This is a genomic window from Streptomyces phaeofaciens, assembly GCF_014648915.1.
In the GTDB taxonomy this organism is placed as follows: Bacteria; Actinomycetota; Actinomycetes; order Streptomycetales; family Streptomycetaceae; genus Streptomyces; species Streptomyces phaeofaciens.
The window spans coordinates 1-56,443 of the sequence record NZ_BMSA01000033.1 but is presented as its reverse complement, the minus strand read 5'-3'; the positions used below and the strand labels follow the sequence as shown (position 1 = coordinate 56,443).

The window sequence follows — 56,443 nt, the reverse complement described above, 5'->3', positions numbered from 1 at the left end:
CGGGTGGGGCGCATGCGGAACCGGTCCTTCGAAGGGGCGGACGGGGAGGGTGTGCGGTCATCCCAGCACCCGGACCCGCGCGCGCCCGCGCACCACTCCCGTCCGATCACCTCACTGGTGGAGCGGCCGGCCGCACGACACCGCGGCCGGCCACCCCGTCCGGTCCTGCCGGAGACCGGCACCCGCCCCGTCGGGGCGAGGCCGGCACCGGCTCAGGCGACCGACCGGATCCGCATCCGGATGTCCTCGGGGGACAGCCTGCCCTTGGCGGTCACATGGTCGCCCGAGGACTCCCCCCGCAGCCGGCGTCCGATCCACGGCACCAGGTACTCGCGCGCCCAGTGGACATCGTCCCTGCGCACCTCGAGGGTGCCGCGCGGCGGGAGCGCCGGCCAGGACTGCTCCGGGTCGGCGGGCACCTCGAGGCCGAGGACCTGCCCGGCCCGGAGCGCCACACGCGTGTGTCCCTCCGGGGAGAGGTGGAGGCGGTCGCCGTCCCAGGCCCGGCGGTCCTGCACGGACCGCAGGGACCACAGGTCGAGCACCGGGCAGCCGTACCGGTCGGCGATGGCGCGGACGTGCCCGTTGTAGGTGGCGATCTTGCCGCGCAGGTGCTTGAGCACGGGGACGCCACGGGTGTCGAAGCCGGTGGTCACCAGGACCGTGCCGGACACGGCGGTCAGCGCCGCGACGGCGCGCTCGAAGCGCTCGGCGACCTCGTCCGGGTCGGTGCCGGGCCGGATGATGTCGTTGCCGCCCGCGCAGAAGGAGACAAGGTCGGGGGCGAGTTCGACCGCTTGCGGAAGCTGGTCCTCCATGACCTGGTCGAGCAGTTTGCCGCGCACGGCCAGGTTCGCGTATCGGAAGTCGCCCTCGGGCCGGCGGTCCGCGAGGAGTACCGCGAACCGGTCGGCCCAGCCGACGAACGCCCCGTCGGGGCCAGGGTCGCCGACGCCCTCGGTGAAGCTGTCCCCCACCGCCACGTACGACCCGATCACTGATCTGTTGTCATTCTTCGAATCGTCTGCCACGGCAGATCATGATTCACCTTCGAATGTGACTTACGCGACCGTAGGAAGGGGTTGACGGGCGGTGAGATAAGCCACTCCTAAAGAGTTTGCCAATCAGGGAATAAGGGACCAGGCCCGGAAACCGTTGATCCGGAAGTGGCTCCAGGTGGTGCGGAACGCGAAGTGCCCGCCGGTGTACGGCTCCGGGTCGCGGTGGTCGAAGACGAGCCGCCCGTTGTTCCACCACCGCACCGTCGAGCCGTCGGAGACGATCCGGACCCGGTTCGGCTCGTTGGCGACCAGCAGCGGCTCCGTGTAGTCGTAGAGCAGCGGCCGCACCCCCGCCTGGCCGACGTAGCGGCGCAGTCGGGTGGTGGTGTTGGTGTTGGCGCCGTAGCCGACGTAGTAGGTCTTCAGGTAGTCGTACTCGGCGAGCGCGCCGCCGCGCGGGGTGGCGAAGAGGTCGTCCGGGGAGCGTACGTCGACGGCGTTCCAGAAGTTGTTGAGGTCCGAGACCCGGTCGTTGACCCCGCCCGCGGAGACGGGGGTGGCGGTGTACTCGATGACGTAGGGCCCTTCGAGCCGCTTCCTGAACCAGATCGTCGCACCGGCGGGCACGTCGACCTCCAGCGTCCCGCGCGAGGCCGTGACGGTCCCGCCCCGCTCCAGCTCGACGGCCCACTGTCCGAGGCCGCGGCGGAAGTCGTCGCGGGCGATCAGCCGGCGGTGGTGGGGCGCGGCGCTCGCGGGGCCTGCCGGGGCGAGGGCGGTCAGGGCGGCGCCGGCGGCGAGGGCTCCGAATGCTCTACGCGTGGTCGTCACGTCGGTGTGCTCCTTCGGGAAGGGTGATCGCGGGCCTGGAAACGCGGCGGGTCTCGGTGCCGAGGTAGTAGTCGGTGTACGTCGACTGGAGATAGCCGCGCACGGTCCAGCCGAGGCGGTGGGCGGGGTTCTGGGCGAGGGTGTAGAGACGCGTGCCGGTCGGCTCGGTGGTGGTGTAGAGGCGCAGGGCGGTGTGGTCGGCGGTCTCGGCGAGGATCTCCTCGCGCCAGTCACCGAGGACGTCGCCGTAGAACGGGGTGGCGTTGCGGGCTCCGGAGACGACGCCCGGCGGATCGAAGACCGTCGTACTGGTCTCGGTGGCCGGGTCCCACTTCTCGACGCGGGTGAAGTCGAGAAGTTCTGACGCCTTGTCACCGTCCCACCAGATACGGAAGTTGACGCTGGGAGTGGTGGTGGAGACCTTGCCGTCCTGGACGTTGAAGACGCCCGCGCCGGGCCGGGTCACGTCGGCGGTGGACGTCCAGTACTCGTAACCGCGGTGGTCCGGGTCGATGTCCGCGGCGTTGCCGCGGCCGGTGTCGAGGTCGGCGTCGCTCACGGGGCTCGTCGGGTGCGCGCCCGTCACCAGCCGCTCGCCGGTGTCGGCGTCGTAGTAGTACCAGGGGAACGCGGAGACGATGCCGAGCTCGGACTGCTGGATGGCGAAGCCCTCCAGGCCGGGCCGGTCGGGGTCGAGGTCGGCGATGTCGAAACGGTCGCCGTGGATGGCCCGGTCGACGACGTAGCGCAGCGTGCCGTCGCTGTTCACGACGTAGTTGCCGTCGGCGATCTCGTCCTTGCCGTCCCCGTCGACGTCGACGGTGCGGATCTGGTGGAAGCCGGTCGCTCCGGTCGCCGGGTCCACGACGTACTTCCAACGGCGGGTGAGATCGGTGCCGTTGAAGTCCCAGGTCTGGAACAGGACCCGGAACGCGCCGCGCCTGGCCCCGACCCGGGTGACCAGCTTGGTGACCAGGCTCGGGTGTTCGCCGTCGAGGTGGGCGATGCCGAAGTGGCCGCCGGAGGGGCCGTCGGCGACGAAGTCGTCGGGGACGGGCTGCCGGGTCCGCTCGGTGCCGGTGGCGCCGTCGATCACCGACACGAACTGGTTCGCGGGCGAGGCGGCGGTGACCTGGGAGCCGTCGGCGAAGGTGGTCCCGGCGGCGGTGTGCGCCAGCACTTCTGCGCGGCCGTCGGAGTCGAGGTCGTAGACGGTGACGTTGTCGTCGTTGCGGTAGCCGCCGATCGCGGTGGAGCCGCTGATCGCGGCGGGAGCCGGGTCGTTGGCGCCGTTGCCGCCGGCCTGGGTGTAGGAGCCGGGGCCGAGGTCGACCCGCCAGAGCCGTGCGCCGGTGAGGGTGTACGCCTCCAGCAGGTCGGGCCGGTCACGGGTCCCGGAGAGCCGGCTGACGACGAGTTCGTACCGTCCGTCGCCGTCGAGGTCGCCGGGCCAGGCGTGCTGCACGGTGTAGCCGTCGGCGGCGGCCAGCGGGATCTGCGCGTAGCCGTGGGCGAGGTCCAGGGCGGGGGAACTCGGCCCGCGCTCCTTGCCGTCGACGATCGCGCGCACGGTGTACGTGCCGGTGCCGGGGGTGGTGTCCCGATAGGTCGTCGACCGGCGCACCGGTGTCCGGTTCAGGCGCCGGCCGTTCTTGTACACGTCGAAGGCGATCGCGTCGCCGTACCGGGCGTACTCGGTGCCCAGCAGGCGCCAGCTCAGGAAGGTGCCGCCGCTCGCGGACGGTACGGCGACCAGGCCGCGGTCGAGGTTCTCGACGACCCGGCGCGGCGGGTCGGCGGCGGCATGTCCGGCCGGCGCGGAGACCAGTCCGGCCAGCAGGGCGGCGGCGGTGACGGCGACCGTTCTTCGGCGTGGGGCGGAAAGGGGCACGGGACCTCCGTAGGCGAGGGGCAGAAAGCGCTTGCTCCCTGACGGGGATCACTGTGTCCTCACCTTGACCGGCCTGTCGACGGTGCGGGAAGGGATGCCATACGACCGCAATGAAACGATCATGAACGCGCACCGTCGCACACACTCCCCCACCGACGCCCCCCGCCGAGCCCCGCGGACACACCGAAGGCCGGACCCGGGGATCGGGGTCCGGCCTTCGGTGGCGTGTCAGGCAGGTGTCGGGCAGGGGTGGAGCGGAGGATCAGCCGACCGAGACGCCGTGCGAGCGGAGGTAGGCGACCGGGTCCACGTCCGAGCCGTAGTTCGGCGTGGTGCGGATCTCGAAGTGCAGGTGCGGGCCGGTCACGTTGCCGGTCGCGCCGGAGAGGCCGACCTGCTGGCCCGCGGACACGGTCTGGCCCGCCGAGACGGAGAGCGAGGACAGGTGGGCGTACTGCGCGTAGTGGCCGTCGTTGAGCCTGATGACGACCTGGTTGCCGTACGCGCCGCCCCAGCCCGCGGAGACGACGGTGCCCGCGGCCACGGCCTTGAGGGAGGTGCCGGTCGGGACGACGAAGTCGACACCGGTGTGGTAGCCGCTGGACCACATGCTGCCCGACAGGTGGTACGGGGTGCCGACGGCGCCACTGGCCACGGGCAGGCTGAAGCCGCTGGAGCTCTGGGCGGCCGGGGTGGTCGTGTTCGCGCTCGAGGACTCGGCGGAGGTGGAGGGCTTCGAGGCCTCCGACGACTGCGCGGCCTTCGACGACTGCGACGACCGGGAGGACTGCGAGGGCTGCGAGGACTTCGCGGACGAACCCGACGACTTGGCGGACGAGGAGGAGCCGGTCGAGCCGGTCGCACCGGACGAGGACGAACCGGTCGTGGCCTTCTTGCCGATCGACAGCTTCAGGCCCGGGTGGATCAGCGACGGGTCGGTGCCGACGGCCGCCCGGTTGTCCTGGTACAGCCGCTGCCAGCCGCCGCTGACACTCTGCTCGTCGGCGATCTTCGAGAGGTAGTCGCCGGACCGCACGGTGTAGGTCCTGCTGCTCGTCGTGGCCGACTTGTGCGCCACCGGAACCGATTCCGCGGCCTTTTCCGGAACGGACGCCGAGACCGCGTTCACGGCGGACCCGGAAACGGACTGGGCGGCCGACTGAGAAACGGACTGGGCGGTGGCCGCGTGGGCGCCGGTGGCCCCCATGAGCGGGAGGGCGAGCGCGGCTCCGCCGGTTCCGGCGACGGCTATGGAGCGGGTGAAGCGCTGGGGCTTCGGACGGCGGTGCTTACCCTTCGCGGGCATGGCGAATTCCTCTCCGGCGCCTGCGAGGTGAGCTGTCGGGTGCGGACTGGAGATGTCCGGTCGTGCCGAGGCACGGCTTTACCCCAAGCCTGTTCCGGGACCGGAACAGGCGTTTCTACCTGTGGGTCCCCCGCTCCTGCCGTTCGGGTGGGTGTGCGGTCCCCGGACGGCGGCAGGATTGGGCGTCCGTCCGGATTGGTCTGGAACGTAGGCGACCACGACGCACAGGGACAAGCAGAGGTTGTGCCGCTGGGGCCTTTCTCTTGATCCGCTGTGAAATATCCCGGTGACGCTCCGTATTCCGAAAGCGCCTTTTCCCACCTAACACCCCGGAAAAGCATGCGAATTACGTGGACATGACGGGCGACGCACGGTCACCGATATGACGCTGCTCACCCGACCGCGCTCCAGGATCCTTTATTCCAGAGCGAGTTGTAATGAAGCATCCAATTCGGACAGAACACTCAGATGCGACGCAGCCGGACAACCGCCGCATCGAGGTCGCCCCGCAGTCCGGTGCGCAGCCCGTGGTGCAGCAGCACCGCACCCCGATGGATTTCTCCCGTTTCGCGACATTCGTATGACGCCGTCGGGTCGAGGCCGCGCAGCCGCAGCGCCGGGACGGGCTCACCGAAGCGCTGCGCCTGGAGCCAGGCGAGGACGACGGTCTCGTCGCCGCGGACGTACTGCACGGCGCTCAGCCCGCCCGCCGGGGGCCGCAGCCGGTAAAGGTCGCCGTGCTGCACGACCGGCCGGATCTCCTTGTAGAGGTCCACCCATCGCCGGGCCTCGGCCAGCTCCTCCGCACTCCACTCGGAGAGGTCCCCGCCGACGCCGAGCACCCCGGCCATGGCACTCACGAACCGGAAGCGCAGCGAGCTGACCCGCCCGTTGAGCTGCGTGTTCGGACTGTCGGTGACCCAGGCGGCCATCACGCGGGCGGGGTGGATCTGAGTGAAGCCGTGCTGGATGTCGAGCCGGTCCAGCGGGTCGGTGTTGTCGGAGGTCCACACCTGGTCGGTACGGCTCAGCACGCCGAGGTCGATGCGTCCGCCGCCGCCCGAGCAGGACTCGAAGGCGACACCGGGGTGCGCCGCCCGCAGCCGGTCCAGCAGGGCGTACAGGGCCCGGACGTGGTCGACCCACAGGCGCTGCGGGTAGGGGTCGTCCGGCCAGCCCGCGTCGGTGAAGCAGCGGTTGAAGTCCCACTTGACGTAGTCGACGGGGGCGCTGGAGAGGAGCCCGTCGAGCTGCTCCCAGAGGTACTCCTGGACATCCTCGCGCGCCAGGTTGAGCATGAGCTGATTACGGAATTCCGTCCGCTTTCGTCCCGTTTGGAACTGCACCCAGTCGGGGTGCGCCCGGTACAGCTCGCTGTCCGGGTTGACCATCTCGGGCTCGACCCAGATGCCGAACTGCATCCCGAGGGCGTGCACCTGGTCGGCGAGCGGCTTCAGACCGTGCGGGAAGCGGTCGGGGTTGGGCCGCCAGTCGCCGAGTCCGGCCCGGTCGCTGGTGCGGGCCCCGAACCAGCCGTCGTCGACGACGAACAGCTCGACGCCGATCTCCGCGGCCCGCCGGGCCAGGGTGGCCTGCTGCTCCTCGGAGATGTCGAAGAAGGTGGCCTCCCAGGAGTTGAACAGCACCGGCCGGTCCTGCTCGGCGTCCGGGACGACGTGGGCGCGCTGGTAGGCGTGCCAGGCGCGGCTGGCGCCGCCGAAACCGCCGTCGCTCCACAGGCCGGCGAAGAGGGGTGCGGTGAAGGACTCACCCGCCGCGAGCCGCAGCAGGCCGGAGTCGTCGTAGCCGGCGCCGCCGGTGATCTGCACCCGCGCGTCCGGGAGTTGCGCGACGGCGATCCGCCAGGAGCCGGACCAGCCGAGGGCGCAGCCGTAGACCTCGCCGCGCTCCTCGGTCGCGTCGGTGTCGAGGGCGACCCAGGGCAGGTGCTGATGGCCGGTGTGGCCGCGGCGGCTGCCGATGACCTTCTCCCCGTAGGCGAGGGGGGCCCGGACCAGCCGGGACTCGGCGGCCCAGCGGCCGTGCAGCTGGGACAGCCGCCAGCCGTCGCGCTCGGGCAGGGTCCAGGTGGCGGAGTCCGCGCGCAGCAGCTCCTGGGGCTCGTCGCCGTCGTTGCACAGGGTCACCCAGCGCTCCACGACGTCGCCGCGCATCCGGTAGTGCAGGACGACCGTCAGCCCCGCGTCCCCGAACCGCAGCCGCAGCTCGTCGCCGTCGCTCTCGTACGCCTCGAAGGTCCACTCGGTGCCGCGCCGCCCGGCGGTGCGCACGGACAGGGCGGGGCGTACGAAGCGGGGGCCACCCTCGGCCGGGTACTCCTCGCGGCCGTCGAGGTGGGACTCGAACGAGGCGCGGCCTTCGAGCGGGACGCCGGCGAGGGCCTCGGCGTCGGCGAGCGCGATCCTCGGCCCCCAGTGCAGGTGGATCAGCTCGTCGGCCTCGGTGAGGTGGAGGGCATAGCTGCTCGTGGGCCCCGAAAGGAGCCAGGTGCGGCCGCCCTCGGCGATCTCGGGCTTCACGATCTCGGGCTTCAGGGCCTCGGGCTTCACGGTCTCGGGCATCAAACCCCCACTGATTCGAACAGGTACGATCAAGCATCAACATAATCGAGTGCGGGAGGGCCTCCGGGCAACGCCCCTGGACAACTCGTCACCTGCGCAGACGGCGGATTCGCCCGGCTGTGGACAACCCGTTGCCCGAGGAATCCATGTCGTATGGTCGAGGAGGCGTCCCGTCGGTCATCACGAGCCGCGCCGGCGGAGCCCGACTGGGAGGGAACCCCCTTGACGCAGCAGATCCCGTCGACCGAGCCCGAGCTGGCCGGTGTGCGCAACTTCCGTGACGTGGGCGGTCTGCCGACGGTGGACGGGCGGCGGGTGCGGCACGGCGTGCTGTTCCGCAGCGGCCACCTCGCGCACGCGACCGAGGAGGACGCGGCGTTCCTCGCCTCCCTGGACCTGCACACGATCTTCGACTTCCGCAACGCGGCGGACCAGAAGCTGGAGGGTCCGGACGTCGAGCTGCCGGGCGTGCGCAATGTGAATCTGCCGCTGTCGGACCCGGCGGACGGTGCGGAGTTCTGGAAGATGGTCCGCGACGGCGATCTCGACCAGCTGCGCGGGATCCTCGGCGACGGCAAGGCCGCCCTCCGCATGATCACCTCCTACCGCACGATCATGACCGAGCGCACGGCCGAGCACTCCCGGGTGCTGCACGCGCTCGCGGAGGACAGCGTCCCGGCCCTGATGCACTGCGCGGCCGGCAAGGACCGCGCGGGCCTGTCCGTCGCGGTGACCCTGCTCGCCCTCGGCGTGGAGCGCGAGGCGATCGTCGCCGACTACCTGGAGTCCAACGCCAAGCACCGCCGCTACAAGGTGCGCCGCGGCGGCTCGGCGGCCTCCGCGTACACCCCCGAGGTCATGGAGCTGCTCAGCCCGCTCTTCGACGCCCGCGCGGAGTACCTGGCGGCGGCGTTCGAGACCGTCGAGGCGACCTGGGGCGGTGTGGACGCCTACCTGGAGCAGGGTCTCGGACTCACCCCCGCGACCCGGGAGCGGCTGCGCGAGCGGCTCCTCGACTGACGCCGGGCGGGCGCCGAGGAGCCCAAGGTGCCGAGGGCTCCGAGGGCGCTACTGCTTGGCCCCCACCTCGAACAGCAGCCAGATGAACGCCGCGAGGACGTGCCCCACCGCGATGTAGATGATCAGCCGGATCCAGATGCCGCGCGGCAGCCGTTCCTCCGTGTCGCTCATGACGTCTCTCCAGGGATGGGGCCCAGGCACAGCGTGGCCGTGGGGCTCTGCAACAAAGTGTGGACGAAGAGCAGGTCGACGCCGTCGGGGTCCTCGGCGGCGAGGCGGTGCGGGGTCAGCGAGTCGAAGTGCGCGCTGTCCCCGGGCCCGAGCAGCTGCGCGGCGTCCCCGAGGCGCAGTCGCAGCCGCCCCCGCAGGACGTGCAGCCACTCCTCCCCCGGGTGCACCCGCACGATGTCGCCCTGCGAGCCGTGGGGGACGTGCACACGCAGGGCCTGCATGCCCCGTCCGGAGGCACCGGCCTGCCAGTACGTCCAGCCGCCCGCACGGGTCGGCTCCATGTCGGCGGCGCGGACCACGGCGTCCCGCTCGGCGACCGTCTCGCCGAGCAGCTCCGAGACCGTCGTACCGTAGACACGGGCGAGCGCGAGCAGCATCGGCAGCGAGGGCTGGCGCTGTCCGGTCTCCAGCCGGGACAGATGGGCCGCCGACAGTCCGGCGGCGCGGGCGGCGGCCTCCAGGGTGAGACCGGCCCGGCGGCGCAGGGACCGCAGCTGCGGTGCGACGGCGGGCAGGGCCTCGGCCGGTTCCGCCGGGGCGTCGGACGGCCGGGCGGGCCCGTGGGGCGCGGAGTCGGGCGAACTCATACGTCCATTCAGCCCGACCTTTGCCTCTGGGGCAAATTTCTTGCCTCAGAGGCAAATCCCGCCTCCTAGCGGTTGGCCACCGCCTGCTTGATCAGCGTCTTGCCGAAGTCCCACATCAGCCCGTTCCCGCCGTGGGCGTCGTCCATCACCTCGGTGAAGGCGTCCACGAACCGGTCCACGTCCCGTTCGTCGACGACCAGCGGCGGGATCAGCTTGATCACCTCCAGATGGTCGCCGGAGACCTGGGTGAGGATCCGGTGCCGCTGGAGCAGCGGAACGACCACCATCTGGGCGAACAGCCCCTTGCGGGCCGTCTGGAGCATGGCCCAGCGGCTGCGCAGTTTCAGCGACCTCGGCCGGCCGAACTCGATGCCGATCATCAGGCCCCGGCCCCGCACATCGGCGAGCAGCTCGTACTTCTCGGTCAGGGCCGCCAGCCGTGATCTCAGGAGGTCGCCCGTGACGCGGGCGTTCGCGACGATCTGCTCGTTCTCCAGCACCGACAGGACGGCCAGCCCGGCCGCCATGGCCTGCGCGTTGGAGCCGAAGCTCGCCGAGTGGACCAGCACCCGGTCGATCGACGAGAACACCTTCTTGAAGATCCAGTCCTTGCCGAGCGTGGCGCCCACCGGGACATAGCCGCCGGAGAGCGCCTTGGCCACGCAGACCAGGTCCGGCTCGACGCCGTCCTCGTGCTGGTAGGCGTAGAAGTCACCGGTGCGGCCGAGGCCGGTCTGCACCTCGTCGGCGATGAGGAGCGCCTTGTGCCGGTGCAGGAGTTCCTGCGCGGCACGCAGATAGCCGGGCGGGGTCTCGTGCACGCCCTTGCCCTGGATCGGCTCGACGATCAGGGCGGCGACGTCGCCCTTCCTCAGCTCCCGGGCCAGCGCGTCGAGATCACCGAGGGGTACGGCGGTGTCGGGCAGCAGCGGTGCGAAGCCCTCCCGGAAGCCGTCCTCGCCGTTGACCGACAGCGAGCCGGTGGTGAGGCCGTGGAAGGCGTGGTCGCAGTACAGGATCCGCGGCCTGCCGGTGGCCCGCCGGGCGAACTTCAGCGCGGTCTCGACCGCCTCGGTGCCGCTGTTGCCGAAGAACACCCGGTCCAGGTGGGGGCTGTACGTCAGCAGCCGCTCGGCCAGCAGGCCGGGCAACGGCTGGCAGTCGAAGCGGGTGAGGTCGGCGAGCGAGGCGTCGAGGACGTCGTGCAGCGCCTTGCGGACCACGGGGTGGTGGCGGCCCAGGCCCATCACCCCGAACCCGGCGAGCATGTCCAGGTAGTCGTCGCCGTCCGCGTCCCAGAAGTGCGCGCCCTCGGCCCGCTCGTAGACCTTGTCGAAGCCGATGGTGTGCAGCATGCGCGGCAGCTGGTGGTTGAGGTACCTGGTGTGCAGCTCGTAGCGCTCGGCCCCGCGCTCGGCCAGGAGGGCGCCGAGATCGAACTCCTTGGTCATGCGTCTTTCTCCTTGACTGGGCCGGCGGCTCCCCCGGCGGCCAGGCCGGCGCTGATCCGCCCGGCGACCTCGACCGGGGTGAGGCCGATGTCGGCGAGCACCTCGCCCCGTTTGGCGTGGGCGAGGAACTGCTCGGGGATGCCGAACCGCCGTACGGGTACGTCGACTTCGGCGTCCCCCAGGGCCAGCGCCACCGCCGAACCGACCCCGGCGGCACGGCTGTTGTCCTCGACGACGGCCACCAGCCGGTGCTCGGCGGCGAGGCCGGGCAGGGCCGGGTCGACGGGTTTGACCCAACGGGGGTCCACGACCGTGCAGTTCACTCCCCGCGCCTCCAGCAGTTCGGCGGCCTGGAGGCACACCGGCGCCATGACGCCGACGGCCACCAGCAGGACGTCGGGCGCGTCGGCGCGGTGCAGGACGTCCATGCCGCCCACCCGGCCGACCGCCGGGATCTCCGGTCCCACCGACTCCTTCGGGAAGCGGACCAGGGTCGGCGCGTCGTCCACCGCGACCGCCTCCCGCAGCTGGGCGCGCAGCTGGTCGGCGTCGCGCGGGGCGGCGATCCTGAGGCCCGGGACGACCTGAAGGACGGACATGTCCCACATGCCGTTGTGCGAGGCCCCGTCGACACCGGTGACACCGGCCCGGTCCAGCACGAACGTCACCCCGCACCGGTGCAGCGCCACATCCATCAGCAGCTGGTCGAAGGCGCGGTTGAGGAATGTGGCGTAGACGGCGACGACGGGATGGAGTCCGCCGGTCGCGAGGCCCGCCGCGCTGACGGCCGCGTGCTGCTCCGCGATCCCGACGTCCCACACCCGGTCCGGGAACCGCTCGGCGAACGCGCCGAGCCCCACCGGGTGCAGCATGGCCGCCGTGATCGCCACGACGTCCTCGCGCTCCTCGCCGATCCGGACGATCTCGTCGCCGAACACCGAGGTCCAGGAGGGCCCGTTGGAGGGGCTGAGCGGCGCGCAGGTCAGCGGGTCCATCACGCCGACGGTGTGGAAGTGGTCCTCCTCGTGCGCGATCGCGGGCTCGAAGCCGCGCCCCTTCTCGGTCAGACAGTGCACCAGCACCGGGCCGTGGAAGCGTTTCGCGCGTCGGAGCGCCGACTCGACGGCCTTGATGTCGTGCCCGTCGATCGGGCCGACGTACTTCAGCCCGAGGTCCTCGAACATTCCCTGCGGGGCGAAAGCGTCCTTGAAGCCCTTCTTGGCGCCGTGCAGCGACTCGTAGAGCGTGTGGCCCACGACCGGGGTGCGCAGGAGGATGTCCTTGCCCCAGGCCAGCACCTTCTCGTAGCTGTCGGTGGTGCGCAGGGTGGCCAAATGGTTGGCGAGGCCGCCGATGGTCGGCGCGTAGGAGCGCTCGTTGTCGTTGACGACGATGATCAGCGGCCGGTCCTTGGCGGCCGCGATGTTGTTGAGCGCCTCCCAGGCCATCCCGCCGGTGAGCGCGCCGTCGCCGATGACGGCGACGACGTGCCCCTTGTCGCCCTGCACCTGCCGGGCCTTGGCGAGGCCGTCGGCCCAGCCGAGGACGGTGGAGGCGTGGCTGTTCTCGATGACGTCGTGCTCGGACTCCTCCCGGGAGGGGTAGCCCGACAGGCCGCCCTTGCCGCGCAGCTTGGAGAAGTCCTGACGTCCCGTCAGAAGCTTGTGGACATAGCTCTGATGGCCGGTGTCCCACAGGATGCGGTCCACCGGCGACTCGAAGACCCGGTGGAGGGCGACGGTGAGTTCCACCACCCCCAGGTTGGGCCCGAGGTGTCCGCCGGTCCTGGCGACCGCGTGCACCAGGAACTCCCTGATCTCCTCTGACAGTTCACCGAGTTCCGGCTCGGACAGCGCCTTCAGGTCGCGCGGTTGCCGGATGGTCTCCAGGATCGTCACGGTCGGGCCCCCTTCGGTCCGTGCTGTTCATCTCACGGTGACGGCCGGCTCCCCCGCCGCGACGCCGTCCTGCTCCATCTGTTCGGCGATCTTCATCGCCTCCTCGATGAGGGTCTCGACGATCTTCGACTCGGGGACGGTCTTGACGACCTCGCCCTTCACGAAGATCTGCCCCTTGCCGTTGCCCGAGGCGACCCCCAGATCCGCCTCGCGCGCCTCGCCGGGGCCGTTGACGACACACCCCATGACGGCGACGCGCAAGGGCACCTCCATGCCCTCCAGGCCGGCCGTGACCTCGTCGGCCAGCTTGTAGACGTCCACCTGGGCCCGTCCGCAGGACGGACAGGAGACGATCTCCAGGCCGCGCTGCCTGAGGTTCAGGGACTCCAGGATCTGGATGCCGACCTTGACCTCCTCGACCGGCGGCGCCGACAGGGACACGCGGATCGTGTCGCCGACGCCCTGTGACAGCAGCGCCCCGAAGGCCACCGCCGACTTGATCGTGCCCTGGAAGGCGGGACCGGCCTCCGTCACGCCGAGGTGGAGCGGGTAGTCGCACTGGGCGGCGAGCTGGCGGTAGGCCTCGATCATCACGACCGGGTCGTTGTGCTTGACCGAGATCTTGATGTCGCGGAACCCGTGCTCCTCGAAGAGGGACGCCTCCCAGAGGGCGGACTCGACGAGGGCCTCGGGCGTCGCCCTGCCGTACTTCTGGAGCAGGCGGCGGTCCAGCGAGCCGGCGTTCACCCCGATCCGGATCGGGGTGCCGTGGTCCCTCGCGGCCCGCGCGATCTCCTTGACCTTGTCGTCGAACTGCTTGATGTTGCCCGGGTTGACGCGGACGGCGGCGCAGCCGGCCTCGATGGCCGCGAAGACGTACTTCGGCTGGAAGTGGATGTCCGCGATCACCGGGAGCTGCGACTTGCGGGCGATCGTCGCGAGGGCGTCCGCGTCGTCCTGGGTGGGACAGGCGACGCGGACGATCTGGCAGCCGGAGGCGGTCAGCTCGGCGATCTGCTGGAGCGTGGCGCCGATGTCGGACGTGCGGGTCGTCGTCATCGACTGCACCGACACCGGGGCGCCGCCCCCGACCGCCACCTGCCCGACCTGGATCCGCCGCGACACGCGCCGCTCGGCGACCGGCCGGGCCGGCACCTCGGGGACGCCCAGCGAGACAGCGGTCACGGTCTCACTCCCGGTTCCCGGAGACCGTCTCGCGCAGGGCGCGCAGCGACTCCTTCAGCGAGCCCATGGTGGCGAGGACGGCGGTGGGCTCGTAGCCGCAGTGCGCCATGCAGTTGGCGCAGCGCGGGTCCTTGCCGCGGCCGTACTTGTCCCAGTCGGTCTCCTCGATCAGTTCGCGGTACGTCGGCACGTACCCGTCGCTCATCAGGTAGCAGGGGCGCTGCCAGCCGAAGAGGGAGTAGTTCGGGATCGCCCACGCGGTGCACGGGAAGTCGACCTTGCCCTCCAGGAAGTCCAGGAAGAGCGGGGAGTGGTTGAGCCGCCAACGGCGCCGGTTGCCGCCCGAGAAGGCCTTCTTGAACAGCTCGCGGGTCTGCTCCACGCCCAGGAAGTGCTCCTGGTCGGGCGCCTTCTCGTAGGCGTAGGCGGGCGAGATCATCATCTCGTCGACGTGCAGGTCGTCGTTGAGGAAGTTGAGCACCTCGATGATGGTCTGCGGGGTGTCGGTGTTGAAGAAGGTCGAGTTGGTGGTGACCCGGAAGCCGTGCCGCTTGGCCTCCTTGATCGCCGCCACGGCCTCGTCGAAGACCCCCTCCTTGGCCACCGACTCGTCGTGCCGCTCCCGCAGCCCGTCGATGTGCACGGCGAAGGCGAAGTAGGGCGAAGGCGTGAACTTGTCCATCTTCTTGCGCAGCAGCATGGCGTTGGTGCAGAGGAAGACGTACTTCTTCTTGGCGACCAACTGCCTGACGATCTCGTCGATCTGAGGGTGCATCAGCGGCTCACCGCCCGCGATGGACACCATCGGGGCACCGGACTCCAGCACGGCCCCCACGGCCTGGGCGACCGGCATGCGCTGCTTGAGCACGCCCGCCGGGTGCTGGATCTTGCCGCAGCCCTCGCACTTGAGATTGCAGGCGAAGAGCGGTTCCAGCTCCACGATCAGCGGGAACTTGTCCCGCTTGCGGAGCTTCTGTTCAGCGAGGTATGTAGCGACCTTGATGGACTGGCGCAGCGGCATGGCCATTCGGCTCACCTCCGGGGGAGCAGCACATTACGGTGCCATTCGAAGAATGCAGGCAGGACGGAACGAAGGACACGGAAAGCCGATATTCCACCGCGCACCGTGCCGATCCGGACGAGTTCATGTTCTGGAGCGTCCACGACCACCCGGACGGCCGCAACCGGGCGCTCGCCCGGACGGACGGCGCTCAGCAGCGTGGCCGCCGACTCCATGTCGACCGCGATCGCTCCCTTCGCGAGCAGGTCGGCCCGCTCATGGCCGCGGACGACGTGGTCGGAGCCGGTGAGGGGCCCGGTGTGGACGGTGCGCCCGGGCAGGGTGCGCGCGAGTTCCTTGACGAGCAGTTCGGTGCCGACGCACGGGACGGTGCCCCGTGGGTCGCGGGTCTCCTCGGCGACCACCAGGTCGCCGGGGTGCATCCCGGGGGCGAGTCCGGCGCAGAAGCCCGTGGCCAGGACGGCCGCCCCGTCGAGTGCCGGGTCGGCCAGGACCCGGGTGACGGAGCGCTCGGCCGCCTTCGGCCCCATGCCGGAGCGCAGGACGGTGACAGGCCCGCCGGCCCCGCCGCGGTCGCCCATGCGCAGCGCGAGGTGCTCGATGCCGAGCGCGCAGGCGATCAGCAGCGGGGGCAGGGCGGGCCGGGTGCTCATCAGCCCCCCTTGGCCTCTGCGGCGGCCGTGTCGCCGGCGGCCGCCCGGGCCTCGGCGGCGAACGGCTCTCCGTGGACGTACCGGCCGAGTGCGGTCAGCGGGAAGACCTGGCGGTAGAGGTGGTAGTTGATCGAGAAGTCCCAGGGGAAGCCGGTGCCGGTGAACTGCGGCTCGTCCCACGAGCCGTCCTCCCGCTGGGTCTCCGCCAGCCAGGCGACACCGCGTTCGACCGCCTTGGACTCCCGCTCCCCCGCCGCCAGCAGCGCCATCAGCGCCCAGGCGGTCTGCGAGGCCGTCGAGGCGCCACGGGCGCTCCAGCGGGCGGGGTCCTGGTAGGAGCGCAGGTCCTCGCCCCAGCCGCCGTCGTCGTTCTGGACCCGCTCCAGCCAGCTCACGGCCCGGCGGATCGCGGGGTGCCGGGCGGGCAGTCCGGCGGCGGTGAGCGCGGGCACCACCGAGCCGGTGCCGTAGACGTAGTTGACGCCCCAGCGGCCGAACCACGAGCCGTCCGGCTCCTGTTCGGCCAGCAGCCACTCGATGCCGCGCCGGGTGCGCGGGTCGTGGGAGAGTCCCTCGACGGCGAGCATCTCGACGACATGCGCGGTGACGTCCGCCGACGGCGGGTCGATGACCTCACCGAAGTCGCAGAACGGCAGCCGGTTGGGGAACCTGCTGGTGTTGTCGACGTCGAAGGCGCCCCACCCGCCGCCGCGCGACTGCATACCGAGGTTCCAGCGCACCCCGCGCGCGATCGCCCGCTCCATGCGCTGCGGGTCGTGGTGGGCGACCCGGCGCAGTGCCAGGACCACCTCGGCGGTGTCGTCGATGTCCGGGTAGTTGTCGTTGTGGAACTCGAACGCCCAGCCGCCGGGCGGCAGTTGGGGCCGTCGCACCGACCAGTCGCCGGGCCGCACGATCTGCTCGCCGAGCATCCAGTCGGCGGCCTTGACCAGTTGCGGATGGTCGGCCGGGAGGCCCGCGTCGGCGAGCGCGATGGTGGCCAGGCAGGTGTCCCACACCGGCGACTGGCACGCCTCGATCATCCGGGAGCCGTCCTCGCGCCACACGGCGTAACGATCCAGCGACTCCAGGCCCGCACGCATCACGGGGTGTTCGAGGTCGTAGCCGAGCAGGTGCAGGGCGATGATCGAGTACACGGCCGGGGGCTGGATACCGCCCCAGGCGCCGTCGTTCTCCTGCCGCTCGACGATCCAGCGGGCGGCGGAGTTCAGGGCCGACCGGCGCAGTCGGCGCACCGCGACCGTGCGGTAGCCGCGCACCACCTTGTCCAGCCGCTGGAAGAGGCCGTCCCAGGTGTGCACCGGGGCCAGGGGCCTGGGCGGGTTGGGCCGGGCGGGGTCCGTGTGCAGTTCGTCGAGCGGGAACGGCGCCGGGCGCACCGGGCGCTTCGCGGAGACGACGGTGAGCGGGACGATGGTCTGCCGGGCCCAGCAGCCGAAGTTGTAGATGCTGAGGGGGAACCACTTCGGGAAGTAGAGCAGTTCCGGCGGGAGTTCGGGCAGGTCCTCCCACTTCCACCAGCCGAACAGCGCCAGCCAGATCCGGGTGAAGACGCGGGCGGCGGCGATACCTCCCTGGTCGCGGATCCAGGCGGAGGCCCTGGCCATGTGGGGGGCTTCGGGGGCGTCGCCGGCCAGGCGCAGCGCGACGTACGCCTCGATGGTGGCGGAGAGCTGGGGCGGGCCGCCCTGGAAGGTGGCCCAGGTGCCGTCCTCGCGCTGCCGGCCGCGGACGAAGCGGGCGGCGGCCTGGGTGGTGGCCTCGTCACGGATGCCCAGGAACTGGCGGAGCAGCAGGTCCTCGGCGTCCATGGTGACGTTCGTCTCGAGGTCCCCCTTCCACCAGCCCTCGGCGTCCTGCCGGGCGAGCAGATGGTCGGTGGCACGCCGGACCGCGCGGACGGCGGCTTCTTGTCCCCCGGCCGCCACGGGGATGGTGATGTCGGTTTCGCTGGCCGCGGCAGCGCGGGGAGGCAGGGCCGCCCCGGTGCTTCCGTCGGTCGTCGCTGTCATGGCTTCCCCTTCGTGCAGTGTGCATGTCGTTGCTCTGCTGTGGGTCCGCCGTCGGCCGGTGCGCCTGACGCCTCGCTGCACCGGCCGGCGACTACGCGAGGACTATTCGACCGATAGTGATCATCTCTTTCGTACGACGACAAAGTCGGCGAGCGCCGTGAACCGGGCCCGCACCTGCTCGGGCATGTCGACGGTGTTCAGGGCGTCGAGGGCGATGGTGTGCTGACGACGGGCCTCGTCCGCGGTCCACTCACGGCCGCCCGCCTCCTCGATGAGCGCGGCACGGGCCGCGAACTCCTCCTCGGAGAAGGTCGCGAAGTCGCTGCTCTTGGCGTCGGCGGCGAGGATCTCGCCGAGCCGCTCGGAGGCCGGACCGCCCGCCGCGAGCGCGGCCACGACCGGCAGGGACTTCTTGCGCTGGCGCAGGTCGCTCCAGGTCTGCTTGCCGGTGGCCTCCGGGTCGCCCCAGATGCCGAGGAGGTCGTCGATGGCCTGGAAGGCCAGGCCGAGGTGGTAGCCGTACTTCTCCAGCGTGTCGGCGGTGCGCTCGTCCGCGCCTCCGAGCACGGCGCCGATGGAGCTGGCGCAGGCCAGCAGGGCGCCGGTCTTGTTGCCCTCCATCTCCAGGCACTCCTCGACGCTGACGCGGTCGCGGTGCTCGTAGGAGATGTCCTGGGCCTGGCCGTCGATCAGGGCGCGGCTGGCGGTGGTCAGCCGACGGGTGGCGCGGCCGGCCTCGGCGGTGCCGAGTTCCAGGAGGACCTCGTTGGCGAGGGCGAACAGGGCGTCGCCGACCAGGATGGCCTGGGCGGGGCCGTGCACCTTCCAGACGGTGTCCCTGTGACGGCGCTGCTCGTCGCCGTCCATCAGGTCGTCGTGCAGCAGGGAGAAGTTGTGGACCAGCTCGACCGCGACCGCGCCGGGCACACCGGTCTCGGGAGCGGCGCCGGTGACCTCGGCGGAGAGCACGGCGAGCGCGGGGCGCACGGCCTTGCCGCCGTCGCCGTCGGTCGGCTTGCCCTGGGCGTCGATCCAGCCGAAGTGGTAGGCGGCGACCGTGTCCATGGGCGGCGCGAGTCGGTCGACGGCCGCCCGGAGCACCGGAGTGGCCAGGGTGCGGCCGCGCTCCAGGAGCGCGGCCACGTCCACCGCGGTCCTGCGAGCGGCCGGCGAGGCCGGGGGCACAGTGGGCACAGTTTCTCCTCTTGTAGCGGTACCGGAGGGGGTGCGGGGGTGTGCCGAGCCGTGCTGATCGAGCTTCACCGGCTCTCACCTCGCGGTGAGACACCGGTCCCCTCCGGCTTTCGGCCGGGGGTCCGGGGGTGGTCCCCCGGGACGATGCAGTTGGCCGCCTCCTCGAAGGTGAAGAGGTGGTGGGGTCGGGGCCGGCCGAGGGCGCTGAGCGCGGCGTCCGCCGCGCTCACGCCGCTGCGGACCGCACTCTCCATGGTCGCGGGCCACCCTGTGGCGGTCCACGCTCCGGCCAGGTACAGGCCGGGGGCTTTGGTGCGGGCGCCGGGCCGCAGACGCCCGACGCCGGGAGTGGGGGCGAACGTGGCCGTGCGCTCCCGGGTCACGAAGAAGTCCTTCACCCGGGCGCCGCGGGTGCCCGGCAGCAGCCGCTGCAGTTCGGGCAGGTAGCGCTCGCGCAGCTCGGCGACGGGTGAGTCGATCTCGTCCCGCGCGGCCGACTGGGACACGGCGAGGTACTGGCCCTCGCGCAGTCCGGAGGCGCCGGTGCGGTCGAAGACCCACTGCACGGGTGTGCCGAGCGCGGCGAGGAAGGGTGCGTCCAGCACCTTGCGGTCGTAGACGACATGCACGTTGAGGATGGGCTCGGTGCCGATCTCCAGCAGCCGCTCCGGGGCGTCGAGGGCGCCGTCGGGCAGCAGGTCGTACGTCTCGCGCTGGGGTACGGCGAGGACGACGGTGTCCGCGGTGAGGGTCTCCCCGGGAACCTGGACGCTCCAGCGCCCGTTCTCCTGGGGGGAGACGGAGGTGACGCGTGTACGGACCTCGGTACGGACGCCCGCGGAGTCGAGCGCCTTGCGGGCCAGCCGGTCGTGCAGTTCGCCCAGCGGGACGTGCGCCCAGCCGATGTCGGCCGCGCCCGGCTCGGACAGCAGACCGGTCTTGAACACCATCGCGGCGAGCCCCAGCGAGCACTCGCCCGCGACCGCGTTGAGGGTGGCGACCCCGACCAGGTCCCACAGGGCCTCGACGGCGCGTGCCGACTGGCCGTGCGCGGTCAGCCAGCTGCCGAAGTCCTGTGCGTCCAGGGCCGGATCGGCGAGGTCGAGTCCCTGGAGCGCGAGCGCGGCCCGGCCGACCCTGGCACGTTCGGCGAGCGAGAGGTGCGGGTACGTGGCGAGGCTGCGCCCCAGGTGCAGGGGCACCGGCAGCGCGTCGCGGCGCAGCCTGCCGAGCCGCCGGCCCTCGGGCCGGTCGACATCGACGACGGGCACGTCGAGACGTTCCTGCAACGGTGCCAGCGCGCTGCCCTCGATGCGGTCGAGGAACCAGCGGTAGGCGGTGCAGCAGCGCAGGTAGACGTGCTGGCCGTTGTCGACGGTCAGTTCGCCGCGCTGGAAGGAGAAGGCGAGCCCGCCCAGGCGGGGCCGGCCTTCGACCAGGGTGACGCGGACGCCCGCGTCGGCGAGCGCGAGCGCGGCGGTCACGCCGGCGAGCCCGCCGCCGACGACCACGGCGGTACGCCCGGAGGACCCGGCCGGCCCGGACCCTTCCGGGGCGTCCGAGAGCCGCTCGTCACTCATCGTGCACCCTCCCCTGCGTACCCGCCGTGGTGGGTGAACTCTGCACGGCGGGCCGTTGCCGTCAGGGACGCCGCGCCGGACCGGAGGGTTGCGTGCCGCTTTTCGCCGGTGGCATCACCCCGGCCCACCGTGTCGCCCAGGGTGTCCATCAGGTGTGCCTCCTGACGGTCTGCCGCGAGACGTGCCGGGCGTCCAGCCCCGACAGTCCGCGCACGGCGACGTAGGCCTTCTCCCGGCCGGGCAGCGAGACCCGGCCGCGGAGCACGGCCCCGGGGTCGCGCTCGATGCGGTCGAGGAGCCGGCGGTAGATGCCGGCCATGGCGGCGACGCAGGCACCGCTGCGGCGGTCGAGCAGGGGCAGCAGCCGGTAGCCCTCGGCGAAGAGGGTGCGCGCCCGTCGTACCTCGAAGTGCACGAGTCCGGCGAAGTCCGAGCCCTCCGGCGGGGTCGACCCGTCGAACCCGGCCGAACAGCCGAACTTCGCCAGGTCGTCGGCGGGCAGATAGGTGCGCCCGCCGGCCGCGTCCTCGCGGACGTCCCGGAGGATGTTGGTGAGCTGGAGCGCCAGCCCCAGGGTGTCGGCGTACTCCGGGGCCCGCTCCGCGCCGCGCGCGCCCGGTTCCGTACCGAACACGCCGAGCGAGAGCCGCCCGATGGCGCCCGCCACACAGCGGCAGTACACCTTCAGGTCGTCCCAGGTCTCGTAGGTCTCGCCGCGTACGTCCATCAGCACGCCGTCGATCAGCTCGTCCAGGCCGCCGAGCGGCACCGGGAAGGTCCGGGCCGTGTCGGCGAGGGCGACCGCGACCGGGTCGGTGTCGTCCTCGTCGACCTCGCCGTCGCGGACCCGGGCGAGCAGCGCGCGCGTGCTCTCGAGCCGGGCGCTCTTGACATCGGCGGCCAGTGCGCCGTCGCCGATGTCGTCGACCCGCCGCGAGAACGCGTACAGCGCCGACATCGCGCGGCGCTTCGGTGTGGGCAGCAGCCTGATGCCGTACGCGAAGTTCCGGGCCTGCTGCCCGGTGACGGCCTCGCAGTAGCTGTAGGCGGCGAGTACCGGCGCGGACACGTGCGGTGACGGCTCCACGGTCCGGATCACCCCTCTCCTCGCAGAGTCACGCCCACCTCGCGCAGCAATCTGAGCTTGCCGGGCTTGGGCGGGCCGGGAAGTACGTCGTATTCGGCGGCGGCGATCGCGTGGATCGCCGCCCGTCCCCCCGCCACGAACCCGGCCAGCAGCAGTCTCAGCCTGCCGTGGACGCTACCCACCAGGGGGGCGCCTTCATTCAGGAGATCGTGGGCGCGTTGCGCTTCGTACGCGACCAGTGCGCGCACCGACGCGCCCGCGGTCCTCGCCGCGAGGTCGTCCTCGCGGACGTGGAAACGCTTCATGTCGGCGGCGGGCAGGTAGATGCGGTCGCGGCCGAGGTCCTCGGCCACGTCCTGGAGGTGTTCGACGATCTGGAGTGCGGTGCAGATCGCGTCGGAGCGGCGGATCCGCTCGGGGGTCGAGGTGCCGGTGACGGCGAGGACGAGCCGGCCCACGGGGTTGGCGGACAGCTCGCAGTAGGCGACGAGGTCGTCGTAGGTCTCGTAGCGGGTGACCAGCTGGTCCTGGCGGTTGGCGGCGATCAGGCCGAGGAACGGCTCCGGGGTGAGGGAGCATCGGCGGACCGTGGGCCGCAGGCGGCGCAGGAGCGGGTGGCGGGGCCCGCCGTCGGATCCGTCGAACACCCGCCGGAGGTCGGCCTCGAAGGCGTCCAGCAGGAGCATGCGGTCCTCGGCGTCGGCGGCCGGCACTCCGAGGAGGCGGGCGTCGACGCCACCGGGGGCGAGGTCGCCGTCGCCGATGTCGTCGACGAGCCGCGCGAAGCCGTAGACGGCCATGAGGTGCTCGCGCCAGGCCCGCGGCAGGAAGAAGGGGGCGACGGGGAAGTTCTCGTCGGCGGCCTTGTCGAGGGTGCCGCGCTCCGGGTCGCCGGTGCGGGCCGGGACGGCCGCCGTCACCGCGGACCACCCGGGACGAAGACGGCACATGCTGCGTTGAGCTGGGGAGTTTCCGTAGCCATTGCCGTCACATCTCCCGTTCTACACCGCCGACCCAAGACACACTATTTCGGACACGCCGCCCGGCCGCTCGCGCGGCGGCCCCGACGGTGGGTGTCGCGCATTATCGCCCCACTTGACGCGTTTCGGGACCCGTACAGCTTACGTTGTACAACGCAGCGAGGATCGTGGGGGTGTCCTGCGCATCACAACAACACACCGATTGGCGCCAAGATTCCGAAGCACGGCCGGAGTTGGCGTTTCCTTTGCAGACGCGGGGCCCTGCCGGACAGTTCCGGCAGGGCCCCGCGCATGTCGCGCTATTTGCCCGTGAACTTCTCGTACTCCTTGAGGACCTCTTCGGTCGGTCCGTCGAGGCGCAGTTCGCCGCGTTCCAGCCACAGCACGCGGTCGCAGGTGTCGCGGATGGACTTGTTGCTGTGACTGACCAGAAACACCGTGCCCGCGTGCTTGCGCAGCTCCCTGATGCGCTCCTCGGAGCGCTTCTGGAACCTGCGGTCGCCGGTGGCCAGGGCCTCGTCGATCATGAGGACGTCGTGGTCCTTGGCGGCGGCGATGGAGAACCGCAGCCGGGCGGCCATGCCGGAGGAGTAGGTGCGCATCGGCAGGGTGATGAAGTCGCCCTTCTCGTTGATGCCCGAGAAGTCGACGATCTGCTGGTAGCGCTCCTTGACCTGCTCACGGGACATGCCCATGGCCAGTCCGCCGAGGATGACGTTGCGCTCACCGGTCAGGTCGTTCATCAGGGCCGCGTTGACGCCGAGCAGCGAGGGCTGGCCGTCGGTGTAGACCTTCCCGCTCTCCGGCGGCAGCAGGCCGGCGATGGCCCGCAGCAGGGTGGACTTGCCGGAGCCGTTGGAGCCGATCAGGCCGATGGCCTCGCCCCGGTAGGCGGTGAAGGAGACACCGCGCACGGCGTGCACCTTGCGCACGCCCCGCTCCTCACCGCGCTTGAGGATGCGGCTGAGGGCGGCGGTGGCGCTGCCCTTGCCGCTCTTGGCGCCATTGACGCGGTACACGATGTGCACGTCGTCGGCGATGACGGTGGGGATGCGCGGCCCCGGTACCTGGTCAGCCACGGCCGTACCTCTCCTCCGCCTTCCAGAAGTACAGGAAGCCGCCGACGGCGAACAGCAGCGCCCAGCCGCCCGCGACCGCCCAGACGTGCTCCGGGAGGTTCTCGGCGCCGTACTGGTCGATGAGCGCGAAGCGCATCAGGTCCATGTAGATGGCGGCCGGGTTCCACTGGAGGACGTTCGCCACCCACTGCGGCTTGTCCGCGAGGAAGACCGGGATGGAGAACATCACGCCGGACGCGTACATCCAGGTCCGCATCACGAACGGCATCAGCTGCGCGAGGTCCGGGGTCTTCGCGCCGGCCCGGGCGAACATCAGCGCCAGGCCGGTGTTGAAGCAGAACTGCAGGACGAGCACCGGGACGATCAGCAGCCAGGAGGCGTCCGGGTAGCTGCCGAAGCCGATCACCACGGCGAACAGCACGAGCATCGAGGACAGCAGCTGCTGGAGCTGCTGGAGGGCGAAGGAGATCGGCAGGGAGGCGCGCGGGAAGTGCAGGGCGCGCACCAGGCCGAGGTTCCCGGAGATCGCCCGGACGCCGCTCATCACCGAGCTCTGCGTGAAGGTGAAGACGAAGACGCCCGTGACCAGGAACGGGATGTACACGTCCTTGGACATCCCGCGGCTGGCGTTGAGCAGCACGCCGAAGATCATGAAGTACACGAACGCGTTGAGCAGGGGCGTGGCCACCTGCCACAGCTGGCCGAGCTTGGCCTGGCTGTACTGCGCGGTCAGCTTCGCCCGGGAGAACGCCAGGATGAAGTGCCGGCGTCCCCAGAGCTGGCGGACGTACTCCCGCACCGGGGGCCGGGCACCGCTCACGGCCAGCCCGTACTTTGCGGCCAGCTGGGCGGCCGTGAGGCCCTCGTCGGGCGACGGGGGCGCGCTCACCGCGACAGCGCCGTCATGCGTTGTCTCACTCACAAGTAGGAAACTTTCGTCTTCGGGATACGCAGCCTTGACGGGGCTGGTATGAGCCGGGGGGCCCGCGGAACGGCCCGGGAGCCCTCAGGGACGAGCTTGTCAGATCACCGGGGGCCGGCCCAGTCGGGTCAGCCGCCACACCGTACGCCACTTCATGGGCCTGCGCGGACCGCACGGTGTGGTCCACCCTTCCCGGAAGCCGCCGAACCACGCCCGCAGCGCGGAGCGCGAGGGGCGGCGGGCCAGCGTGAGCAGCAGCCACACCCCGAGATAGACGGGGACCAGCGGGGCGGGCAGGTTGCGGCGGGCCAGCCAGACCCGGTTGCGGGCGACCATCCGGTGGTAGACCGCGTGCCGGGAGGGCGCGGTCGTGGGGTGGTACAGCACCATGTCGGACCGGTAGTCGATCATCCAGCCGGCGTCGAGGGCCCGCCATGCGAGGTCGGTCTCCTCGTGGGCGTAGAAGAACTCGTCCGGCAGTCCACCGACTTCTGCGAAGACCTTCGTACGGACGGCGTTGGCGCCGCCGAGGAAGGTGGTGACCCGGGAGGAGCGCATCGGGTCGGAGGCACGCAGCCGGGGGACGTGGCGGCGCTGGGTGACGCCGGTGTCCGGGTCGGCGATGCGGAAGCTGATGATGCCGAGCCGGGGGTCGGCCGCGAAGGCCTGCCGGCACAGCTCGGCGGTGTCGTGGTGGGCGAGCAGGCCGTCGTCGTCGAGGAAGAGCACGATGTCGACGTTCCGGCCGCCGGGCCCGAAGGCCTCGATGCCGACGTTGCGGCCGCCGGGGATGCCGAGGTTCTCGGGCAGCTCGACCGTGCGGACACCCGACGGAAACTCCGCGACGTCCGGGACGGGCGAGCCGTTGCCGACCACGACGACCTCGACCGGGGCGCCCTCCTGCTTGGCGATCGAGTCGAGCAGGGCCCTGAGCTCGTCGGGGCGGTTGCCCATGGTGATGACGACGGCACCGACCCTGGCGGCCGCGCTCACTTCAGCCTGCTGGAGGCGAGGATGGACACCAGGTGCAGCACGGTCTGCAGGAGCGCGATGCCGGCCAGTACGGCGACCCCGAGCCGGGTGAAGAAGAGGTCGCCGCGCACCTGGTCCGCGACGGCCAGGACCAGGATCAGCAGGGACGCCTCGATGCCGAGGATCAGCCGGTGGAACTTCAGCATCGCGGCGGCCTTGCGGGCCAGCGCCATGCCGGAGGAGCGCATCTCGGCGGCGGCCTCCTGCACCGGCGGCTTCCCGGCCTGGTGCCGGGCGACGCCGACCAGGTCGGTCTCGGCCTTGATCAGGATGGCGCCGAGCGCGGCCAGGGTGCCGAGGAAGGCCCACAGCCAGTCGACACGGCCGCTGCCCCAGACGTCGGCGGCGCGCAGTCCGAAGCCGACGAGTACGGCGGCGTCGGTGAGGTAGGCGCCGACGCGGTCGAGGTAGACGCCGTTCAGCGAGTACTGCTTCTTCCAGCGCGCGATCTCGCCGTCGACGCAGTCCAGCAGCAGGTACATCTGCACGCAGAACACGCCGAGCACGGCGCCCGCGATCCCCGGCACCAGCAGGGCCGGGGCCGCGAGCACGCCGAAGACGGTCATCAGGTACGTGAGCTGGTTGGGCGTGACCCTGGTGTTCACCAGGTAGCGGTCGACCCGCAGGGACACCTCACGCATGTAGAGGCGTCCCATCCAGTGCTCACCGCTGCGCCGGTCCTTCACCCCCGGAGGGTGGACGACCGGTCTGAGTTCAGCTACCGATGGCCTTGACATAGTCGACGTAGATGTCCTTGATCTGTTCGGGCTTGAGGTCGAGGTGTTCGAGGATCGTGTAGCGGCCGGGCCGGGTCTCGGGGGCGAACGCCACGGCACGGACGAACTCGTCCACCGTGAAGCCGATCTCCGCCGGCAGGACCGGCAGTCCGTGCCTGCGCAGCACCGCGGCCATGTAGGCCGACTCCTCGTGGGCTCCGCGCAGGTACATCGCGAAGGCGGCGCCGAGTCCGCACTGCTCGCCGTGGGCCGCGGCACGCTTGGGGAAGAGCAGGTCGAAGGCGTGGTTGATCTCGTGGCAGGCGCCGGAGGACGGGCGGGAGTCGCCCGACACCGACATGGCGATACCGCTGAGCACCAGCGCCTCGGCGAGCACCTGGAGGAAGTCGGTGTCCCCGATGCCTCCCGGGTGGCGCAGTACGGCCTCGCCGGCCTGGCGGGCGATCGCGGCGGCGAGGCCGTCGATCTTCTCGCCCTTGACCCGGTTGGCCAGCTCCCAGTCCGCGATGGCCGAGATGTTCGACACCGCGTCGCCGATGCCGGCGCGGACGTACCGCACCGGGGCCTCGCGGATGACGTCGAGGTCGATGACGACCGCGATCGGGTTCGGCACCCCGTAGGAGCCGCGGCCCGCGTCGTTGTCGAGGGTGGCGACCGGCGAGCACAGGCCGTCGTGCGCGAGGTTCGTCGGTACGGCGACCAGCGGGAGCCCCACGCGTGCCGCGGCGAACTTCGCGCAGTCGATGATCTTGCCGCCGCCCAGGCCCACGACCGCGTCGTAGTGGCCGGCCTTTATGTCGGCGGCCAGCCGGACCGCGTCGTCGAGGGTGCCGCCGCCGACCTCGTACCAGGTGGCGCCGGGCAGGGCGGGGGTGAGGCGCTCGCGCAGCCGGGCGCCCGAACCGCCGCTGACGGCGATCGCGAGCTTGCCGGAGTGCGAGATGCGCTCGTCGGCGAGGACCCCGACCAGGTCGTCGAGGGCACCCGGGCGGATGTCGACGACGACCGGTGAGGGGATCAGCCGGGTCAGTACTGGCACGCGATCTCCCGTCCACGGGCGAGATCGTCGTGGTTGTCGATCTCGACCCACTTGACGTCGCCGATCGGCGCCACGTCGATCCGGAAGCCGCGGTTCACCAGTTCCTGGTAGCCGTGCTCGTAGAACTGCTGCGGGTCGGTCTCCCAGACCGTCTTGAGGGCGTCGGCCAGGTCGGCGGTGGCGTCGCCCTCGATGAGGGTGACGCCGATGTACTCGCCGGTGGCCTCGGCGGGGTCCATCAGCTTGGTGATCTTCGTCATGCCCTTCTCGGGGTCGACGACGACCTTCATCTCCTCGTCCGCGAGGTCCTTGACGGTGTCCAGGGCCAGGATGATCCGCTTGCCGTCGCCGCGCGCGGCGAGCAGCGTCCGCTCGACGGAGACCGGGTGGACGGTGTCGCCGTTGGCGAGGATCACGCCGTCCTTGAGGGCGTCACGGCCGCACCACAGGGAGTAGGCGTTGTTCCACTCCTCGGCCTTGTCGTTGTCGATGAGGGTGAGCTTGAGGCCGTACTTCTCCTCCAGCGCCGCCTTGCGCGCGTACACGGCCTCCTTGCGGTAGCCGACGATGACCGCGACCTCGGTCAGCCCGATCTCGGCGAAGTTGCCGAGGGTCAGGTCCAGAACCGTGGGCTCACCCTCTATGCCCGCGGGCCCCACCGGCACCAGCGCCTTGGGAAGGCTGTCGGTGTAGGGGCGCAGACGCCGTCCGGCGCCGGCCGCCAGCACGAGGCCGATCATGCGGGTTCTCCTTCATCGTGTACGGCAGGGGCGCCGCCCTTGTGAGCGGACACCCAGAAGCGGATGCTCTCCACGAGCACCACGAGGGCAACGGCCACGGCCAGGGCCGTGAGCGCGACCGTGAACTGCGCGGCGGTGAGCAGCGCGGCCAGCACGGCGACGAGCAGCGTCCGCCCGTCCTGCCCCCCGATGGCGCGCGCCAGCCAGGCCGGCGGCGCGCCGGCGTTGCCGCGGATGCGGTACACCGTGTCGTAGTGATGGTAGGCGACGGCAGCCACCAGTCCGAAAGCCGCCGGAAGTGCTCCGTTCACATCGGATTCGGCTGCCAGTACCAGGACGGTGAGGTACTCACCGGCGCGGAAGATCGGGGGGACCAGCCAGTCGAGGGCGCCCTTGAGGGGGCGGGAGACGGCTTCGGTCGACAGGAGCACGTACAGGCCGGCCATGAGCACGACCCACCAGCTCGGGCCGAAGGCCCAGGCCCCGGCCACCATCGCGGCGGCGCCCCCGGCGGCGCTCAGCGGCGCGAGGTGCGGGCCGCGGCCCTTCAGGACCGGCACCAGCGCCTCGACGAGCGGCCCGTTGTCCGCCAGGTCCGACAGCGCCTGTGCGGCCCGGTCCGTCCGCTTCGCCCTGCGGGTCAGCGAGCGCAGCACGCGACCGGCCGTGGTGTAGGTCGCGGCGAAGGCGCAGCCGATCAGCAGGGCGTAGAAGGTGATGCGCGGAGTGGTGACGGCCGTCAGGACGGCGATCATGGCCCATCGCTCGCCGATGGGCAGCACTATCATCCGCCGCACCCAGACCGTCCAGCCGACGCTGTCCAGCTTGCCGGAGAGCGCGGCGGTGGGGCTGGTGTTGGCGGTGGCGTCGTGGTTGGCCTCGTTGAAGGAGAAGTCGACGACGTGCCGGCAGGTCTGAAGGATCATCGCGCCCAGGGCGAGGGCCCATACGTCGTCGCCGCCGCGGGCCGCTCCGAGCGCGAGTCCCGCGTAGTAGGCGTACTCCTTGGCGCGGTCGAAGGTGGCGTCCAGCCAGGCGCCGAGCGTGGAGTACTGGAGCGAGTAGCGGGCGAGCTGGCCGTCGGTGCAGTCCAGGACGAAGGACGCGATGAGCAGGACGCCGGCCGCGACGAACCCGGGCCGGGTGCCGGTGGCCGCGCACCCTGCCGCGATGAGCGCGGTGATCAGGGAGGCGGTGGTGACCTGGTTCGGGGTGAGGCCGCGGCGGGCGCACCAGCGGGCGATGTAGCGGGAGTACGGGCTGATGCAGAAGGTGGTGAAGAAGCCGTCGCGGGCCTTCACGGCCGACTTCAGGCGGACGGCCTCGTCGTCGACGGCGGCCACGGCCTGCCGTGCCTCGTTGCGGGTCTGGGGGTCGGCGGGGACCTCGGCGACCAGGCTGCCCAGCTCGGGGCGGTGGACGTCGTCCCCGTCGGCGACCAGGGCGCCGACGACCCGGTCGGCGAGGCTGGCGAGGCTGGCGAGGCTGTCGACGTCACCGACGCTCGACTTCGCCCGCGTGGTGGCACCCCCGTGGGCGGCGGCGCCGCTCTCGGCCGTCTCGCGGGCCAGCGCCCGGGTGAGGGCCGCGCGGCCGGCGGGCTGCGCGGTGAGCGCGCCCGGGACCGCGGCGAGCGGGAAGCGGGGGTCGGTGAGGCCGAGGCGCAGCGCGTGCGGGTGGCCCACGAAGCGGGCGTCGACGACGGCGACCCGCTCCTGGGCCGGCACGGCGGCGAGGAGGATCTCGGTGTCGGCGGCGTCGGCGGCGTGCAGGACGTCGAAGCCGAGGGACCGCAGGTCGCTCTCGAGCGACGATCCGGGAACCGGCTGACCGGTGAGGATGGCGGTCGACAACCGAACTCACTCCCTGGGGCCCGGCGCGTCCGCGCCGGTCGTGTGCAGGATGGGGGCGCCCTTGGCATGCACCGGGCGGGCCGGGCGGGCGGCATTGTCGGCAGAGGCTATCGGATGCCGGGAAGACCGTGTTCACCGGCCGTTCAGCTCCGATCAAGACGGCACGGCCACACCGTGGCGCACCGTCGACGCACGGCTCGCACGCGCTTGAACCGGCCTTTGCCGAGATCATCATCGGTGATCGGTGGCCCGGCCCACAAACCGCGCCCGCACAGAGGAGACATCGGGGACATTGCGGGCGGCGCCGGGGTGTCGGCATAGGGTGGTCGGCCATGACGTGGCTGATCACCGGCGGAGCCGGATACATAGGGGCACATGTGGCACGTGCCATGACCGGCGCCGGGGAGCGCGTCGTCGTGCTGGACGACCTCTCGGCCGGAGTCCCGGCCCGGCTGCCGGCCGACGTGCCGCTCGTCGAGGGCTCCTCGCTGGACGCCGGCCTGCTGGAGCACGTGCTCGGCGAGCACGCCGTGACGGGCGTGGTGCACCTGGCGGCGCACAAGCAGGTCGCCGAGTCGGTGGCGCGGCCCACCCGCTACTACCGGGAGAACGTCGGCGGCCTCGCCACGCTCCTGGAGACGGTCGCCGCGGCCGGTGTGCGCCGGTTCGTGTTCTCCTCGTCCGCCGCCGTCTACGGCAACCCGGACGTGGACCTGATCACGGAGAACACCCCGTGCGCCCCGGTGAACCCGTACGGCGAGACCAAGCTCGCCGGGGAGTGGCTGGTGCGGGCGGCGGGGCGGGCGCACGGCATGGCGACGGTCTGCCTGCGCTACTTCAACGTGGCCGGTGCGGCCGAGCCCGCGCTGGCGGACACCGGGGTCTTCAACATCGTCCCGATGGTCTTCGACCGGCTCACCCGGAACGAGGCGCCGCGGATCTTCGGCGACGACTACCCGACGCCGGACGGCACCTGTGTGCGGGACTACATCCATGTCGCGGACCTGGCCGAGGCGCATCTGGCGGCGGCCCGGCGGCTGTCCGCGCCGGACGCGGCCGGCGACCTGACGGTGAACATCGGCCGGGGCGAGGGCGTCTCGGTGCGCGAGCTCGTCACGCTGATCGGCGAGGTGACCGGGGACACCCGTGCCGCGCTCGTCGAGGGGCGCCGGCCCGGTGACGCGCCGCGCGCGGTCGCCTCGGCCGCGCTGGCCGCGAGCGAGCTGGGGTGGACCGCCCGGCGCGGGGTGCGCGAGATGGTCGAGTCCGCGTGGCGGGGCTGGTCGGCGCACCACGGGGCGACGTCGGCGCCGGCCCGCTGAGGCCGCCCTGACCTGCACTTCGTTTCCGCAGGTCAGGGCACATGACAACGGTGTTCAGTGCCGCGTTGCCGGATACCCCCCGCCCGTAGTTCACTGTGAGACCGGGCGACCACAGGAGGACCGTTTCCATGGGGGCTGGGCACGACCACGGCCACAGTCACGCGCACGCGCCGGCCACCGGTACGGCCGCCGCGGCGTACCGCGGCAGGCTGCGCGTCGCACTGTCGATCACGCTCGGCGTCATGGTGGTCGAGATCGTCGGCGGGGTGCTCGCGGACTCGCTGGCGCTGATCGCGGACGCCGCGCACATGGCGACCGACGCGCTGGGCCTCGGCATGGCGCTGATCGCCATCCACTTCGCCAACCGGCCCGCGAACACGCACCGCACCTTCGGGTACGCCCGCGCCGAGATCCTCGCCGCGCTCGCCAACTGTCTGCTGCTGCTCGGGGTGGGCGGCTACGTCCTGTACGAGGCGGTGCAGCGGTTCTTCACGCCGGCCCCGACCGAGGGCGGGCTGATGATCTGGTTCGGCGTCGTCGGCCTGGTCGCGAACATGATCTCGCTCACGCTGCTGATGCGCGGCCAGGCCGAGAGCCTCAATGTGCGCGGGGCGTTCCTGGAGGTGGCGGCGGACGCGCTGGGGTCGGTCGCGGTGATCCTCTCGGCGGTGGTGATCGTGACCACCGGCTGGCAGGCGGCCGACCCGATCGCCTCGCTGGTCATCGGCCTGATGATCGTGCCGCGCACGGTGAAGCTGCTGCGCGAGACGCTCGACGTGCTGCTGGAGTCGGCGCCCAAGGACGTCGACATGGCGGAGGTACGGGCCCACATCGTCGCCCTGGACGGGGTGGAGGACGTCCACGATCTGCACGCCTGGACGATCACCTCGGGGATGCCGGTGCTGTCGGCGCACGTGGTGGTGCGCTCGGACGTGCTGAACGCGATCGGCCACGAGAAGATGCTGCACGAGTTGCAGGGGTGCCTGGGCGACCACTTCGACGTGGAGCACTGCACCTTCCAGCTGGAACCGATCGGTCACGCGGAGCACGAGGCGCGGCTCTGCCACTGAGCGCGGGGCTCCCGGCCGGCGGCTCGCCGAGCCCCGTGGGCGGGGGCGCCGGGCTCGCCCTCGGATTCGCACACCCGTTCCGGACGGTTCCTCGCCCATGGCGGCGGGCAAGATCGCGTACGGGGCCCGGTCGCCGTGCGCGGGACATGCGCGCGTTTGGCGCGAAGTGCCGGGAGTGCCGGGCGCGTACGGCAGACTGGGGACGCGAGGACCGATGCTAAGGATGGGTATGCCGATCACACCTGCCACCGCGAAGCACAGCTCGTCGGACGGCACCGCGGAAGCGATTTTGCTGGAGCTCGTCGACGAGAACGGCGTGACGACCGGCACCGCGGAGAAGCTCGCCGCCCACCAGTCGCCGGGGCAGTTGCACCGCGCCTTCTCCGTGTTCCTCTTCGACGAGGCCGGCCGGCTGCTGCTCCAGCAGCGGGCGCTGGGCAAGTACCACTCCCCCGGTGTGTGGTCCAACACCTGCTGCGGTCACCCCTACCCCGGTGAGGCGCCGTTCGCGGCGGCCGCGCGGCGCACGTTCGAGGAGCTGGGCGTGTCCCCGTCGCTGCTCGCCGAGGCGGGCACGGTCCGCTACAACCACCCGGACCCGGCCTCGGGCCTGGTGGAGCAGGAGTACAACCACCTGTTCGTCGGGATGGTGCAGTCCCCGCTGCGCCCGGACCCCGAGGAGGTCGGCGACACGGCCTTCGTGACCCCCGCCGAGCTGACGGAGCGGCACGCGAAGGACACGTTCTCCGCCTGGTTCATGACCGTGCTGGACGCGGCCCGGCCGGCCGTGCGGGAGCTGACGGGACCGTCGGCCGGCTGGTGATCCTCAGCGCACGCGCAGGGGCTTGAGCGGCAGGGCGGCCCAGATCACCTTGCCGCCGCCCGCCGTGTGCTCGACGTCGCACACACCGCCCGCCTCCCGGGTGATCTCCCGCACCAGGAGCAGCCCACGGCCGCCCGTGCGGCCGTGGTCGGCCTCCAGGGCGGTCGGGCGGTAGGGGTGGTTGTCCTCCACGGACACCCGCACCCACTCGGCCCCGACGGCCACTTCCACCGCCAGCTCGGGCGACAGCAGCGCCGCGTGCCGTACGGCGTTGGTCACCAGCTCGGAGACGATCAGCAGGAGCCCCTGGACGAGATCGTCCGAGACGGGCACCCCCTGGCGGTGGAGCAGGTCCCGCACGGCGTGCCGGGCCTGCGGGACCGAGGCGTCCACGGCGGCGGCGGTGAACCGCCAGACACCCTCGTAGGGCAGCGGTCGCGGCAGGCTCTCCAGGGGTTCGAGAGGTGCGTCCGCGCCGCCTGCTGGGCGTGGGTCGGGCCCGCGCCCGTGGTTGTCCATCGTCCGGTCGCCACCCTCGCGCTCGATTGTCACCACACGTCGAGTGTTGGTAACGAGACGCTTCCCTCCGAATGACTGAACAGAAGTCAGCTATTATCGCTCGATTCCGACCGTTCCGGCCCGACAACGCCCCTTGCGCGACCGGTCCTGTCCCGGTCGTGCCGCCTTCGCGCACTCTTCGGCTTGTACGGGTACCACGGCCGCCTCGTCCGTTTCGTCTGTTTCGCCCCCGGGCCGCCGTGATCGGGCAGGCCGCGCGGGAGTTAGCATCCGGGCCATGGAGCCCGAACTGCTGCACGGCGTCACCGACGGGGTCGCCACCGTCGTCCTGCACCACCCGGCGAAGCGCAACGCGATGACCGCCGCGATGTGGGCGGCTCTGCCGCCGCTGCTGGACACCCTGGCCGCCGATCCGCAGGTGCGGGTGCTGGTGCTGACGGGCGCGGGCGGGACCTTCTGCGCCGGCGCCGACATCTCCACGCTCCAGGGCTCGCCGGACGAGGCGCAGACACTGGCGGTACGGGCCGAGGAGGCCCTCGCCGCGTTCCCGAAGCCGACGCTGGCGGCCGTGAAGGGGCACTGCGTGGGCGGGGGCGCACAGCTCGCGGCGGCGTGCGACCTGCGGTTCGCCGAGGAGGGCGCGCTGTTCGGGGTGACGCCGGCCAAGCTCGGCATCGTCTACCCGGCATCCGCCACCCGGCGGCTGGTGGCGCTGGTCGGTCCTGGCGCCGCCAAGTACCTGCTGTTCTCGGGCGAGTTGATCGAAACGGAACGGGCGCTGCGCACCGGTCTGGTCGACGAGGTGCTGCCCGCCGACGAACTCGACAAGCGCGTCGCGGAGTTCACCCGGATCCTGGTGTCCCGCTCGCAGCTGACCCAGGCCGCCGCGAAGGAGTTCGCCGACGGCCGCACGGACCGCGACGCGCACTGGGCCGCACAGGCCCGCGCCGCCGGCGACACGGCCGAGGGCGTCGCCGCGTTCCTGGAGCGCCGCGAGCCGCGCTTCACCTGGACCGTCCCCGGATGACGGCAGGTCCCGCACCGGGGTGGGGCGGCGGGCCGAGGACAGCGGAGATCCACCAGGAGCCGCCGGGCCCGACGCACGCGCCCTGAACCCCGAGTGTCCGTGTCACCTGCCACAATTGCCGCGCAACCCCAGTCAAGAAGGCGGTACGGGATCGTGACGACACCCGGGTCCATCGAAGTAGGGTCCATCGAAGGCAGGATCGCCGAGGAGCTCGGCGTACGGGAGCGGCAGGTGAAGGCCGCGGTGGAGCTGCTGGACGGCGGCTCGACGGTGCCGTTCATCGCGCGCTACCGCAAGGAAGCGACCGAGATGCTCGACGACGCGCAGCTGCGCACGCTCGAGGAGCGGCTGCGCTACCTGCGGGAGCTGGAGGAGCGGCGGGCGACGATCCTGGAGTCGGTGCGCGAGCAGGGCAAGCTCACCGACGCGCTCCAGGCGCAGATCCGCGGCGCCGAGACGAAGGCGCGGCTGGAGGACATCTACCTGCCGTTCAAGCCCAAGCGGCGGACGAAGGCGCAGATCGCGCGCGAGGCGGGCCTGGAGCCGCTCGCCGAGGGGCTGCTCGGCGACCCGGCGGTGGAGCCGCTGGCCGCGGCGGCCGCGTTCGTCGACGCCGACAAGGGTGTCGCCGATCCGCAGGCCGCGCTGGACGGCGCCCGGGCGATCCTCACCGAGCGGTTCTCGGAGGACGCCGACCTGATCGGCGAACTGCGCGAGCGGATGTGGGTGCGCGGCCGGCTGGCGGCCAAGGTACGGGACGGCAAGGAGGAGGCGGGCGCGAAGTTCGCCGACTACTTCGACTTCGCCGAGCCGTTCACCGAGCTGCCCTCGCACCGGATCCTGGCGATGCTGCGCGGTGAGAAGGAGGAGGTCCTCGACCTCGTCCTGGAGCCCGAGGAGCCCTCCGAGCAGCCCGGTCCGTCGTCGTACGAGGGCATCGTCGCGTCCCGGTTCCAGATCGCCGAGCGCGGCCGGCCCGGCGACAAGTGGCTGACGGACACGGTCCGCTGGGCCTGGCGCACCCGGATCCTGGTCCACCTCGGGATCGACCTGCGGCTGCGGCTGCGCACGGCCGCCGAGGACGAGGCGGTCGACGTGTTCGCCGCGAACCTGCGCGACCTGCTGCTCGCCGCCCCGGCCGGCACCCGCGCCACGCTCGGCCTGGACCCCGGCTTCCGTACGGGTGTGAAGGTGGCCGTGGTCGACGCGACCGGCAAGGTCGTGGCGACGGACGTCATCCACCCGCATGTTCCGGCCAACAGGTGGGACGAGGCGATCGCCAAACTCGCCCGCCTCGCGAAGGAGCACGCGGTCGAGCTGATCGCGATCGGCAACGGCACGGCGTCCCGCGAGACCGACAAGCTCGCCGGTGAGCTGATCACCAGGCACCCCGAGCTGAAGCTCACCAAGGTGATGGTGTCCGAGGCGGGCGCCTCCGTGTACTCGGCCTCCGCGTTCGCCTCGCAGGAGCTGCCGGACATGGACGTGTCGCTGCGCGGCGCGGTGTCCATCGCTCGCCGGCTCCAGGACCCGCTCGCCGAGCTGGTGAAGATCGACCCGAAGTCGATCGGTGTCGGCCAGTACCAGCACGACCTGTCCGAGGTGAAGCTGTCGCGGTCGCTGGACGCCGTGGTCGAGGACTGTGTGAACGGCGTGGGCGTGGACGTGAACACCGCCTCGGCGCCGCTGCTCGCCCGCGTGTCCGGCATCACCTCCGGGCTCGCCGAGAACATCGTGGCGCACCGGGACACCAACGGCCGTTTCACCTCGCGCACGCAGCTGAAGAAGGTGGCGCGGCTCGGCCCCAAGGCGTACGAGCAGTGCGCGGGCTTCCTGCGGATCCGGGGCGGCGACGACCCGCTGGACGCGTCCAGCGTGCACCCGGAGGCGTACCCGGTGGTGCGGCGGATGGTGAAGACCTCCGGCCAGGAGGTGGCCTCGCTCGTCGGCAACACGGGCGTCCTGCGCTCGCTGCGCCCGGACGACTTCGTGGACGAGACGTTCGGTCTGCCGACCGTCACCGACATCCTGAAGGAACTGGAGAAGCCCGGGCGCGACCCGCGGCCCGCCTTCAAGACGGCCACCTTCATGGAGGGCGTGGAGAAGATCTCCGACCTGGCGTCCGGGATGGTCCTGGAGGGGGTCGTGACGAACGTGGCGGCCTTCGGGGCGTTCGTCGACGTCGGTGTCCACCAGGACGGTCTCGTCCATGTCTCCGCGATGTCCAGGACGTTCGTCAAGGACCCGCGGGACGTGGTGAAGTCGGGTGACATCGTCAAGGTGAAGGTCCTCGAGGTGGACATCCCGCGCAAGCGGATCTCGCTGACCCTGCGGCTGGACGACGAGGCGGCCCCGCAGGACCAGGACCGGTCCTCCGGCGGCGGCCGGCCGCAGCGCGGCGGCGGGCGTCCCCCGCAGCAGCGGCAGCAGGGCGGACAGCGCCAGCAGGGCGGACAGCAGAGCGGGCAGCGGCAGCAGGGCGGGCAGCGCGGCGGCGGTTCGCGGCAGGCGCCGCCGCCGGCGAACAGCGCGATGGCCGACGCGCTGCGCAAGGCGGGGCTGCTCGACCCGAAGAAGGGCCGCGGCTGAACGAACGCGGGACGGGTCCCGGTGGTGCGCCACCGGGACCCGTCCCGCGTTCACCGACCAGCGCGTCGAGCGGGCCGCACGCGACGCCCGCGACGGCCTGGCCTAGCGCTCGGTCACCTTGCCGTCCGCGACCTCCAGGCGCCGGGTGACATGGACCGCGTCCAGCATGCGCCGGTCGTGGGTGACCAGGAGCAGCGTGCCCTGGTAGGCGTCGAGGGCCGACTCCAGCTGCTCGATGGCCGGGAGGTCGAGGTGGTTGGTCGGCTCGTCGAGGACGAGCAGGTTGACCCCCCTGCCCTGGAGCAGGGCGAGCGCGGCACGGGTGCGTTCGCCGGGTGACAGGGTGGCCGCCGAGCGCGTGACGTGGTCCGACTTCAGGCCGAACTTGGCCAGCAGGGTGCGCACGTCGGCCGGCTCCGTGTCCGGTACGGCCACCCGGAACGCGTCCAGCAGGGACTCGGAGCCGTAGAACAGCTGCCGTGCCTGGTCGACCTCGCCGACCAGGACGCCCGAGCCCAGGCCGGTCTGTCCGGCGTCCAGCGGGATCCGGCCGAGCAGCGCACCGAGCAGGGTGGACTTGCCCGCGCCGTTCGCGCCGGTCACCGCGACCCGGTCCGCCCAGTCGATCTGGAGGGTCACCGGCCCGAAGCAGAAGTCGCCGCGCCGCACCTCGGCGTCCCGCAGGCTCGCGACCACGGCCCCGGAGCGCGGGGCGGCCGCGATCTCCATGCGCAGCTCCCACTCCTTGCGCGGTTCCTCGACGACCTCCAGGCGTTCGATCATGCGCTGGGTCTGCCGGGCCTTGGCGGCCTGCTTCTCGCTGGCCTCGCTGCGGAACTTGCGGCCGATCTTGTCGTTGTCGTTGCTCGCCTTGCGGCGCGCGTTCTTCACGCCCTTGTCCATCCAGGAACGCTGCGTCTGCGCCCGGTCCTGGAGGGCCGCCTTCTTGTCGGCGTACTCCTCGAAGTCCTCGCGGGCGTGCCGGCGGGCCACGTCCCGCTCCTCCAGGTAGGCGTCGTAGCCGCCGCCGTAGAGGTTGATCCGCTGCTGGGCGAGGTCCAGTTCGAGGACCTTGGTGACGGTGCGGGTGAGGAACTCGCGGTCGTGGCTGACGACGACCGTGCCGGCGCGCAGGCCGGTCACGAAGCGTTCGAGGCGCTCCAGACCGTCCAGGTCGAGGTCGTTGGTGGGCTCGTCGAGGAGGAAGACGTCGTAGCGGGAGAGGAGGAGGGAGGCGAGGCCCGCGCGGGCGGCCTGGCCGCCGGAGAGGGACGTCATCGCCTGGTCCAGGCCGACGCCCAGGCGGAGCGAGTCGGCGACCTCCTCGGCGCGTTCGTCGAGGTCGGCGCCGCCGAGGTCGAGCCAGCGCTCCAGGCTCGTCGCGTACGCGTCGTCCGCGCCGGGCGCCCCGTCGACCAGCGCCTGGGTCGCCTCGTCCATCACCCGCTGCGCCTCGGCGACACCGGTCCGGCGGGCGAGGAAGTCCCGGACGGTCTCGCCGGGGCGGCGCTCGGGTTCCTGGGGCAGATGGCCGACGGTCGCGGTCGGCGGGGAGAGCCTCAGCTCGCCCTGCTCGGGCGTGGCGAGCCCGGCGAGCAGCCGCAGCAGGGTGGACTTGCCCGCGCCGTTGGCACCGACCAGCCCGATCACGTCACCGGGGGCGACGACGAGGTCGAGCCCGGTGAAGAGCGAGCGGTCGCCGTGTCCGGCGGCGAGATTCTTGGCGACGAGAGTGGCAGTCATCAGGTCGTAGATCCTAGCGGCCCCGGATTCCTCCCCCGCGGCCTCGCCGATCACCGTCCGTTCGGTTACCGTCCCGGCGTGAACACTCGGTCGAACGGCGAAGTGATCGTGGTCGGCGGCGGGGTCGTCGGGCTGACGACGGCGGTGGTCCTGGCCGAGCGCGGCCGACGGGTCCGGATCTGGACCCGGGACCCGGTGGAACGGACCACCTCGGCGGTGGCCGGCGCCCTGTGGTGGCCGTACCACATCGAGCCGGTCGCGGCGGCTCGGGCGTGGGCGCTGCGCTCGCTGGAGGTGTACGAGCGGCTGGCCGGGCGGCCCGGGGAGACCGGGGTGCGCCTGGTCGACGGGGCCATGGGCGAGACGGACCCGGCGGACGTGGAGAGCTGGGCGGCCGGGCGGCTGCCGGTGCTGCGCCGGGCCACGGCGCGGGAGTACGGCGCCGGGACGGCCGTCTGGACGCGGCTGCCGCTGATCGACATGGCGGTGCATCTGCCGTGGCTGCGCGAACGGCTGCTGCGGGCGGGCGGCTCGGTCGAGGAGCGGGTGGTGAGCGACCTGGCGGAGGCGGACGCGCCGGTCGTCGTCAACTGCACGGGGCTGGGCGCCCGGGAGCTGGTGGGGGACGCGTCGGTGCGGCCGGTGCGGGGGCAGCTGGTCGTGGTGGAGAACCCGGGGATCGACACCTGGCTGGTCTCCACCGCCCCGGACGGCGCGATGGCGTACCTGTTCCCGCAGCCGGGGCGGCTGCTGCTGGGCGGCACGGCCGAGGACGACGTATGGGCGCTCGACCCGGATCCGGCCGTGGCGGAGGCGATCGTGCGGCGCTGCGCGGCGCTGCGGCCGGAGGTGGCCGGGGCGCGGATCCTGGAGCACCGGGTGGGGCTGCGTCCCGTACGGCCCGCGGTGCGGCTGGAGCGGACGGAGCTGCCGGACGGACGGCTGCTGGTGCACCACTACGGGCACGGCGGGGCGGGGGTGACGGTGGCCTGGGGATGTGCGGAGGAGGCGGCCGCGCTGGCCGCCTCCCCCTGAGGTGCCGCCGGGCCGCTACGGGATCGGGTACGGCTGCCGGGCCGCGGGGGTGCCGCCCGGGTGTCCGGTGCCGGGCGCGGCCGTCGGCACGCTCGCCGTCGCCCCGGCCGTGGCGGCGGCGAAGGCCTTGGCGCCGCCGGCGAACGGGACCCGCGCCGAGGTGCGGGCCAGGTCGAGGGTGAGGGTCGGGGTGTCGGCGGGCGGGTCGATGAGGTCCTTGTCGGTGCCCGCGACGATCAGCGCCAGACGGTGGCCGGCCGGGACGACATGGTCGGTGGCCGCCAGGTCGAGGGTGATCGTGTACGCCCTGCCCGGGGTGAGCGGGACGCCCCTGCCGGGGTCGGCGTACGTGCCGAGGTCGGCCCAGCCGCGGCTGAGGACCGTGAAGCCGACGTCGGCCGTCCTGGCCCGTGTCTCCTTGAAGCAGGCGCTGTCGCCCGTCGTGCTCTCGCCCCAGCAGGTGCGGTCGGTGAGCGTGGCGATGCCCTCGCCGCTCGCCGCGTAGTCGCGGATGGTGTCCGGGCCGAGGTCGACGAGGACGGCGCTGAGATGGGCCGTGGCCGTGGTGGGCGTGGCGGTGACGGTGACCCGGGAGGAGCCGGACAGCCGCAGGTCGCGGGTGAGCGGCCCGGTGACGAAGCCGGCCTTGTCGGGGGTCGGGGTGTCGATCCGCGCGGCCCAGTCGGTCTCGCTCAGCCGCGGGTCGTCGGTGAGGGTCTCGGCGCCGGTGCCCCTGCGGAGGCCGAGGGTGCCGACGCCGGGCCGGTCGCCGGTGGCCGGCCGCAGGGTGGCGGTCTGTGTGCCGCGCGGGGGCCAGACCGTGGAGGTGACCCACTGGTCGGGGTGGCGTTCGATGTCGGCCATCGGCTCGCGGTCGATGCCGTTGTCGTAGCCGAGGAGTTCGTGGTCGAACCAGCGGTGCAGGGTCTCGACCCATTTCGCGCGGCGGAAGTCGAAGGGGTCGACGTGGCCGGTCTGGGACAGCCAGATCTTGCGTTCGACCCCGTTCTCGGCGAGCGCGTCCCACCACTGGCCGAAGTGCTTGGCGCGGACGTTGAGGTCCTGGAGGCCGTGCACGACGAACACGCTGGCCTTCACGCGGTGCGCGTCCTCGACGTAGTCGCGCTCGCTCCACAGAGCGGTCAGGTCGCCGCTGCGCGGGGCCTCGTCGACGAGCCGCCGCTGGACGGCGGCGCACCTGGCGCGGGCGTCGGGGCTGTTCACGTACTCCGCGAGCCGGTCGGGGCCGGAGTCGTAGAGCGGGGCGCCCTGCTGGAAGTAGTAGTCGTACCAGGAGGAGATGCCGGCGATCGGGACGATCGTCCGCAGGCCCTTCACTCCGGTGGCGGCGACGCCGTTGGCGATGGTGCCGTCCCAGCTCTTGCCGATCATGCCGGTTCTGCCGTTGCTCCAGCCCGCCTTTGCCTTCGTGGTGCCGGTGCGGGTGGTGTACGCGGTGGCGCGGCCGTTCAGCCAGTCGACGACGGCCTTCGCGGAGAGGATGTCGGAGCGGCCGCCGATGTCGGCACAGCCGTCGGAGCGGTTGGTGCCGGCCAGGTCGACGCCGACGACGGCGTAGCCGCGCGGCACGAAGTAGTTGTCGTAGAAGAGCGGCATCTGGACGACGTCGCCGTTCGCGTCGTACGTCTTGCGCTGGCTCTCGTTGCCGCGGCCGCAGCAGGAGTAGTAGGGGCTCGCGTCCATGATGACGGGCACCTTGCGGCCCTGCGCGGCCGGTTCGCGGGGGCGGACGATGTCGACGGCCACCCGGTCCGCCGTGCCGTCCCCGTCGCCGTCGAGCCGGGTGTCGACCCAGACGGCCTCGCGGATCGCGTGGGTGTACGAGTGGACCGGCAGGCTCTCGCGGGGGGTGCCGTGGGCCGCCGCCGGGGTGAGGAAGGCGGCCACCAGAAGGGTGACGGCGGCTGCCGTGAGCGGTCTCCAGATCGTGAAGCGCATGCGTGTCGGCATGCGCGGGACGGTACTCGGGTCAACTCCCGTGCAGAAGAGGGCAGCTGTGCGCCGCCTGTGGCCGGAATACGCCCATGGGGGTGGTCGGGCCATGACGGCCGAATGGCGATCGTGTGACAGCGGGACCGTCGGCGGATGCTGGACACAGGGAGTTCCTAGGCTTCCAACAGACTTCCTGCCCCTACGACTTGGAGTTTCCCGTGCACCCCAGACTCATCGCGCCGGGCGCACTCGCCGCCGCGTCCGTCCTGCTGGCGATCCCGGCGTCGGCCGCGAGCGTCTCCCCCGGTGCCCCGGGCATCGGCGACCCCTACTACCCGGCCTACGGCAACGGCGGCTACGACGTCTCCCACTACGACCTGCGGCTGAAGTACCAGCCGGCCACGGACGCGCTGGAGGGGACGGCGACGATCCTGGCGCGGACCACCCAGGATCTGTCGCGGTTCGACCTGGACTTCCTGCTCGACGTCGACGAGGTGCGGGTGAACGGCGCCAGGGCGGCGTTCGCGGCCTCGGGCGAGCACGAGCTGGAGATCACGCCCAGGACGCCACTGGCCCAGGGCACGGCCGTCACGGTCGTGGTGCGCTACCACGGGATTCCGTCGTCGAAGCAGGCGTACGGCTTCACCAGCTGGCACCGCACCCCGGACGGCGGGGTGGGCGCCAACGAGCCCGAGGCGGCCTGGTGGTGGTTCCCCGGCAACGACCACCCGCGCGACAAGGCCACCTTCGACGTGTCCGTGCAGGTGCCCGACGGCACCCAGGCCCTCTCCAACGGCACGCTCCAGTCGACGGTCTCCCGGCTCGGCTGGACCCGGTACTCCTGGCGCTCCGACAAGCCGCAGGCCACCTATCTGGCCACGCTGGCGGTGGGGAGGTTCGACCTCACCACCGGTACGACCGAGAGCGGCATCCCGGTCGTCAACGCCTACAGCAAGGACCTCGGCGCCCAGGCCGGCGCGGCGCGGGCGAGCATCGAGCGGACCGGGGAGATCGCCGACTGGCTGAGCGGGTACTTCGGGCCGTATCCGTTCAACGCGCTCGGCGGCTATGTTCCGAACACGACCACCGGGTACGCGCTGGAGACCCAGACCCGGCCCTACTACAGCCCGCGGCAGTTCGCGAACGGGTCGAACACCTCGGTGGTCGTGCACGAGCTGGCCCACCAGTGGTACGGCGACCTGGTGTCCGTCGCCGGCTGGAAGGACATCTGGATCAACGAGGGCTTCGCGCGGTACGCGCAGTGGCTGTGGTCCGAGCACGAGGGCGAGGGCACGGCCCAGGAACTCGCGGACTACGCGTACGCCTCCCGCCCGGCCGACGACCCGTTCTGGACGGTCAGGCCCGGGGATCCGGGACCGGAGAACCAGTTCCACATCGCCGTCTACGACCGGGGCGCGCTGGCCCTCCAGGCCCTGCGCAACGAGATCGGCGACGACGCCTTCTTCACCGTCCTGAAGGGCTGGCCGCAGCGGTACGCCCACGGCAACGCGACCGTCGCGGACTTCCGGGGGTACGCCGAGGAGGTGTCCGGGGCGTCACTGGGCACGCTGTTCGACACCTGGCTGTTCCAGCCGTCGAAGCCGACGGCGTCCGCGGCCCGCACCGTGTCCCTCGTCCCGGCCGAGGCCGCTCCCGCGCGGCCGAGGTCGTGGCAGCGGATCGCGGCGACGAACGGGGTGCACGAGCACTGAGCGGCCCCGCCGTACCTCTGTCCGCTTCCCGAACTCCCGTCTGATCCTGGGCTGCTGCGGGTATCACGGGGTGAGGGAACCAGGGAGCCGAGGGGGAGACCGTGGCAGCTGCGCAGAACGGCAACGAGGGCGTGTGGCGGGTGCTGACAGGCGTCGGGGCGTTGGGGGTCGGGATCGGCCTGATCGCCGGAGTACCGATCCTGAGCCTGCTGGGCGCGCCCCTGGCCATCGTCGGCGTGATCGGACTGACCGCCGCCCGGCGGAAGTAGCCCGGGGCGGCCGGCTAGCTCGGCCGTCCCCCGCCGGGCACCGCCTTGAGGAGGGCGTCGCGGGACAGGGCGGCGCTCTCCGTGGCCGGCACCGTGCACGCGTACGCCCCGGCCGCCGCACCGAACTCGGCGCACCGGCGCGGCGGTTCACCGCCGAGGAGGCCGTAGAGGAAGGCGGCGGCGAAGGCGTCGCCCGCGCCGTTGGAGTCCACCACCGGCGCGGGCGGCACGGCGGGCGGTATGTGGGTCAGCTCTCCGTCGGCCAGCAGGTGGGCGCCCGCCGCCCCGGCCGTGGCGACGACGATCCGGGCGCGGCCGCGTGCGGCGATCCGGCGCATGGTCGCCTCCGGATCGGGGAGGGCGGCGGCGGACAGGAAGACGACGTCCGCGGTGTGGGCGAAGGGCTCGTGGTAGGGGTTCTCGCCGTCCCAGTCGTGCAGGTCGGTGGAGAGCGTGACGCCCGTGTCCCGCAGCACCGGCAGTGCGTCGGCGCAGGGCTGGGTCAGGGACACGTGCGCGTGGCGGCTCGCGCCGGCCAGGGAGCGCAGGGTGTCCTCCGGGAAGCGGTCGCCGGGGTGGGCGCGGCTGGTGTCGTACAGGGACAGCCGGCGGCCGTCCGGGCCGACCAGGTTGACCGCGCGCTTGGTGCCGAGGGGCTGCGGGACGGCGGTGAGGGCGATGTCGTGCTTCTCGTGCAGGGCGCGGACGAGGTCGCCCTCGGGGTCGTCGCCGAGGAAGTCGAGGTGGTGGGTGCGCAGGCCGAGGGCGGTCAGGCCGAGGGCGACGAAGTCGCCGGTCTGTCCGGCGCGGCTGTGGATCCCGCTGTCGATCATGTAGCTGTCGGCGTACGGGAGCGGCAGCCCCGGTACGCGCACGATCGTGTCCACGCCCGCCCCGCCCAGTACCAGGACGTCGATGGCGTCGTCCATGCGCTACCCCTCCCCGTGGTCGTACACCGTCACCCGGACGCCCCGGCGCACCAGCCGCTCGGTGACGAGCGGTTCGATGCGGGACCACTTGCCGCCGGCCGGACCGCAGCCTATCCGGGGCATGTGCACGCAGGCGCCGAGTTCCAGGGCCCGGTCGGCGAGGTGGGCGAGGGCGGTGTCGATGGCGTCGTAGCGCACGGGGACGCCCTAGTTGCCGGTGGGGGTCCCCCGCGCGAGCGAAGCCGAGCGTGGGGGAGGACACCGCGTGACCCCGGGCCTCTGTCACGGGTGAGCGGGACGAACTCCGTGACCGTGCCGCCCTCGCGCCCCGGCCGTCACGGGTGTCACGGGTGTCACAGCACCGGTGGGACAGCGATACTGCTGCACATGACGATCGAGACCGAGGAGCCGGCCCTCACGGTCGACGAACTGGCCGCGCGGGCCGGGGTCACGGTGCGGACGGTCCGCTTCTACAGCACCAGGGGTCTGCTGCCGCCGCCGGTGATCGGTCCGCGCCGGGTGGGGCACTACGGCCCGGAGCACCTCGCGCGGCTCGCGCTGATCGAGGAGCTCCAGCGGCAGGGCATGACGCTGGCCGCGATCGAGCGCTACCTGGACCGGCTGCCGCCGGACGTGGACGCCCAGGGCCTCGCCCTGCACCGCGCGGTCGTCGCGTCCTGGGCGCCGGACACCGTGGAGACGGTGACCGGGCAGGAGCTGCGGCGGCGGGCCGGCCGGCCGCTGTCCGAGGAGGACATCGACCGGCTCGCGGCGATGGACGTCGTCGAGGCGACCGCCGACGGTTCCTACCGCGTGGACCGCGGGCTGCTCCCGCTCGGGGTGCGGCTGCTCGACGTGCCGTTGTCGCCGGAGGTGATCCTGGCGGCCCGTACGACGCTGATCGAGCACTCGCGGGCGGCGGCGCACGAGTTGTCGCTGCTGCTGCGGGAGGCGGTCGCCGAGCGGGACGCCCGGGACGTGAAGTCGCTGACCGCGCATGTGCATCCGCTGGTGGTGCAGGCCCTGCTGACGACCTTCCAGCGGTCCCTGCGGGACGAGCTGCGCCAGTGGCTCACGGATCCCCGGGCGGACGGCTGACCCCCTCACGGACGGACCGGCGGGCCAGTCGGCGGCCCCACGCCTGCCCCGGCACCTCGATCCACCGGTGGGTCAGCACGCACAGCGGCAGCAGGACGGCGAGGAAGACCGCCTCGCGCACCGGATCGTCGCGCCCCTCCCGGCCGAGGGTCGCGGCGGCCACCGCCAGCAGCACCGGGTGCAGCAGGTAGACGGAGTAGCTGATCGTGCCCAGTCCGGTCAGCGGGCGCGGGATCCGCCGCCGGCGCAGGGCCAGTCCGGCGCCGAAGGTGAGCACGGCCAGCAGGAACGCGGTGATCCAGCCGCGCCGGGTGAAATGGGGGCCGTCGCCGTACCGGTAGGCGCTCCCCACGGCACAGACCAGCACCACCGCCGCGGCGAGGGCGACGGTCCGCCAGGTGCCCCGACCGTGCTCGGCGCGGTGGACGGCGGTGCCGAGGAACATCACGGCGAGGATCACCAGCCCCTCCCAGGGCGGGACCGTGCCGTTGAACGTGACCAGGACCAGCGCCAGCAGCCCGCCCAGCACACCGCCGCACACCCGCAGCGCGGGCGGGCCGGCGCTCGCGCAGCAGACGGCGGCCGGCAGGGTGACGCCGGCGATCACGGCCAGCGGGGCGGTGCCGACCGCGCCGGAGAGCGCGGAGACGGGCAGGGTGCTCCCGGCCGCCCGGCCCACGGCGGCGAGCACGGCGAGGACCATGGCGATCGCCGCCGACCGCCGGTGCCGGCCGACCGTGAAGAGGGCGACGACGAGGAGATAGAAGGCCATCTCGTACGACAGCGTCCACAGCACGAGCAGCACACTGGGCGTCCCCAGCAGTTCCTGGAGGAGGGTGACATGGGCGAGGGCCACGGTGGCCGCGCTCTGCCCGCCGCGGTCGCCGTGGACCCGGGCGACGCCCAGCAGGTCGAGGACGAGGACGGCGGTGACGGCGGCCGCCCACAGCGGGTAGAGGCGGAAGACCCGTCCGATCCAGAAGCCGCGGACACAGCCCCGGCGTTCCAGTGAGGCCGGGATGAGGTAGCCGCTGACGAGGAAGAACACCATGATGCCGTAGCGGCTGGTGTTGACGTGCGGCATCACCTCCCGCCTGAGGTCCGGCAGGAAGGCGTACGACGAGTGGTCGAACACCACCACGAGTGCGGCGATGCCGCGCAGCGCGTCGAGCCAGCCCGACCGTGACCGTTCCCCGCCGTCCACACGCGTCTCTTTCTCCTCGAAGGCCCTTCGGCTGTTCTTGGACCGAGGCGCGAGACGCGTTACGCGGCGGGCCCCACGCAACCGAACCCCGCAAGCCCTCGGCGGGTTACGGGGTCCGGTGCGCGGCGGCGGGTCAGCGGGCGTCGGTGAAGATCTCCCCCCGCTCCGCCTTCTCGACCAGCAGCGCGGGCGGGGTGAAGCGGTCGCCATAGCGCTCGGCGAGGTCACGCGCGCGTGCCACGAATCCGGCGAGGCCGCCCTCGTAGCCGTTGATGTACTGGAGCACGCCACCGGTCCAGCCGGGGAAGCCGATGCCGAAGAGGGAGCCGATGTTGGCGTCGGCGACGGATGTCAGGACGCCCTCCTCGACGAGCCGGACGGTGTCGAGGGCCTCCGCGAAGAGCATGCGCTCCTGCATGTCCCGGAAGGGGATCTCGGCGCCCGCGCGCGTGAAGTGCTCGCGCAGCCCCGGCCAGAGGGCGCCCCGGCTGCCGTCCTCACCGTACTCGTAGAAGCCCGCTCCCCCGCTGCGGCCGGTGCGGCCGAACTCGTCGACCATGCGGTCGATGACGGCCTCGGCGGGGTGTCCGGGCCAGGTGCCGCCGGCCTCCTCGACGGCCCGCTTCGACTCGTTGCGGATCTTGCGCGGGAGGGTGAGGGTCAGCTCGTCCATCAGGGACAGCACCTTGGCGGGGTAGCCCGCCTGGGCCGCCGCCTGCTCGATCGACGCGGGCTCGATGCCCTCGCCGACCATGGCGACGCCCTCGTTGATGAAGTGGCCGATCACCCGGGAGGTGAAGAAGCCGCGGGAGTCGTTGACGACGATCGGGGTCTTCCTGATCTGCCGGACCAGGTCGAAGGCGCGGGCGAGCGCCTCGTCGCCGGTGCGCTCGCCCTTGATGATCTCGACGAGGGGCATCTTGTCGACCGGCGAGAAGAAGTGCAGGCCGATGAAGTCCTCCTGGCGCTCCACCCCCTCGGCGAGGGCGGTGATGGGGAGCGTGGAGGTGTTGGAGCAGAGCAGGGCGTCGGGGGCGACGAGGTGCTCGATCTCCTGGAAGACCTTGTGCTTGAGGGAGGTGTCCTCGAAGACGGCCTCGATGACGGCGTCGCAGCCCGCCAGGTCGGCGGGGTCGGCGGTGGGCGTGATGCGCGCGAGCAGCGCGTCCGCCTTCTCCTGTGTCGTACGGCCCCGGGCGACGGCCTTGGCGCAGAGCTTCTCGGAGTAGGCCTTGCCCTTGGCGGCGGCCTCGGCCGACACGTCCTTCAGGACGACGTCGATGCCCGCGCGGGCGCACGAGTAGGCGATGCCCGCGCCCATCATGCCGGCGCCGAGGACGGCCGCCCGGCGGACGGTGCGGGGCTCGACGCCCTGGGGACGGTTGGCGCCGGAGTTGACGGCCTGGAGGTCGAAGAAGAAGGCCTGGATCATGTTCTTCGACGTCTGGCCGGCCGCGAGTTCGACGAAGTAGCGGGCCTCGATGACCTGCGCGGTCTCGAAGTCGACCTGGGCGCCCTCGACGGCGGCGGCCAGGATGTTGCGCGGGGCCGGGTAGGGGGCGCCGTTGGTCTGCTTGCGCAGGGTGGCGGGGAAGGCGGGCAGGTTGGCGGCGAACTTGGGGTTGGCGGGGGTGCCGCCGGGGATGCGGTAGCCGGGCCGGTCCCAGGGCTGCTGGGACTCGGGGTTCGCGTCGATGAAGGCGCGGGCCTTGGCGAGGAGTTCCTCGGGGGTGGCGGCCACGTCGTCGATCAGGCCGTTCTCCAGGGCCTTCCGCGGGCCGTACTGGGTGCCCTGGAGGAGGACCTTCAGCAGGGCGTCGGCGATGCCGAGCAGCCGGACGGTGCGGACGACGCCGCCGCCTCCGGGGAGCAGGCCGAGGGTGACCTCGGGGCAGCCGATCTTCGAGCCCGGCGCGTCGAGGGCGATCCGGTGGTGGCAGGCGAGGGCGAGTTCGTAGCCGCCGCCCAGGGCGGCGCCGTTGAGGGCGGCGACGACGGGCTTGCCGAGGGTCTCGATGCGGCGGAGGTGGCGCTTGATCTCCAGGCCGCCGTCGAGCAGCTCCTGGGCCGTCTCCGGGGTGACGCGGATCAGGTCGCGCAGGTCGCCGCCGGCGAAGAAGGTCTTCTTGGCGGAGGTGAGGATGACACCGCGGACGGAGTCCTTCTCGGCCTCCAGGCGGTCGGTGACCGCGGCGAGGGAGGCGCGGAACGCCGCGTTCATGGTGTTCGCGGACTGGTTCGGGTCGTCGAGGACGAGGGTGACGAGGCCGGTGCGGTCCTGTTCCCAGCGGATGGTGGTGCTCTCGGTCATGACGGGGTCTCCGTAGAAGTCTCTGAGTGCCGCTGGGTGGTCAGACGCGCTCGACGATCGTGGCGATGCCCATGCCGCCGCCCACGCAGAGGGTGGCGAGGCCGTAGCGCTTGTCCTGGCGCTCCAGTTCGTCGACGAGCGAGCCGAGGATCATCGCGCCGGTGGCGCCGAGCGGGTGGCCGAGGGCGATGGCGCCGCCGTTGACGTTGACCTTGTCCAGGGGCAGGCCCATGTCGCGCGCGAAGCGCAGGACGACCGCCGCGAACGCCTCGTTGATCTCGACGAGGTCGATGTCGTCGATGGTCAGACCGGCCTTGGCGAGGGCCTTGCGGGTGGCGGGCGCGGGGCCGGTGAGCATGATGGTCGGCTCGGAGCCGGAGACGGCCGCGGAGACGATCCGCGCGCGCGGGGTGAGGCCGTAGCGCTCGCCGACCTCCCGGGAGCCGATCGCGACCAGGGAGGCGCCGTCGACGATGCCGGAGGAGTTGCCCGCGTGGTGGACGTGGTCGATCTTCTCCACCCAGTGGTACGTCTGGAGCGCCACCGCGTCGAAGCCGCCCAGCTCGCCGATGTCGGCGAACGAGGGCTTCAGCCTGGCGAGGGAGTCGGCGGTGGTGCCGGGGCGCAGGTGCTCGTCGTGGTCGAGGACGACCAGACCGCTGCGGTCCTTCACGGGGACGACGGAGCGGTCGAAGCGGCCCTCCTTCCAGGCCGTGGCCGCCCGCTCCTGGGACAGGGCCGCGTACTCGTCGACGTCGCGCCGGGTGAAGCCCTCGATGGTGGCGATGAGGTCGGCGCCGATGCCCTGGGGCACGAAGTTGACGTCGAGGTTGGTCATCGGGTCGTTGAACCAGGCGCCGCCGTCGGAGGCCATCGGCACGCGGGACATCGACTCCACGCCGCCCGCGAGGACCAGGTCCTCCCAGCCGGAGCGGACCTTCATGGCCGCCATGTTCACGGCCTCCAGGCCGGAGGCACAGAAGCGGTTCTCCTGGACGCCGGCGACGGTGTCCGGCAGTCCGGCGGCGATCGCGGCGATGCGCGCGATGTCGGAGCCCTGGTCGCCCACGGGTCCGACGACGCCGAGCACGATGTCGTCGATCGCGGCCGGGTCCAGGCCCGGGAAGCGGTCGCGGAGTTCGTGGATGAGGCCGACGACGAGGTCGATGGGCTTCGTGCCGTGCAGGGCGCCGTTCGCCTTGCCGCGCCCGCGCGGGGTGCGGATCGCGTCGTACACGTACGCTTCGGTGCTCACGGGAGGCCTTTCAGTGAGGGTCGGGGAGGGAGGTCTCGGGGGTGGGCCGGGCCGGGTCGAGAAGGCGGGGGACGTCCCAGTCGCGGGCCACTGCGCCGGTGTCGGCGCCGGGTCGGGCCGGGGCGCCGCGGACGGCCGTGGGGGTCGCCGAGAAGCGGGGCGCGGGTGCGGGCTGGGTGATGCCGCCGTGGTCGGTGAAGGTGCCGCGGGCGGCGAGGTGCGGGTGGTGCGGGGCCTCGCGCAGCGACAGCACGGGCGCCACGCAGGCGTCGGATCCCTCGAAGCGGGCCGTCCACTCGTCGCGGGTGAGGGCCTTGAAGCGGGCGACGACGGCCTCGCGCAGCTCTCCCCAGCGGGTCCAGTCCTTGCGGGCCGCGCGGAGGTCGTCCGGCAGGCCGAGCAGGTCGACGAACTCGTCGTAGAACTGCGGTTCCAGCGCGCCGACTGCCATGTACCGGCCGTCGGCGGTCTCGTAGGTGCCGTAGTACGGGCAGCCGCCGTCGAGGAGGTTGGCGGCGCGCCGGTCCTGCCAGCCGCCCGCGGCGAGCATGCCGTGGAGCATCGCTGAGAGGTGGGCGGTGCCGTCGACGATGGCGGCGTCGACGACCTGGCCGCTGCCCGTCGCGCGCGCGTGGTGCAGGGCGGCGAGGACTCCGACGACGAGGTAGAGCGAGCCGCCGGCGTAGTCGCCGAGCAGGTTGGCGGGGGCCGGCGGGGGTGTGTCCGGGGCGCCGATCATGCCGAGGGTGCCGGTGAGGGCGATGTAGGCGATGTCGTGGCCCGCGCGGTGGGCGAGCGGGCCGTCCTGGCCCCAGCCGGTCATCCGGCCGTAGACGAGCCGGGCGTTGCGGGCGTGGCAGGCCTCGGGGCCGACGCCGAGGCGCTCGGCGACGCCGGGCCGGTAGCCCTCGATCAGCACGTCGGCGCGGGCGGCGAGGTCCAGGACACGCGCGGGGCCGTCCGGTGCCTTGAGGTCGAGGACCACGGAGCGTTTGCCGCGGTTGGTGATGTCGAAGTCGGGGTCGATCGCGAGGGAGGAGCCGCCGGGGCGGTCCACCCGGACGACGTCGGCGCCGAGGTCGGCGAGGAGCATGGCGGCGAACGGGCCGGGCCCGATGCCGGCCAGCTCGACCACGCGCACGCCCGAGAGCGGGCCGTGCCCTGGCGTGTCTGCCGTTGTCATCCAGCCCCCTTGCTGTGACACAACCGATGTAACACCAGTGATGCTAAGAACACGTTCCACTGGAGACAAGAGGTGAACGAGCAAGCGCTTAGCCAGTCTAGGCCGGGCGCGCCCTCGCAGCACCGGGGCGCGGCCCTCGCTCAGCGCCCGTCGAGCTCCGCTATGAGCCGTTTGGGGGCGATGGTGCGGTAGCTCTCCTCCACCCAGTCGCCCAGCAGCTCGGCCGGCGGGGCGCCCTGCTCCTCGAGCGGGACGCGCACCCAGCCCGCCTTCCCCAGGCCGTATCCGGCGGGCTCGGCTCCCGGGGAGGCCAGCGCGTGGGCATGGGCCGTCTGGTCCCGGAGCTTGACCGTGACACCCAGGGGGTGGCTGCCGTCGGCGACCCCGAGGAAGACGAACACCTTCCCGTTGACCTTGACGACCGACTCGCCCCACGGGAACTCCTCGGTCGCGCCGGGCAGGCCGAGCGCGAACGCGCGTACTTTCTCCCATTTCCGCAGGGCGTTCCTGGTCACCGTCACCTGCTGCCTCCGGGCTCGTCGTCGGGCTCCGCACTCCTCACGCTAGCCTCAGCCACCGACAACGGCCCGGGTTGCGCGTACCAAGGGGTGTCATGAGCGGACAAGGGGTGTCATGAGCAAGCCAAACCGGACGGATCGTCCGTACGACATCGTGCTCTTCGGGGCGACCGGCTTCGTCGGGACACTCACCGCGGAGTACCTCGCCGCCCACGCGCCCGAGGGACTGCGCTGGGCGATCGCGGGCCGCAGCGAGGCGAAACTGGAGGCCCTGCGCGAGCGGCTCGGCGCGGACGCCGGGGTGCTGCGGGCGGACGTGTCGGACCCGGCGTCCCTGCGGGCCCTCGCCGGACAGGCACGCGTGGTCGCGACGACCGTCGGACCCTACATCCGCCACGGCGAGGACCTCGTGGCCGCCTGCGCCGACCTCGGCACCGACTACCTGGACATCACCGGCGAGCCGGAGTTCGTGGACCTGACGTACGTCCGGCACGACGCACGCGCGCGGGAGACGGGCGCGCGGCTGGTGCACGCCGTCGGCTTCGACTCCGTCCCGCACGACCTGGGCGCGTACTTCACCGTGCGGCAGCTGCCCGAGGGCGTGCCGCTGACCGTGGACGGCTTCGTGACCGCCGACGCCGCCTTCTCGGGCGGGACGTTCGCCTCGGCGCTCGGCCAGTTCGCGCGGGGCCGGCAGATGGCGGCCGCCGCCCGGGACCGGGGACGGCACGAGCCCCGCCTGATGGAACGGCGGGCGACGGCACCCGTGGGCGCGCCCCGGTTCGCCCCCGAGGTCGGCGCCTGGGCGCTGCCGCTGCCGACCATCGACCCGCAGATCGTGCGCCGCTCGGCCAAGGCCCTGGCCCGCTACGGCCCGGACTTCCGCTACCGGCACTACGCGGCCGTACGGCATCTGCCCATGGCCGTGGGCGGGATCGCGGCCGTCGGGACGCTCGCCGTCGCCGCGCAGCTGCCGCCCGCCCGGCGCTGGCTGTCGGACCGGCTCAAGCCGGGCGAGGGGCCGAGCGCCGAGAAGCGGGCGCGCAGCTGGTTCTCCGTCAGGTTCGTCGGCGAGGGCGGCGGCCGGCGGGTGTTCACGGAGGTCTCCGGCGGCGACCCCGGCTACGACGAGACGGCGAAGATGTTCGCCGAGGGGGCGCTGGCGCTGGCCTGCGACGATCTCCCGGCGACGGCCGGACAGGTCACGACGGCGGTGGCGATGGGCGACGCGCTGACCGAGCGGCTGGTCCGCGCGGGCATCCGCTTCCGGGTGGCGGCGAGCCGCTGAACGGACGCCGCGACCGGTCCTACAGGGGCCACTGCACCAGGGTGTAGATCATCCCGGCGATCCAGCCCACGCCCGCCAGGGCGGCGAGGGCCAGCGCGGCGTTCACGGCACGTTCGACGGGCCGGTTCGGGTCGGCGAGGGGCTTCGGGGCGCGGTGCGTGGTCATGGGCACAGCCTGCCGAGCGGGGCGCGGGGCACACATCCGTACGGGTACTCAGTCGACGTACTCAGAAGCCGAACGGCGACCCGTGCGCCCCGCCCGCCCCTGCCTGCCCCCGATTTGAGACTTTGCCTGCGCCTCCCCCGCTCTCCCGGGCTCAAAGTGCCAACAAGCACTTCAATGAAACGATTGAAGTGCTGGAGCGGAGGGAGGTGATCAGCATGAAGTTCGTCCTCGAAGTCGCCGTGGACGAGGGGGCGCCGGCCCAGGACACGGTGCGTGAACTGGGGCGCATCCTGCGGTACTGGGGCGGCAACCTCGGCCACTACGCCATGGAACCCGGAGACGGCTCACCGGTCTACGACTCGGAGTACCGCGAGGTGGGTCAGTGGCGGATCGTCGCCTCCTGAAGCGCCCGCCGGCACAGCGAGTCGGCCCTGCGGGTGGTCTCCGGAAGCCGGAACTCGGGGGTGAGGGCGAGCGTGTGGGCGCAGGCGCGGTCCAGGGTCACCCGGTGGCCGACGGACACGAAGACCGGCTTGACGCCCTCCCGGGTCCGCAGCGCCCGCCCGACCTCCTCGCTGCCCGCGAGGAGCGGCGAGGAGGATCCGCGCGGGACGCCGGGATCGTCGTAGGTGAAGGTGAACGGGTTCTTGGCGACGCCGATCGTGGCCAGGCCCGTGAGGACGCCGAGGTGGCTGGCGAGGCCGAAGCGGCGGGGGTGGGCCAGTCCGTAGCCGTCGCAGACCACCAGGCCCGGGTCGCCGGGCAGGGCGTCGAGGGCGGCGAGCACGGCGGGGATCTCGCGGAAGGCGAGCAGTCCGGGCACGTACGGGAAGGCGACGCGCCCGACGGCGGTGGCCTCGGCGACCACCTCCAGGCTCGCGGCGTCCAGCACGACGGCCGCCGCGGCGACGACGTCCCGCTCGTCGTCGTAGGCGACGTCGACCCCCGTCACCCGCCCCGTCCCGGGCTCCGGCCCCGGCTCGTCGAGCACCACCCGGGCCCGCAGCCCGTCCTGGACGGCGCGGGCCTCTTCCTCGGTCGCGGGCCAGCCCGCGGGAACGCTTACGGTCGTCATAGTGGGGATGAGCGTACGACTCCCGCGCGCGGGCCCGCGATCATGTTTCCGGGGCGGCCCGTCAGCTCCTGCGGTCCTCCGGAGCGCGCTGGAGCTGCCTCTTGTTCATGCCCGAGCGGCCCTCGCCGCCTCGCCGCCTCGCTTCCTCGTAGAGCTGGTCGTAGGTGGGCCCCTGGGCGCCCTTGCCCGACCTCGGTCCGCCCCGCCTGCCGGACGAGATGTCCTCCAGCGAGGTGGGGCTCGCGGGCTCAGCTCTCCAGGCGGGCCACCCGTCCCTGTTCGCCGGCGGCCCAGCAGCCCCGGCCGGGGGCGCAGTCCACGGTGTCGTACGAACCGGTGTCGACGGTGCGCCAGGTGCGGCCGGCGTCGGTGGTCAGGTCGGTGCCGGTGGGGCCGACCGCGAGGGCCGCGGTCCGGCTGTGCGGGAGCCAGGCCACGCCGGAGCGGTAGGCGGGCGGCGGGGTCCCGGCGGGGCGCCAGGTGCGGCCGCCGTCGCCGGTCGTCGCGGCGGCGTCCGGGGAGGGCTGGTCGGCGCGGTAGTCGCCGCCGACGGCGAGGCCGTGCGCGCGGCCCTGGAAGGCGAGCGCGAAGACCCCGCGCGCGGGATCGCCCGCCGGGACCGGTGCGTCATCGGCCGTCCAGGTCAGGCCGCGGTCAGCGGAGTGCAGCACCCGCGCGCGCGAGGCCCCGCCGGTGGCCAGCCACACGTCCTTCGGCCCGGAGGAGACCAGGCACTGGCCGCTCGCCGCGAAGCCCGCCTCGCCCGCCAGGGCGGCCGGCATGCCCCGGTCGGGGAGCACCGTCCAGGAGCGGCCGCCGTCGCGGGTCGACAGCATGCGGAACCTGCCGTCCACCGGGTCGCTGACGGCGAGGCCGTGGCGGTGGTCGAAGAAGGTCAGGCAGTCGTAGAAGGCGCGGGCGTCGGTGTTACGGAAGGACTCCGTCCAGGTCGCCCCGCCGTCGTCGGTGCGGTACACGCGTGAGGCCTCGCCCTCACCGATGGCCAGCACCACCGCGCGGCGCGCGTCGAACGCCTCGACGTCCCGGAACTGGAGGTCGGCGGCGCCCGGCGGGGAGACGTTCCGCCAGCTCGCCCCGCCGTCGGTGGTGCGCAGCACGGTGCCCTGGGTGCCGGCGACCCACGCGGTGTCCCGGTCGACCGCCGCGAGGCCCCGGAACCGTACGGCGGTGGTGCCGGTGTCCTTGAGCTCCCAGTGCGGCGCCGTACGGGCCTGCGCCGGTACGGCGGTGAGGCCCGCCAGCACCGCCGCGCAGGCCGCCGCGGCCGCCAGGGCCCTCTTCCGCGCCGCCCCTGTCGCCCGTACCCTGCGTCGCGTCTTCCCCAAGCGCCTCATGGCGGGGGAAGCTAAAGGTTGTCCCGTAACTGGTGGGGCGGTTGGTGCGTTGGTCTGGCATGGGTG

Annotated in this window: 50 protein-coding genes, 2 pseudogenes and 1 riboswitch (1 of these 53 cut by a window edge); of the genes and pseudogenes, 12 read left to right on the top strand and 40 right to left on the bottom strand. The window is 72.3% G+C overall.

The genetic code is table 11. The annotated features are described in order from the left end of the window. The 6 genes from IE275_RS38340 to IE275_RS38315 all read right to left on the bottom strand — a co-directional run. Window positions 1–14 carry the start of an SIMPL domain-containing protein gene (locus IE275_RS38340; RefSeq protein WP_189717303.1) on the bottom strand. Its footprint begins 736 nt before the window's first position, so 14 of the gene's 750 nt are visible here — the first part of the coding sequence; it begins with the start codon at window positions 12–14; its stop codon lies beyond the left edge, outside the window. Window positions 15–212: 198 nt separating this feature from the next. Then, a complete protein-coding gene (locus IE275_RS38335; RefSeq protein ID WP_189717334.1) occupies window positions 213–998 on the bottom strand; it encodes an SGNH/GDSL hydrolase family protein in 786 nt (261 codons plus the stop codon). A gap of 126 nt (window positions 999–1,124) precedes the next feature. Continuing rightward, window positions 1,125–1,832, bottom strand: coding sequence for a DUF6250 domain-containing protein (locus tag IE275_RS38330; protein WP_189717302.1), 708 nt, complete (start codon window positions 1,830–1,832; stop codon window positions 1,125–1,127). After that, entirely contained in the window at window positions 1,816–3,723 is a 1,908-nt protein-coding gene (locus tag IE275_RS38325; protein WP_189717301.1) for a rhamnogalacturonan lyase family protein, read from the bottom strand. Before IE275_RS38325 ends, IE275_RS38330 begins: the two co-directional genes overlap by 17 nt. Before the next feature lie 262 nt (window positions 3,724–3,985). Then, entirely contained in the window at window positions 3,986–5,029 is a 1,044-nt protein-coding gene (locus IE275_RS38320) for a M23 family metallopeptidase (RefSeq protein WP_189717300.1), read from the bottom strand. Between the two features lie 4 nt (window positions 5,030–5,033). Beyond that, window positions 5,034–5,189, bottom strand: a riboswitch (cyclic di-AMP (ydaO/yuaA leader). Window positions 5,190–5,493: 304 nt separating this feature from the next. Continuing rightward, complete coding sequence (locus IE275_RS38315; RefSeq protein WP_189717299.1) at window positions 5,494–7,611, bottom strand: alpha-galactosidase; 2,118 nt, start codon at window positions 7,609–7,611, stop codon at window positions 5,494–5,496. Between the two features lie 222 nt (window positions 7,612–7,833). Here IE275_RS38315 and IE275_RS38310 point away from each other — a divergent pair, with 222 nt between their 5' ends. Beyond that, on the top strand, window positions 7,834–8,631 hold the full coding sequence (locus IE275_RS38310) for a tyrosine-protein phosphatase (RefSeq protein WP_189717298.1): 798 nt from the start codon (window positions 7,834–7,836) through the stop codon (window positions 8,629–8,631). 48 nt (window positions 8,632–8,679) lie between these two features. Here IE275_RS38310 and IE275_RS38305 read toward each other — a convergent pair whose 3' ends face one another. The 20 genes from IE275_RS38305 to IE275_RS38215 all read right to left on the bottom strand — a co-directional run bounded on the left by IE275_RS38305 (window position 8,680) and on the right by IE275_RS38215 (window position 29,933). After that, window positions 8,680–8,802: a DUF6126 family protein gene (locus IE275_RS38305; RefSeq protein ID WP_189717297.1), complete on the bottom strand. Its 123-nt coding sequence runs from the start codon at window positions 8,800–8,802 to the stop codon at window positions 8,680–8,682. After that, window positions 8,799–9,449: a helix-turn-helix domain-containing protein gene (locus IE275_RS38300; protein ID WP_189717296.1), complete on the bottom strand. Its 651-nt coding sequence runs from the start codon at window positions 9,447–9,449 to the stop codon at window positions 8,799–8,801. Before IE275_RS38300 ends, IE275_RS38305 begins: the two co-directional genes overlap by 4 nt. Before the next feature lie 65 nt (window positions 9,450–9,514). Further along, window positions 9,515–10,900 carry an aspartate aminotransferase family protein gene (locus IE275_RS38295; protein WP_189717295.1) on the bottom strand — a complete coding sequence of 462 codons (1,386 nt, stop codon included), beginning with the start codon at window positions 10,898–10,900 and terminating at the stop codon, window positions 9,515–9,517. Further along, window positions 10,897–12,798: a 1-deoxy-D-xylulose-5-phosphate synthase gene (gene dxs / locus IE275_RS38290; RefSeq protein WP_189717294.1), complete on the bottom strand. Its 1,902-nt coding sequence runs from the start codon at window positions 12,796–12,798 to the stop codon at window positions 10,897–10,899. Before dxs ends, IE275_RS38295 begins: the two co-directional genes overlap by 4 nt. A 27-nt stretch (window positions 12,799–12,825) precedes the next feature. Further along, a complete protein-coding gene (ispG, locus tag IE275_RS38285; protein ID WP_189717293.1) occupies window positions 12,826–13,983 on the bottom strand; it encodes a flavodoxin-dependent (E)-4-hydroxy-3-methylbut-2-enyl-diphosphate synthase in 1,158 nt (385 codons plus the stop codon). A gap of 4 nt (window positions 13,984–13,987) precedes the next feature. Next, window positions 13,988–15,010 carry an adenosyl-hopene transferase HpnH gene (gene hpnH / locus IE275_RS38280; protein ID WP_189717292.1) on the bottom strand — a complete coding sequence of 341 codons (1,023 nt, stop codon included), beginning with the start codon at window positions 15,008–15,010 and terminating at the stop codon, window positions 13,988–13,990. 5 nt (window positions 15,011–15,015) lie between these two features. Then, window positions 15,016–15,657 carry a phosphorylase family protein gene (locus IE275_RS38275; protein WP_189717291.1) on the bottom strand — a complete coding sequence of 214 codons (642 nt, stop codon included), beginning with the start codon at window positions 15,655–15,657 and terminating at the stop codon, window positions 15,016–15,018. Further along, window positions 15,657–17,690, bottom strand: coding sequence for a squalene--hopene cyclase (gene shc / locus IE275_RS38270; RefSeq protein ID WP_189717290.1), 2,034 nt, complete (start codon window positions 17,688–17,690; stop codon window positions 15,657–15,659). Before shc ends, IE275_RS38275 begins: the two co-directional genes overlap by 1 nt. A gap of 120 nt (window positions 17,691–17,810) precedes the next feature. Continuing rightward, on the bottom strand, window positions 17,811–18,875 hold the full coding sequence (locus tag IE275_RS38265; protein WP_189717333.1) for a polyprenyl synthetase family protein: 1,065 nt from the start codon (window positions 18,873–18,875) through the stop codon (window positions 17,811–17,813). A gap of 74 nt (window positions 18,876–18,949) precedes the next feature. Next, complete coding sequence (gene hpnE / locus IE275_RS38260) at window positions 18,950–20,464, bottom strand: hydroxysqualene dehydroxylase HpnE (protein ID WP_189717289.1); 1,515 nt, start codon at window positions 20,462–20,464, stop codon at window positions 18,950–18,952. Then, window positions 20,461–20,613 (bottom strand): DUF6380 family protein, encoded by a 153-nt coding sequence (locus IE275_RS47325; RefSeq protein WP_373299371.1) that lies wholly within the window; start codon window positions 20,611–20,613, stop codon window positions 20,461–20,463. The genes hpnE and IE275_RS47325 overlap by 4 nt, the downstream gene beginning before the upstream one ends. Continuing rightward, window positions 20,613–21,563, bottom strand: coding sequence for a presqualene diphosphate synthase HpnD (hpnD, locus tag IE275_RS38255; protein ID WP_189717288.1), 951 nt, complete (start codon window positions 21,561–21,563; stop codon window positions 20,613–20,615). The genes IE275_RS47325 and hpnD overlap by 1 nt, the downstream gene beginning before the upstream one ends. After that, on the bottom strand, window positions 21,560–22,501 hold the full coding sequence (gene hpnC, locus IE275_RS38250; protein ID WP_189717287.1) for a squalene synthase HpnC: 942 nt from the start codon (window positions 22,499–22,501) through the stop codon (window positions 21,560–21,562). The genes hpnD and hpnC overlap by 4 nt, the downstream gene beginning before the upstream one ends. Window positions 22,502–22,830: 329 nt before the next feature. Beyond that, a complete protein-coding gene (locus IE275_RS38245) occupies window positions 22,831–23,610 on the bottom strand; it encodes an ABC transporter ATP-binding protein (protein WP_189717286.1) in 780 nt (259 codons plus the stop codon). Further along, a complete protein-coding gene (locus tag IE275_RS38240; protein WP_189717285.1) occupies window positions 23,603–24,532 on the bottom strand; it encodes an ABC transporter permease in 930 nt (309 codons plus the stop codon). The genes IE275_RS38245 and IE275_RS38240 overlap by 8 nt, the downstream gene beginning before the upstream one ends. A gap of 99 nt (window positions 24,533–24,631) precedes the next feature. Next, window positions 24,632–25,486: a glycosyltransferase family 2 protein gene (locus IE275_RS38235; RefSeq protein ID WP_487248125.1), complete on the bottom strand. Its 855-nt coding sequence runs from the start codon at window positions 25,484–25,486 to the stop codon at window positions 24,632–24,634. A gap of 35 nt (window positions 25,487–25,521) precedes the next feature. Then, window positions 25,522–26,301: a CDP-alcohol phosphatidyltransferase family protein gene (locus tag IE275_RS38230; RefSeq protein WP_189717283.1), complete on the bottom strand. Its 780-nt coding sequence runs from the start codon at window positions 26,299–26,301 to the stop codon at window positions 25,522–25,524. Beyond that, window positions 26,279–27,340 (bottom strand): iron-containing alcohol dehydrogenase family protein, encoded by a 1,062-nt coding sequence (locus tag IE275_RS38225; RefSeq protein ID WP_189717282.1) that lies wholly within the window; start codon window positions 27,338–27,340, stop codon window positions 26,279–26,281. Before IE275_RS38225 ends, IE275_RS38230 begins: the two co-directional genes overlap by 23 nt. After that, window positions 27,328–28,080: a phosphocholine cytidylyltransferase family protein gene (locus IE275_RS38220; protein WP_189717281.1), complete on the bottom strand. Its 753-nt coding sequence runs from the start codon at window positions 28,078–28,080 to the stop codon at window positions 27,328–27,330. The genes IE275_RS38225 and IE275_RS38220 overlap by 13 nt, the downstream gene beginning before the upstream one ends. Next, the gene (locus IE275_RS38215) at window positions 28,077–29,933 is read right to left on the bottom strand and encodes a DUF5941 domain-containing protein (RefSeq protein WP_189717280.1); all 1,857 of its coding nucleotides are present in this window, start codon (window positions 29,931–29,933) and stop codon (window positions 28,077–28,079) included. The genes IE275_RS38220 and IE275_RS38215 overlap by 4 nt, the downstream gene beginning before the upstream one ends. Window positions 29,934–30,265: 332 nt before the next feature. Here IE275_RS38215 and galE point away from each other — a divergent pair, with 332 nt between their 5' ends. The 3 genes from galE to idi all read left to right on the top strand — a co-directional run bounded on the left by galE (window position 30,266) and on the right by idi (window position 33,148). Further along, a complete protein-coding gene (galE, locus tag IE275_RS38210) occupies window positions 30,266–31,255 on the top strand; it encodes a UDP-glucose 4-epimerase GalE (RefSeq protein ID WP_189717279.1) in 990 nt (329 codons plus the stop codon). A gap of 128 nt (window positions 31,256–31,383) precedes the next feature. After that, the gene (locus IE275_RS38205) at window positions 31,384–32,325 is read left to right on the top strand and encodes a cation diffusion facilitator family transporter (RefSeq protein WP_189717278.1); all 942 of its coding nucleotides are present in this window, start codon (window positions 31,384–31,386) and stop codon (window positions 32,323–32,325) included. Between the two features lie 229 nt (window positions 32,326–32,554). Further along, window positions 32,555–33,148: an isopentenyl-diphosphate Delta-isomerase gene (gene idi / locus IE275_RS38200; RefSeq protein WP_189717277.1), complete on the top strand. Its 594-nt coding sequence runs from the start codon at window positions 32,555–32,557 to the stop codon at window positions 33,146–33,148. A gap of 3 nt (window positions 33,149–33,151) precedes the next feature. On the opposite strand, the gene IE275_RS38195 is transcribed toward idi, so the two are convergent. After that, the gene (locus IE275_RS38195; protein ID WP_189717332.1) at window positions 33,152–33,667 is read right to left on the bottom strand and encodes an ATP-binding protein; all 516 of its coding nucleotides are present in this window, start codon (window positions 33,665–33,667) and stop codon (window positions 33,152–33,154) included. Window positions 33,668–33,944: 277 nt separating this feature from the next. On the opposite strand from IE275_RS38195, the gene IE275_RS38190 reads away from it, so the two are divergent. Together IE275_RS38190 and IE275_RS38185 are read left to right on the top strand one after the other, a co-directional pair. Continuing rightward, window positions 33,945–34,694: an enoyl-CoA hydratase/isomerase family protein gene (locus IE275_RS38190; protein ID WP_189717276.1), complete on the top strand. Its 750-nt coding sequence runs from the start codon at window positions 33,945–33,947 to the stop codon at window positions 34,692–34,694. Between the two features lie 153 nt (window positions 34,695–34,847). Beyond that, the gene (locus IE275_RS38185; protein ID WP_189717275.1) at window positions 34,848–37,283 is read left to right on the top strand and encodes a Tex family protein; all 2,436 of its coding nucleotides are present in this window, start codon (window positions 34,848–34,850) and stop codon (window positions 37,281–37,283) included. 102 nt (window positions 37,284–37,385) lie between these two features. On the opposite strand, the gene IE275_RS38180 is transcribed toward IE275_RS38185, so the two are convergent. Then, the gene (locus IE275_RS38180; RefSeq protein ID WP_189717274.1) at window positions 37,386–39,026 is read right to left on the bottom strand and encodes an ABC-F family ATP-binding cassette domain-containing protein; all 1,641 of its coding nucleotides are present in this window, start codon (window positions 39,024–39,026) and stop codon (window positions 37,386–37,388) included. Window positions 39,027–39,104: 78 nt separating this feature from the next. Here IE275_RS38180 and IE275_RS38175 point away from each other — a divergent pair, with 78 nt between their 5' ends. Beyond that, window positions 39,105–40,061 (top strand): NAD(P)/FAD-dependent oxidoreductase, encoded by a 957-nt coding sequence (locus IE275_RS38175; protein ID WP_189717273.1) that lies wholly within the window; start codon window positions 39,105–39,107, stop codon window positions 40,059–40,061. 15 nt (window positions 40,062–40,076) lie between these two features. On the opposite strand, the gene IE275_RS38170 is transcribed toward IE275_RS38175, so the two are convergent. Next, entirely contained in the window at window positions 40,077–42,032 is a 1,956-nt protein-coding gene (locus IE275_RS38170) for a Xaa-Pro dipeptidyl-peptidase (RefSeq protein ID WP_189717272.1), read from the bottom strand. 200 nt (window positions 42,033–42,232) lie between these two features. Here IE275_RS38170 and IE275_RS38165 point away from each other — a divergent pair, with 200 nt between their 5' ends. After that, window positions 42,233–43,726: a M1 family metallopeptidase gene (locus tag IE275_RS38165; RefSeq protein WP_189717271.1), complete on the top strand. Its 1,494-nt coding sequence runs from the start codon at window positions 42,233–42,235 to the stop codon at window positions 43,724–43,726. 101 nt (window positions 43,727–43,827) lie between these two features. After that, window positions 43,828–43,995, top strand: a complete 168-nt coding sequence (locus IE275_RS38160) for a hypothetical protein (RefSeq protein ID WP_189717270.1) — start codon at window positions 43,828–43,830, stop codon at window positions 43,993–43,995. A gap of 14 nt (window positions 43,996–44,009) precedes the next feature. Here IE275_RS38160 and IE275_RS38155 read toward each other — a convergent pair whose 3' ends face one another. Together IE275_RS38155 and IE275_RS38150 are read right to left on the bottom strand one after the other, a co-directional pair. Further along, the gene (locus tag IE275_RS38155) at window positions 44,010–44,924 is read right to left on the bottom strand and encodes a PfkB family carbohydrate kinase (RefSeq protein WP_189717269.1); all 915 of its coding nucleotides are present in this window, start codon (window positions 44,922–44,924) and stop codon (window positions 44,010–44,012) included. 3 nt (window positions 44,925–44,927) lie between these two features. Then, a pseudogene (locus IE275_RS38150) lies at window positions 44,928–45,155 on the bottom strand (macro domain-containing protein); the annotation flags it as partial. Window positions 45,156–45,311: 156 nt separating this feature from the next. Here IE275_RS38150 and IE275_RS38145 point away from each other — a divergent pair. Beyond that, on the top strand, window positions 45,312–46,022 hold the full coding sequence (locus IE275_RS38145) for a MerR family transcriptional regulator (protein WP_189717268.1): 711 nt from the start codon (window positions 45,312–45,314) through the stop codon (window positions 46,020–46,022). Here the strand turns inward: IE275_RS38145 and IE275_RS38140 are convergent. The 5 genes from IE275_RS38140 to IE275_RS38120 form a co-directional block, all read right to left on the bottom strand. Beyond that, on the bottom strand, window positions 45,997–47,226 hold the full coding sequence (locus tag IE275_RS38140) for an acyltransferase family protein (protein WP_229871032.1): 1,230 nt from the start codon (window positions 47,224–47,226) through the stop codon (window positions 45,997–45,999). The two genes, IE275_RS38145 and IE275_RS38140, sit on opposite strands and share 26 nt — an antisense overlap. Before the next feature lie 133 nt (window positions 47,227–47,359). Beyond that, window positions 47,360–49,537: a 3-hydroxyacyl-CoA dehydrogenase NAD-binding domain-containing protein gene (locus IE275_RS38135; RefSeq protein ID WP_189717266.1), complete on the bottom strand. Its 2,178-nt coding sequence runs from the start codon at window positions 49,535–49,537 to the stop codon at window positions 47,360–47,362. Between the two features lie 40 nt (window positions 49,538–49,577). Beyond that, complete coding sequence (locus IE275_RS38130) at window positions 49,578–50,792, bottom strand: acetyl-CoA C-acetyltransferase (protein ID WP_189717265.1); 1,215 nt, start codon at window positions 50,790–50,792, stop codon at window positions 49,578–49,580. Between the two features lie 10 nt (window positions 50,793–50,802). After that, window positions 50,803–51,975, bottom strand: a complete 1,173-nt coding sequence (locus IE275_RS38125) for a CaiB/BaiF CoA transferase family protein (protein WP_189717264.1) — start codon at window positions 51,973–51,975, stop codon at window positions 50,803–50,805. A 140-nt stretch (window positions 51,976–52,115) separates the two neighbouring features. Further along, window positions 52,116–52,496, bottom strand: coding sequence for an MmcQ/YjbR family DNA-binding protein (locus IE275_RS38120; protein WP_189717263.1), 381 nt, complete (start codon window positions 52,494–52,496; stop codon window positions 52,116–52,118). Window positions 52,497–52,608: 112 nt separating this feature from the next. Between IE275_RS38120 and IE275_RS38115 the strand changes: the two genes are divergently transcribed. Continuing rightward, window positions 52,609–53,781, top strand: coding sequence for a saccharopine dehydrogenase family protein (locus tag IE275_RS38115; protein WP_189717262.1), 1,173 nt, complete (start codon window positions 52,609–52,611; stop codon window positions 53,779–53,781). Window positions 53,782–53,800: 19 nt separating this feature from the next. Here the strand turns inward: IE275_RS38115 and mmpA are convergent, their stop codons facing one another. Further along, window positions 53,801–53,947 (bottom strand): morphogenic membrane protein MmpA, encoded by a 147-nt coding sequence (gene mmpA / locus IE275_RS38110; RefSeq protein ID WP_189717261.1) that lies wholly within the window; start codon window positions 53,945–53,947, stop codon window positions 53,801–53,803. Window positions 53,948–54,162: 215 nt separating this feature from the next. On the opposite strand from mmpA, the gene IE275_RS38105 reads away from it, so the two are divergent. Further along, on the top strand, window positions 54,163–54,351 hold the full coding sequence (locus tag IE275_RS38105; RefSeq protein WP_189717260.1) for a hypothetical protein: 189 nt from the start codon (window positions 54,163–54,165) through the stop codon (window positions 54,349–54,351). On the opposite strand, the gene IE275_RS38100 is transcribed toward IE275_RS38105, so the two are convergent. From IE275_RS38100 to IE275_RS38095, 3 genes and pseudogenes are all read right to left on the bottom strand, one after another. After that, a complete protein-coding gene (locus IE275_RS38100) occupies window positions 54,327–55,022 on the bottom strand; it encodes an endonuclease V (RefSeq protein ID WP_189717259.1) in 696 nt (231 codons plus the stop codon). The genes IE275_RS38105 and IE275_RS38100 overlap by 25 nt on opposite strands. Before the next feature lie 61 nt (window positions 55,023–55,083). Beyond that, window positions 55,084–55,266, bottom strand: a pseudogene (locus tag IE275_RS46305) (plasmid stabilization protein); the annotation flags it as partial. Window positions 55,267–55,270: 4 nt separating this feature from the next. Continuing rightward, window positions 55,271–56,377: a WD40/YVTN/BNR-like repeat-containing protein gene (locus IE275_RS38095; protein ID WP_229871031.1), complete on the bottom strand. Its 1,107-nt coding sequence runs from the start codon at window positions 56,375–56,377 to the stop codon at window positions 55,271–55,273. Between the last annotated feature and the right edge of the window lie 66 nt (window positions 56,378–56,443).

What these genes read in the sequence shown, in the direction of transcription:
- IE275_RS38320 (WP_189717300.1), bottom strand. Translation starts at nt 5,029, where the DNA reads ATGCCCGCGAAGGGTAAGCACCGCCGTCCGAAGCCCCAGCGCTTCACC.
- IE275_RS38315 (WP_189717299.1), bottom strand. Translation starts at nt 7,611, where the DNA reads ATGCCCGAGACCGTGAAGCCCGAGGCCCTGAAGCCCGAGATCGTGAAG.
- IE275_RS38305 (WP_189717297.1), bottom strand. Translation starts at nt 8,802, where the DNA reads ATGAGCGACACGGAGGAACGGCTGCCGCGCGGCATCTGGATCCGGCTG.
- IE275_RS38300 (WP_189717296.1), bottom strand. Translation starts at nt 9,449, where the DNA reads ATGAGTTCGCCCGACTCCGCGCCCCACGGGCCCGCCCGGCCGTCCGAC.
- IE275_RS38295 (WP_189717295.1), bottom strand. Translation starts at nt 10,900, where the DNA reads ATGACCAAGGAGTTCGATCTCGGCGCCCTCCTGGCCGAGCGCGGGGCC.
- hpnH (WP_189717292.1), bottom strand. Translation starts at nt 15,010, where the DNA reads ATGGCCATGCCGCTGCGCCAGTCCATCAAGGTCGCTACATACCTCGCT.
- IE275_RS38275 (WP_189717291.1), bottom strand. Translation starts at nt 15,657, where the DNA reads ATGAGCACCCGGCCCGCCCTGCCCCCGCTGCTGATCGCCTGCGCGCTC.
- shc (WP_189717290.1), bottom strand. Translation starts at nt 17,690, where the DNA reads ATGACAGCGACGACCGACGGAAGCACCGGGGCGGCCCTGCCTCCCCGC.
- hpnE (WP_189717289.1), bottom strand. Translation starts at nt 20,464, where the DNA reads ATGAGTGACGAGCGGCTCTCGGACGCCCCGGAAGGGTCCGGGCCGGCC.
- IE275_RS47325 (WP_373299371.1), bottom strand. Translation starts at nt 20,613, where the DNA reads ATGGACACCCTGGGCGACACGGTGGGCCGGGGTGATGCCACCGGCGAA.
- hpnC (WP_189717287.1), bottom strand. Translation starts at nt 22,501, where the DNA reads ATGTGCCGTCTTCGTCCCGGGTGGTCCGCGGTGACGGCGGCCGTCCCG.
- IE275_RS38235 (WP_487248125.1), bottom strand. Translation starts at nt 25,486, where the DNA reads ATGGGCAACCGCCCCGACGAGCTCAGGGCCCTGCTCGACTCGATCGCC.
- IE275_RS38230 (WP_189717283.1), bottom strand. Translation starts at nt 26,301, where the DNA reads ATGTCAAGGCCATCGGTAGCTGAACTCAGACCGGTCGTCCACCCTCCG.
- IE275_RS38220 (WP_189717281.1), bottom strand. Translation starts at nt 28,080, where the DNA reads ATGATCGGCCTCGTGCTGGCGGCCGGCGCCGGACGGCGTCTGCGCCCC.
- galE (WP_189717279.1), top strand. Translation starts at nt 30,266, where the DNA reads ATGACGTGGCTGATCACCGGCGGAGCCGGATACATAGGGGCACATGTG.
- IE275_RS38205 (WP_189717278.1), top strand. Translation starts at nt 31,384, where the DNA reads ATGGGGGCTGGGCACGACCACGGCCACAGTCACGCGCACGCGCCGGCC.
- idi (WP_189717277.1), top strand. Translation starts at nt 32,555, where the DNA reads ATGCCGATCACACCTGCCACCGCGAAGCACAGCTCGTCGGACGGCACC.
- IE275_RS38195 (WP_189717332.1), bottom strand. Translation starts at nt 33,667, where the DNA reads ATGGACAACCACGGGCGCGGGCCCGACCCACGCCCAGCAGGCGGCGCG.
- IE275_RS38190 (WP_189717276.1), top strand. Translation starts at nt 33,945, where the DNA reads ATGGAGCCCGAACTGCTGCACGGCGTCACCGACGGGGTCGCCACCGTC.
- IE275_RS38180 (WP_189717274.1), bottom strand. Translation starts at nt 39,026, where the DNA reads ATGACTGCCACTCTCGTCGCCAAGAATCTCGCCGCCGGACACGGCGAC.
- IE275_RS38170 (WP_189717272.1), bottom strand. Translation starts at nt 42,032, where the DNA reads ATGCCGACACGCATGCGCTTCACGATCTGGAGACCGCTCACGGCAGCC.
- IE275_RS38155 (WP_189717269.1), bottom strand. Translation starts at nt 44,924, where the DNA reads ATGGACGACGCCATCGACGTCCTGGTACTGGGCGGGGCGGGCGTGGAC.
- IE275_RS38145 (WP_189717268.1), top strand. Translation starts at nt 45,312, where the DNA reads ATGACGATCGAGACCGAGGAGCCGGCCCTCACGGTCGACGAACTGGCC.
- IE275_RS38135 (WP_189717266.1), bottom strand. Translation starts at nt 49,537, where the DNA reads ATGACCGAGAGCACCACCATCCGCTGGGAACAGGACCGCACCGGCCTC.
- IE275_RS38125 (WP_189717264.1), bottom strand. Translation starts at nt 51,975, where the DNA reads ATGACAACGGCAGACACGCCAGGGCACGGCCCGCTCTCGGGCGTGCGC.
- IE275_RS38115 (WP_189717262.1), top strand. Translation starts at nt 52,609, where the DNA reads ATGAGCAAGCCAAACCGGACGGATCGTCCGTACGACATCGTGCTCTTC.
- mmpA (WP_189717261.1), bottom strand. Translation starts at nt 53,947, where the DNA reads ATGACCACGCACCGCGCCCCGAAGCCCCTCGCCGACCCGAACCGGCCC.
- IE275_RS38105 (WP_189717260.1), top strand. Translation starts at nt 54,163, where the DNA reads ATGAAGTTCGTCCTCGAAGTCGCCGTGGACGAGGGGGCGCCGGCCCAG.
- IE275_RS38100 (WP_189717259.1), bottom strand. Translation starts at nt 55,022, where the DNA reads ATGACGACCGTAAGCGTTCCCGCGGGCTGGCCCGCGACCGAGGAAGAG.
- IE275_RS38095 (WP_229871031.1), bottom strand. Translation starts at nt 56,377, where the DNA reads ATGAGGCGCTTGGGGAAGACGCGACGCAGGGTACGGGCGACAGGGGCG.